Annotated in this window: 35 protein-coding genes and 3 riboswitches; of the genes, 12 read left to right on the top strand and 23 right to left on the bottom strand. The window is 72.1% G+C overall.

Annotated elements, in window-relative coordinates; all coding sequences use genetic code 11:
* Window positions 1–407 precede the first annotated feature (407 nt).
* The 3 genes from aceA to ACIQWA_RS39440 all read left to right on the top strand — a co-directional run bounded on the left by aceA (window position 408) and on the right by ACIQWA_RS39440 (window position 4348).
* A complete protein-coding gene (gene aceA, locus ACIQWA_RS39450) occupies window positions 408–1700 on the top strand; it encodes an isocitrate lyase (RefSeq protein ID WP_402491617.1) in 1293 nt (430 codons plus the stop codon).
* A 143-nt stretch (window positions 1701–1843) separates the two neighbouring features.
* Window positions 1844–3454, top strand: a complete 1611-nt coding sequence (gene aceB / locus ACIQWA_RS39445) for a malate synthase A (RefSeq protein WP_402491614.1) — start codon at window positions 1844–1846, stop codon at window positions 3452–3454.
* 27 nt (window positions 3455–3481) lie between these two features.
* A complete protein-coding gene (locus tag ACIQWA_RS39440; RefSeq protein ID WP_402491611.1) occupies window positions 3482–4348 on the top strand; it encodes a 3-hydroxybutyryl-CoA dehydrogenase in 867 nt (288 codons plus the stop codon).
* A 69-nt stretch (window positions 4349–4417) separates the two neighbouring features.
* On the opposite strand, the gene ACIQWA_RS39435 is transcribed toward ACIQWA_RS39440, so the two are convergent.
* From ACIQWA_RS39435 to ACIQWA_RS39365, 15 genes are all read right to left on the bottom strand, one after another.
* The gene (locus tag ACIQWA_RS39435) at window positions 4418–5266 is read right to left on the bottom strand and encodes an ECF transporter S component (RefSeq protein WP_402491609.1); all 849 of its coding nucleotides are present in this window, start codon (window positions 5264–5266) and stop codon (window positions 4418–4420) included.
* Window positions 5263–6942 carry an ABC transporter ATP-binding protein gene (locus ACIQWA_RS39430; protein ID WP_402491605.1) on the bottom strand — a complete coding sequence of 560 codons (1680 nt, stop codon included), beginning with the start codon at window positions 6940–6942 and terminating at the stop codon, window positions 5263–5265. The genes ACIQWA_RS39435 and ACIQWA_RS39430 overlap by 4 nt, the downstream gene beginning before the upstream one ends.
* Window positions 6939–8180, bottom strand: a complete 1242-nt coding sequence (locus ACIQWA_RS39425) for a CbiQ family ECF transporter T component (protein WP_402491622.1) — start codon at window positions 8178–8180, stop codon at window positions 6939–6941. The genes ACIQWA_RS39430 and ACIQWA_RS39425 overlap by 4 nt, the downstream gene beginning before the upstream one ends.
* Before the next feature lie 10 nt (window positions 8181–8190).
* Window positions 8191–9348 carry a hypothetical protein gene (locus tag ACIQWA_RS39420; protein ID WP_402491602.1) on the bottom strand — a complete coding sequence of 386 codons (1158 nt, stop codon included), beginning with the start codon at window positions 9346–9348 and terminating at the stop codon, window positions 8191–8193.
* Window positions 9345–10922: a prenyltransferase/squalene oxidase repeat-containing protein gene (locus ACIQWA_RS39415; RefSeq protein WP_402491598.1), complete on the bottom strand. Its 1578-nt coding sequence runs from the start codon at window positions 10920–10922 to the stop codon at window positions 9345–9347. Before ACIQWA_RS39415 ends, ACIQWA_RS39420 begins: the two co-directional genes overlap by 4 nt.
* A gap of 106 nt (window positions 10923–11028) precedes the next feature.
* Window positions 11029–11157, bottom strand: a riboswitch (cobalamin riboswitch).
* 172 nt (window positions 11158–11329) lie between these two features.
* Window positions 11330–11809: a flagellar hook-length control protein FliK gene (locus ACIQWA_RS39410; RefSeq protein WP_402491595.1), complete on the bottom strand. Its 480-nt coding sequence runs from the start codon at window positions 11807–11809 to the stop codon at window positions 11330–11332.
* A 34-nt stretch (window positions 11810–11843) separates the two neighbouring features.
* Window positions 11844–12911, bottom strand: coding sequence for a peptidase (locus ACIQWA_RS39405; protein WP_402491592.1), 1068 nt, complete (start codon window positions 12909–12911; stop codon window positions 11844–11846).
* Window positions 12912–13008: 97 nt separating this feature from the next.
* Window positions 13009–13149, bottom strand: a riboswitch (cobalamin riboswitch).
* Window positions 13150–13247: 98 nt separating this feature from the next.
* Window positions 13248–14027, bottom strand: coding sequence for an enoyl-CoA hydratase (locus tag ACIQWA_RS39400; protein ID WP_402491590.1), 780 nt, complete (start codon window positions 14025–14027; stop codon window positions 13248–13250).
* Complete coding sequence (gene mmsB, locus ACIQWA_RS39395; protein WP_402491620.1) at window positions 14024–14875, bottom strand: 3-hydroxyisobutyrate dehydrogenase; 852 nt, start codon at window positions 14873–14875, stop codon at window positions 14024–14026. The genes ACIQWA_RS39400 and mmsB overlap by 4 nt, the downstream gene beginning before the upstream one ends.
* Window positions 14876–14907: 32 nt before the next feature.
* Window positions 14908–15981, bottom strand: a complete 1074-nt coding sequence (locus tag ACIQWA_RS39390; protein WP_402491587.1) for an enoyl-CoA hydratase/isomerase family protein — start codon at window positions 15979–15981, stop codon at window positions 14908–14910.
* Window positions 15981–17135 (bottom strand): acyl-CoA dehydrogenase family protein, encoded by a 1155-nt coding sequence (locus ACIQWA_RS39385; RefSeq protein ID WP_402491584.1) that lies wholly within the window; start codon window positions 17133–17135, stop codon window positions 15981–15983. Before ACIQWA_RS39385 ends, ACIQWA_RS39390 begins: the two co-directional genes overlap by 1 nt.
* On the bottom strand, window positions 17132–18631 hold the full coding sequence (locus ACIQWA_RS39380) for a CoA-acylating methylmalonate-semialdehyde dehydrogenase (RefSeq protein WP_402491581.1): 1500 nt from the start codon (window positions 18629–18631) through the stop codon (window positions 17132–17134). Before ACIQWA_RS39380 ends, ACIQWA_RS39385 begins: the two co-directional genes overlap by 4 nt.
* Before the next feature lie 210 nt (window positions 18632–18841).
* Window positions 18842–19033: riboswitch (cobalamin riboswitch) on the bottom strand.
* Window positions 19034–19120: 87 nt separating this feature from the next.
* Complete coding sequence (locus ACIQWA_RS39375) at window positions 19121–20314, bottom strand: serine hydrolase domain-containing protein (RefSeq protein ID WP_402491578.1); 1194 nt, start codon at window positions 20312–20314, stop codon at window positions 19121–19123.
* A gap of 141 nt (window positions 20315–20455) precedes the next feature.
* Window positions 20456–21178, bottom strand: a complete 723-nt coding sequence (locus tag ACIQWA_RS39370; RefSeq protein WP_402491575.1) for a type 1 glutamine amidotransferase — start codon at window positions 21176–21178, stop codon at window positions 20456–20458.
* A 20-nt stretch (window positions 21179–21198) separates the two neighbouring features.
* Window positions 21199–22374 carry a hypothetical protein gene (locus tag ACIQWA_RS39365; RefSeq protein WP_402491573.1) on the bottom strand — a complete coding sequence of 392 codons (1176 nt, stop codon included), beginning with the start codon at window positions 22372–22374 and terminating at the stop codon, window positions 21199–21201.
* A 368-nt stretch (window positions 22375–22742) separates the two neighbouring features.
* Between ACIQWA_RS39365 and ACIQWA_RS39360 the strand changes: the two genes are divergently transcribed.
* Window positions 22743–23660, top strand: a complete 918-nt coding sequence (locus ACIQWA_RS39360) for a glutaminase (protein ID WP_402491569.1) — start codon at window positions 22743–22745, stop codon at window positions 23658–23660.
* 81 nt (window positions 23661–23741) lie between these two features.
* On the opposite strand, the gene ACIQWA_RS39355 is transcribed toward ACIQWA_RS39360, so the two are convergent.
* Window positions 23742–24260, bottom strand: a complete 519-nt coding sequence (locus tag ACIQWA_RS39355; protein WP_402491566.1) for a winged helix-turn-helix transcriptional regulator — start codon at window positions 24258–24260, stop codon at window positions 23742–23744.
* A gap of 73 nt (window positions 24261–24333) precedes the next feature.
* Here ACIQWA_RS39355 and ACIQWA_RS39350 point away from each other — a divergent pair, with 73 nt between their 5' ends.
* Both ACIQWA_RS39350 and ACIQWA_RS39345 read left to right on the top strand, forming a co-directional pair.
* Window positions 24334–25119: an SDR family oxidoreductase gene (locus ACIQWA_RS39350; RefSeq protein WP_402491563.1), complete on the top strand. Its 786-nt coding sequence runs from the start codon at window positions 24334–24336 to the stop codon at window positions 25117–25119.
* A gap of 76 nt (window positions 25120–25195) precedes the next feature.
* A complete protein-coding gene (locus ACIQWA_RS39345) occupies window positions 25196–25555 on the top strand; it encodes a nuclear transport factor 2 family protein (protein ID WP_402491560.1) in 360 nt (119 codons plus the stop codon).
* 66 nt (window positions 25556–25621) lie between these two features.
* On the opposite strand, the gene ACIQWA_RS39340 is transcribed toward ACIQWA_RS39345, so the two are convergent.
* Window positions 25622–25978 carry a nuclear transport factor 2 family protein gene (locus ACIQWA_RS39340; RefSeq protein ID WP_402491557.1) on the bottom strand — a complete coding sequence of 119 codons (357 nt, stop codon included), beginning with the start codon at window positions 25976–25978 and terminating at the stop codon, window positions 25622–25624.
* Between the two features lie 39 nt (window positions 25979–26017).
* Window positions 26018–27481, bottom strand: a complete 1464-nt coding sequence (locus tag ACIQWA_RS39335; protein ID WP_402491554.1) for an aldehyde dehydrogenase family protein — start codon at window positions 27479–27481, stop codon at window positions 26018–26020.
* 295 nt (window positions 27482–27776) lie between these two features.
* On the opposite strand from ACIQWA_RS39335, the gene ACIQWA_RS39330 reads away from it, so the two are divergent.
* Both ACIQWA_RS39330 and ACIQWA_RS39325 read left to right on the top strand, forming a co-directional pair.
* Window positions 27777–28625 (top strand): helix-turn-helix domain-containing protein, encoded by an 849-nt coding sequence (locus tag ACIQWA_RS39330; RefSeq protein WP_402491551.1) that lies wholly within the window; start codon window positions 27777–27779, stop codon window positions 28623–28625.
* A 472-nt stretch (window positions 28626–29097) separates the two neighbouring features.
* Complete coding sequence (locus ACIQWA_RS39325; protein ID WP_402491548.1) at window positions 29098–30357, top strand: hypothetical protein; 1260 nt, start codon at window positions 29098–29100, stop codon at window positions 30355–30357.
* A gap of 118 nt (window positions 30358–30475) precedes the next feature.
* Here ACIQWA_RS39325 and ACIQWA_RS39320 read toward each other — a convergent pair whose 3' ends face one another.
* Complete coding sequence (locus ACIQWA_RS39320; protein WP_402491545.1) at window positions 30476–31384, bottom strand: LysR family transcriptional regulator; 909 nt, start codon at window positions 31382–31384, stop codon at window positions 30476–30478.
* 262 nt (window positions 31385–31646) lie between these two features.
* On the opposite strand from ACIQWA_RS39320, the gene ACIQWA_RS39315 reads away from it, so the two are divergent.
* Window positions 31647–32453, top strand: a complete 807-nt coding sequence (locus tag ACIQWA_RS39315; RefSeq protein ID WP_402491542.1) for a gamma-glutamyl-gamma-aminobutyrate hydrolase family protein — start codon at window positions 31647–31649, stop codon at window positions 32451–32453.
* Between the two features lie 75 nt (window positions 32454–32528).
* Here the strand turns inward: ACIQWA_RS39315 and ACIQWA_RS39310 are convergent, their stop codons facing one another.
* Window positions 32529–32882: a DNA-binding response regulator gene (locus ACIQWA_RS39310; protein WP_402491539.1), complete on the bottom strand. Its 354-nt coding sequence runs from the start codon at window positions 32880–32882 to the stop codon at window positions 32529–32531.
* A gap of 822 nt (window positions 32883–33704) precedes the next feature.
* Between ACIQWA_RS39310 and ACIQWA_RS39305 the strand changes: the two genes are divergently transcribed.
* A complete protein-coding gene (locus ACIQWA_RS39305) occupies window positions 33705–34328 on the top strand; it encodes a hypothetical protein (protein WP_402491536.1) in 624 nt (207 codons plus the stop codon).
* Between the two features lie 580 nt (window positions 34329–34908).
* Window positions 34909–35928 (top strand): hypothetical protein, encoded by a 1020-nt coding sequence (locus ACIQWA_RS39300; RefSeq protein WP_402491533.1) that lies wholly within the window; start codon window positions 34909–34911, stop codon window positions 35926–35928.
* A gap of 79 nt (window positions 35929–36007) precedes the next feature.
* On the opposite strand, the gene ACIQWA_RS39295 is transcribed toward ACIQWA_RS39300, so the two are convergent.
* From ACIQWA_RS39295 to ACIQWA_RS39285, 3 genes are all read right to left on the bottom strand, one after another.
* Window positions 36008–37438 carry a serine/threonine-protein kinase gene (locus ACIQWA_RS39295; RefSeq protein WP_402491530.1) on the bottom strand — a complete coding sequence of 477 codons (1431 nt, stop codon included), beginning with the start codon at window positions 37436–37438 and terminating at the stop codon, window positions 36008–36010.
* Between the two features lie 360 nt (window positions 37439–37798).
* Window positions 37799–38578, bottom strand: coding sequence for a class I SAM-dependent methyltransferase (locus tag ACIQWA_RS39290; RefSeq protein ID WP_402491527.1), 780 nt, complete (start codon window positions 38576–38578; stop codon window positions 37799–37801).
* Window positions 38579–39307: 729 nt separating this feature from the next.
* On the bottom strand, window positions 39308–39883 hold the full coding sequence (locus ACIQWA_RS39285; RefSeq protein WP_402491524.1) for a pyridoxamine 5'-phosphate oxidase family protein: 576 nt from the start codon (window positions 39881–39883) through the stop codon (window positions 39308–39310).
* A gap of 554 nt (window positions 39884–40437) precedes the next feature.
* Between ACIQWA_RS39285 and ACIQWA_RS39280 the strand changes: the two genes are divergently transcribed.
* Window positions 40438–42087 carry a condensation domain-containing protein gene (locus tag ACIQWA_RS39280; protein WP_402491521.1) on the top strand — a complete coding sequence of 550 codons (1650 nt, stop codon included), beginning with the start codon at window positions 40438–40440 and terminating at the stop codon, window positions 42085–42087.
* Window positions 42088–42173 lie beyond the last annotated feature (86 nt).

Below are 42173 nucleotides of genomic sequence, written 5' to 3'. Positions count from 1 at the left end.
GGAGGTGCCCCCACCGCATGGACTCCCTCCTCCGCCTTGCGATGCACGCACCCTGACGCCGCGGTCTGGTCCGACCTGATCCACAAGACACGCCCTAGCCGGAAGAGCCACCGTCCGGTCGTCGCAACCTTCGCGGATTCGCCGGGGATCCTTCGCGGAAGTTGGCAGCGGTCCACCGGTGACGCCGGGTTCGCGAGCTGCCAGAGTCGGTGGTGCGGCCGGGAGGTGCGCAGGACAGCAGCAAGAACTCCAGGTCGGTCGCGGCCCGGGGTGCTGTCCGGGCGTCCACGTCCTGCGGTGTTCCACCGCCGCCCGGCGCCACCCGGCCGCCCACTCGCCCTCGCGGTGAGGTGCGTCACATCCTTCGCAAACATCCTTCGCAACGAGCACCCCTGGGGAGCAGACCCATGACTCAGCCGGTTCGGCAGCAGCAGGAGCAGCGCGCGGCGGAGCTCGCCGCCCGGTGGGCCTCCGACCCCCGCTGGGCGGGCATCGAGCGCACGTACACGGCGGCCGACGTCGCCCGGCTGTCCGGTACCGTCCGCGAGGAGCACACGCTGGCCCGGCGCGGCGCCGAGCGGCTCTGGCGGCAGCTGCACGAGCAGGACTACATCCACGCCCTCGGCGCCCTCACCGGTGGGCAGGCCGTGCAGATGGTGAAGGCCGGGCTGCAGGCGATCTACCTGTCCGGCTGGCAGGTCGCGGCCGACGCCAACCAGGCCGGCCAGACCTACCCGGACCAGAGCCTGTACCCCGCCAACTCGGTTCCGCAGGTGGTGCGTCGGATCAACAACGCGCTGCTGCGGGCGGACGGGATCGACGCCGCCGAGGGCAACGACGGCCCGGACTGGCTGGTGCCGATCGTGGCCGACGCCGAGGCGGGCTTCGGCGGCCCGCTGAACGCCTTCGAGCTCACCAAGGGCATGATCGCGGCCGGCGCGGCGGGCATCCACTACGAGGACCAGCTGGCTTCCGAGAAGAAGTGCGGCCACCTCGGCGGCAAGGTGCTCGTCCCCACCGCCCAGCACATCCGCACCCTCAACTCCGCCCGGCTGGCCGCCGACATCGCCGACGTGCCGACGCTCGTCGTGGCCCGCACCGACGCGCTCGCCGCCAACCTGCTGACCAGTGACGTGGACGAGCGCGACGCCCGGTTCTGCACCGGTGAGCGCACCGCCGAGGGCTTCTACCGGGTCGAGCCCGGCATGGCGCCGGTGATCTCCCGCGGCCTCGCCTTCGCCCCGTACGCGGACCTGATCTGGGTGGAGACCGGCACCCCGGACCTCGCCCAGGCCCGGGAGTTCGCCGAGGCGCTCAAGGCCGAGTACCCGGACAAGATGCTCGCCTACAACTGCTCGCCGTCCTTCAACTGGAAGGCCGCGCTGGACGACGACCAGATCGCCAAGTTCCAGCGGGAGTTGGGCGCGATGGGCTACCGCTTCCAGTTCATCACGCTGGCCGGCTTCCACGCTCTGAACCACTCGATGTTCCAGCTGGCGCGCGGCTACGCCGAGCACGGCATGACCGCCTACGTCGACCTGCAGGAGGCCGAGTTCGCAGCCGTGCCGGACGGCTACACCGCGGTGAAGCACCAGCGCGAGGTCGGCACCGGCTACTTCGACCTGGTCTCCACCGCGCTCAACCCGAACGCCGAGACCCTCGCGCTGACCGGCTCCACCGAGTCCGAGCAGTTCCACTGAGCCACCGCCAGGCCGGGACCTGAACCACCACTGAGCCACCCCGGCGGTCTCGTTGGGGACGAGCCCGCCTTCCACCCCGCCGCCCGGGGCCTCGTTGAGGGACGAGGCCCCGGGCGCCTTCCACCTGCCTCCTGGAGAACCGGATGAGCCAGCCCAGCCGTATCGAGGTCCTCGGCGAGCACGAGGACCGCTTCGACGAGATCCTCACCCCCGAGGCACTCGCCTTCCTCGCCCGTCTGCACGACCGGTTCGCCGGGCGCCGCGCCGAGCTGCTCGCCGAGCGCGAGCGCCGTACCGCCGTGCTGTCGGCCGGCGGCAGCCTGGACTTCCTCCCGGAGACCCGCGCCGTCCGCGAGGACCCCAGCTGGCGGGTGGCCGGCGCCGGGCCGGGCCTGCACGACCGCCGGGTGGAGATCACCGGCCCGCCCGAGCGCCGGATGACCGTCAACGCCCTCAACTCCGGCGCGAAGGTGTGGCTGGCCGACTTCGAGGACGCCACCTCGCCGACCTGGCACAACCTCGTCTCCGGTCAGCTCAACCTGGTCGACGCGATCGAGCGCCGGATCGACGACAGCACCCCGGAGGGCAGGCGGTACCGCATCGGGGACGCCCCGGCCACCATCGTGGTCCGCCCGCGCGGCTGGCACCTCGACGAGCAGCACCTCGCGATCGACGGCCGCCCGGCCGTCGGCGCCCTGGTCGACTTCGGCCTGTACCTCTTCCACTGCGGCCGTCGGCAGATCGCGGCCGGCTCCGGCCCGTACTTCTACCTGCCCAAACTGGAGAACCACCGCGAAGCCCGGCTGTGGAACGAGGTCTTCACTTTCGCCCAGTACGAGTTGGGCATCCCGCACGGGACGATCCGCGCCACCGTCCTGATCGAGACCATCACCGCCGCGTTCGAGATGGACGAGATCCTCTACGAGCTGCGCGAGCACGCGGCCGGCCTCAACGCGGGCCGCTGGGACTACCTGTTCAGCCTGATCAAGAGCTTCGCCCAGCACGGTCCGCGCTTCGTCCTGCCGGACCGCGCCACGCTGACCATGACCCAGCCGTTCATGCGCGCCTACACCGACCTGCTGGTGCGCACCTGCCACCGGCGCGGCGCCCATGCCATCGGCGGTATGGCCGCCGCCATCCCGCAGCGCGACCCGGCGGCCAACGAAGTGGCGCTGACGAGGGTCCGGGCCGACAAGGAGCGCGAGGCCGGGGACGGCTTCGACGGCTCCTGGGTCGCCCACCCCGGCCTGGTCGACACCTGCCGCACCGCCTTCGACGCGGTCCTCGGCGAGCGCCCCAACCAGCTCGACCGCACCCGCGAGGACGTCGAGGTCACCGCCGCCGACCTGCTGGGCGTCCAGCGGCTCACCGCCGGCCTGCCCACCGAGCAGGGCCTGCGCTCCAACGTCGCCATCGCGCTTCGCTACCTCACCGCCTGGCTCGGCGGCTCCGGGGCTGTCGCCGTGTTCGGGCTGATGGAGGACGTCGCCACTGCCGAGATCGCCCGCTGCCAGCTCTGGCAGTGGCAGCACCACTGCACCCGCCTCACCGGCGGCTCGCTCGCCACCCCCGACCTGGTGCACCGGCTGATCGACCGCGAGCGGACCGTGCTGCTCGCCGAGGGATCCGACCCCGCACTGGTCGACCACGCCGTGCGGATCCTCACGGAGACCTCCCTCGGGGAGGACCTCCCCGCCTTCCTCACCACCGAGGCCTACGCCCGCCACCTCGTCCGCGTCCGCACCACGGCCTGAACCGCCCGCCCACCACGGAGGCAGCCAATGAACGCGATCCGACGGGTCGCCGTCGTCGGTGCCGGGCAGATGGGCTCCGGCATCGCCGAGGTCTTCGCCCGCGCCGGCCTGGACACCATCGTCTGCGAGAAGGACCCCGCCGCGCTGCGGGCCGCCCGCAGCCGCATCGACCGTTCCCTGCACCGCGCCGTCGACCGCGGCCGCATCGACCCGAGCGACCGTGAGGACATCTGGGCGCACCTGCTGTTCGCCGACGACCTGGAGGCGCTCGCCGACCGCCAGCTGGTGGTCGAGGCCGTCGTCGAGGAGGAGGCGGTGAAGACCGACGTGCTCACGACCCTGGACAAGGTCCTCGTCGCCGAGGACGCCGTCCTGGCCACCAACACCTCCGCCATCCCCGTCACCCGACTGGGCATCGCCACCACCCGCGCCTCGCACGTCCTCGGCCTGCACTTCTTCAACCCCGCCCCGGTGATGCCGCTGGTGGAGCTGGTCTCCTCGCTGCACACCGACCGGACCGTGCTGGAGCGGGTGGAGGCCTTCACCCGGGACGCCCTCGGCAAACGCGTCATCCGCTCCCGCGACCGGGCCGGCTTCGTCGTCAACTCCCTGCTCGTGCCCTACCTGCTCTCCGCGATCCGGATGGCCGAGGCCGGCCACGCCACCCCGGAGGACATCGACGCCGGCATGGTCCACGGCTGTGCCCACCCGATGGGCCCGCTCCAACTCGCCGACCTCATCGGCCTGGACACCGTCGAGGCCATCGCCCGCTCCCTGTACGAGGAGTACAAGGAGCCGCTGTACGCCCCGCCACCGCTGCTCTCCCGCATGGTTGAGGCCGGCCTGCTCGGCCGCAAGAGCGGCCGCGGGTTCCACGTCCACCGAGCGGCCTGACGGCCCATCCGCCGACCCGCCGCCATCGGCCCAGCGTCACCGGCGAGCACGATGGTGGACCTTTCGGAATCAGGAGGGCGCCGCTCCGGCCGGCCGCGTGGCGTGTGCTCGGGCGGGTGGGGCGGCGGAGTCGTCCGTGGCCTCGAAACGCACCGTGGGCTCGAAGTTGGCGCGCCGCGCCGCGCGGCGGAAGACGGTCAGCACGGCCGGTCCGACGACGAGCACGGCGGTGAAGGTGGTGACGGCGCGGCCGGTGTCCCAGCCGAGCGAGGTGGCGAGGTCGAAGAGCAGGTAGCGGTGCCACTGCTCGGTGAAGGGCAGGCCGGGGAGGTAGGCGATGGAGCTGTTCGGGTCGGTCGAGAACGGCCAGAAGGAGAGGTTGAGCAGGAACCCGAACAGGTAGCCGGAGAAGGCCCCGTAGGCGGCCAGCATCGGCACCTCCCAGCGGCGCCGGGCCGGCGGGAGCAGCCCGGCGAGCAGGCCGACGAAGGCGCAGCCGAACATCTGGTAGGGCATCCAGGGGCCGACCCCGCCGGTGAGCAGGGCGGAGGCGAAGAGCGAGGTGCACCCGAGGGTGAAGCCGAAGCCGGGGCCGAAGACGCGGCCGGCGAGGACGAGGATGAAGAAGACGGTCTCCACCCCCGCGGTGCCGGCGCCGAGCGGTCGGAGTCCGGCGTTGACGGCCGAGAGGACACCGAGCATGGCGAGGGCCTTGGCGTCGATGCCGCCGGCCGAGATCTCGGCGATGACGACGGCGAGGACCAGGACGAGCAGCGCGCCGAAGATCAGGGGCGGGGCGTAGGAGGAGCCGAACGTCCCCGGGGCGACGACGAACGGCCAGGTGAAGGCGACCAGGCCGATGAAGGCGGCCAGGGCGACGACGACGCGGGCCCGGCCGGGGATGCGGACGGCGGTCATCGGGCGGCCTCCGGCACCGCGAGGGCCTCGGCCACCTGCCGGATCGTCAGGTAGTCCAGTGGGGCGAGGATCTTGGCGGTCTGCGGGGCGAAGGTGGGCGAGGCGACGATGACCTCGGCGGTGGGGCCGTCCGCGACGATCTCGCCCTCGGCCATGACGACCACGCGGTCGGCGGCGGAGGCCACGAACTCGACGTCGTGGGTGGAGACGACGACCGTACGGCCTTCGGCGGCGAGGGCGTCCACGATGCCGGTGAGTGCTTCCTTCGCGTGGTAGTCGAGCCCCCGGGTGGGTTCGTCCAGCAGCACGACCCTTGGTGCGGCGGCCAGTTGGATCGCCAGGACGAGTGCCAGCTGCTGCCCCTCGGAGAGGTCCCGGGGGTGGGTGTCGTCGGGGATCCCGGGGGCGAGGCGGTCGAGGATCCGCCGTGCGGTCGGCCCGGCGGTGTGGCGGGCCTCCAGGTCGCTCTGGGCGAGCTCCTGGGCGACCGTCTCCAGGTACAGCAGGTCGGTGGGGGTCTGCGGGACGAGCCCGACCAGGTGCCGGGCCTGAGCCGCGGGGAGGCGCTTGGGGTCCTTGGCCGGGCCGCCGTCGGCGCCGGTGACCTGCACGCTGCCGCCCTGGCGGGCGCCGGAGCCCTGGAGGGCCCACAGCAGCGAGGACTTGCCGGAGCCGTTGCGGCCCATCAGCGCGGTGACCTCGCCCGCCCGCAGCTCCAGCCCGACCTCACGGACGGCGGCCACCGGCCCGTAGCGCACCACGACCCGCTCGGCGGACAGCACGGTCTCCCCGGCCGCTGGTGCGTGACGCGGTGCCGGTGCGTGACGCGGAGCCGGTGCGTGACGCGCTGCCGGTGCCGGGTGTGCGGCCAGGCGTTCCCGCAGCGGTGCGGCGGCTCGGCGGGCGTCGCGGACGGACAGCGGCAGGGGCTCCCAGCCGGCCAGGCGGCCGAGTTCGACGACGGGCGGCGCGATCGAGGTGGTCCGGAAGACCTCGGCGGGCGGCCCGTGCACGACGGTACCGTCGCCGGGCAGGTAGGCGACCCGGTCGGCGTACTGGACGACGCGTTCCAGGCGGTGCTCGGCCAGCAGGACGGTGACGCCGAGGTCGTGGACGAGCCGGGTGATCGCGGCGATCACCTCCTCGGCGGCGGTCGGGTCGAGCGCGGAGGTCGGCTCGTCCAGGACCAGGACGCGGGGGTGCGCGGTGAGCACCGAGCCGATGGCGACGCGCTGCTGCTGGCCGCCGGAGAGCTCGTACAGGGCGCGGTGGCGCAGGTCGGCCAGGCCGAGCAGGTCGAGGGTCTCCTCGACGCGCTTGCGCATGACCTCCGGCGGGATCGCCAACTGCTCCATGACGTAGGCCAGTTCCTCCTCCACCGTGTCGGTGGTGAAGCCGGCCAGCGGGTCCTGGCCCACCACGCCGACCACGTCGGCGAGTTCACGCGGCGGGTGGTGGGCGGTGTCACGGCCGTCCACGGTGACCCGGCCGCGCAGGGTGCCGCCGGTGAAGTGCGGCACCAGGCCGTTGACGGCGCCGAGCAGGGTGGACTTGCCGACGCCGGTGCGGCCGACCACGAGGCAGAGCTCGCCCTCCGGGATGTGCAGGTCGACGTCGCGCAGGACGGGCGTGGTCTCGCCGTCGTACACCACGCTGACCCGGTCGAATTGGATCACGTGCTCACCTCGGAGGTCGTGCGGTCGGTGCTGACGCCACTACTGACGCCGGTACTGCTTCGGCGGGCGTCGGTGGCGGTGGCGGTGTCGGTGGCCCGTTCGGGCGTACGGCCGGGCGGCGGGGAGACGATCCCGGCAGCGCCCGCCAGCAGCAGGGCGAGGACCGGGACGAGCGGCAGCGCCGGCCAGGTCAGCGGGTAGAGCGAGGGGTTGAGGTCGGTGGCGTCGTAGCCCACCGTGGCGAACAGCAGGACGGCGGCGGTCACCCCGCAGCCGGCGACCGCCCATTCGGCGGCCCGCCAGCGGTCCGGCCGGTAGGTGGTGCGCCGCACCCGCCGCCCGCCGAGGACGAGGCCCGCCACGCAGAGGACGGCACCCGCGAGGAAGGCGGGCAGACCGAGCGCGGCGGGGGCCGTACCGTCGAGCAGCCCGTACACCCCGGCGCACAGGCCGCACATGCCGAGCAGCATCAGCGCGCCGGTGAGCCGGCGGGAACGCCGGGAGGCGGTGCCGGAGCGCCCGTAGCCGCGCGAGTCCATCGCGGCGGCCAGGCTGAGCGAGCGTTCCAGCGCGTCCTCCAGGACCGGCACCACGATGCCGCGCAACGCGCGGACGCCCTTGCGCTGCCCGGCGCGCAACCGCCGTGCCCGGGCGACGCGTTGGACGCTCTGAACCAACTGTGGCGCGACGCTCAGCGACACCGTGACGGCGACGCCGAGCTCGTACAGCGCCCCGGGCAGCACCCGCAGGGCACGCTTGGGGTTGGCCAGGGTGTTCGCCGCGCCGATGCAGCAGATCAGGCACGCCAGCCGCAGCCCGTCGAAGGCCGCCGAGAGCGTGGCCTCCAGCGAGACCGGGCCGCCCAGCTGAATGCCCGCGTACCAGGCCGGGGTGGGGATGTGCGGCAGGGAGAAGAGCAGGTGGTCGTGCGGGGTGATGCCGGTGGCGAAGACGCACCGGAAGACCACCCGGATCGCCACCACGGTCAGGGCCACCCACAGGTAGTAGGTGAACCCACGCGCCCACGGGGCTTCGGTGCGGCGGGCGGTGACCACGTAGCCGAGCACGGCGAGGACGAGCAGGAGCAGCAGCGGGTTGGTGGTGCGGCTGGCCGCGGTCGCCAGCGCCAGCGCCCACGTCCACCAGGCCAGCGGATGCAGGTTCCGCGGACTGCGCCGGCCCCCCGCACCCAGGCCGGGGACGCGGGGCGGGGAGGCCGTGTCGCGCCTGTCGAGCACGGTCACCGGATCACTCCGCCCGGCGCCGTCGGCGGCGCGCGGCGACCACGGTGGCCGCACCGAGCAGCAGGACGAGGACGGTTCCGAGTACGGCGGGGAGCATCGAGCCGGAGTCCTGCGGTGCGTCCGCCACCGGGTCGGCGTTCACCACTCCGCCCGGTACGGCGGGGGTGGCCGTCGGCGCGGCCGCGGCGTCCGCCGCTTGGGGGGTCGGCTGACCGGTCGGGGTGTCCGTCGGCGCCGCGCTGGGCGGCTCGACCGGCACCGGTGTGCCGGGCTCCGGTGTGGGCTCGGCCGCGCCCGGCGGGGTGATGCCGTTCTGCGGGGTGCCGGCGGTGCCGGCCCCCGGCGGTTTGGCGGGCGCCGGGGCCCGCCCGGTTCCGGCGCCACCGCTCGTGCCGCTACCGCCGGTCGTGCGCGCCCCTCCGGTACCGCCGGTGCTGCCGTTCGAGCCGCTGCCGCCGGTCGTGCCGGTGGCACCCGTCGAACTGCCGCCGGACCCTCCCGAGGCACCGCCCGTGCCGCCGGAGCCTCCGGAGCCTCCTGAGGCGCCGCCGGAGCCGCCCGTGGCGCCCTGGCCGCCGGGGTCGGTCGGCTGCCCACCGGGGCTGGAGTTGTGCGCCCGGACGCTGTCCGGCGAGAAGGCCGGGCGCCCCTCGGTGCCCTCGATGTTCGTACCGCCGAAGATCCACAGGTCCACGCTGCCGGGCTTCGGCTGGTACAGCATCGCGCCGAGCTGGCTGAACGACCACGTGTTCTGGCCCGGATCGGCGTGCCAGTACGACCAGTAGGCGGTGGTCGGGGGTGTCTGGACGCACTTCTCCTGGTCCGGCGTCGGGTACTGCTTGCCGCCCTGGAAACCGCTGTAGCCGATCCGGCAGATGAACGCGGGACCGTCGTGCCCGGTGCCGGTGGTCTTCCAGCCGCCCTGGCTGAGCAGGGCGTAGCCAGTGGTCGGGGTGGTGCCGCAGGAGCGCAGCAGCGGGCCGCCCCACTTCCCGAAGTCCACCGCGAGTACGACCCCGGAGGTCGTGGTGCACTGATCCATCGGCAGCGGCGTCGCAGCAGCCGGGGCCGCGCCCACGGCGACGCCGCCGAAGGCGAGCGCGAAGGTCAGCGCCGCCGCCCCGAGCAGCCGGGCGAGCCGCTCACGGAGTCCCCGGCTCACCGGTGACGCCCCGGAGCGGCCGCGTTGCGGCGACGGGCGAGGATGACGGCCGCGGCGCCGAGGGCGGTCAGCAGACCGGCTCCCGCCGTCAGGGCCAGGGCCGGGGTGCCCGTGCTGGCCAGGCTGCCGGACCCGGTCCGCGCCGCCACGCCCTCGGCGGGGGCACCGCCGCCTCCGGCCGGCGCATCGACGCCGTCGGCCGGCCAGGTAGTCGGCGAGTTGGTCGGGCCGCCGCTGGTGGCGGGAGCGGCGGTGGGCGAAGCGGATCCGGTGGAGCTGGGCGAACCCGTCGGGCTCGGCGTGCCAGTCGGTGTGCCAGTGGGCGTGCCAGTGGGGGTCCCGGTGGGGGTCCCGGTGGGCGTCCCGGTCGGAGTCCCCGTCGGCGTGCCGGTCGGAGTGGGCGTCGGAGTCGGCGTCGGAGTCGGCGTGCCCTCGAGGTTCCTGGACAGCGTGCCGAAGGAGATCCCGGTGGCACCGCCCACCACCTGGGTGGACGCGCGGACGTTCGAGCCCCGCTGCCCGGCGGACGCGACGTTGAACCCGCCGTCGCCGTTCTGCTGGCCGGCGAGGAAGTCGAGCGCCTTCGCGATCTGCCCGCCGTAGCCGGCCTTGCGCAGCGTCATGCCCTGGACGGCGAGGGCGGCCGAGTTGGTGGAGTCGCCGGCTGCGCCGGGGAATCCGCCGTCGGGCAGCTGCTGGGCGGCGAGCCAGGTGAGCCCCTTGTCGACGGCCTGGGCCGCCTCGTCGCCGGGGACGAGGGCGAGGGCCATGACGGCCATCGCGGTGCTGTCCACGTTGGAGTCGCCGGTGGCGGGGATCAGGCTCGGCCAGGAGCCGTCCGGGTGCTGGAGGCCCCTGAGATAGGCGATCGCGGGCGCGGCGTTGGTGGCGTCCCCGGCCCGGAGCTGGGCGATGACGCCCAGCGACTGGGAGAACACCGAGGCCGCGTAGGTGTAGTTGCCGGGTGCCGCGCAGCCGGTGTTCTGGTCGGCCTTGGCACAGAGGGCCTGGTCCAGGGCGGCGATCAGGTCGTGGCCGCCGAAGGCCCGCGGGTCGCGGCCGACGATCTCGGCGAGCAGCGCCTCCTTGCCGATCGAGCCGCCGTCCGCGTACTCGGTGCCGACGGCGGTCCAGTCGTTGACGGTCCGCTCGTTGGGGTCCTTGCCCTGCTGGTCCAGGAAGTCGACGATCCTGCGCAGCGCGGCGTCATCGGTACCGGTCGCCGCGAGGGCGTAGGCCCCGTCGATGGTGAGGCCGAAGTCGGCGAAGGTCGGGAAGGCCTCGTAGTAGTGACCGTCGATCAGCTGGGCCGGACCGGTCAGGTAGGCGCTGCCCTTGCCCAGGTCCGGGGTGCGCCCGGCGGCCGGGGCCGGTGCCGGTGCCGTGGTGGCGCCGTCGGGACGGGTGCCGGCGGCGGCCTGCGGCCGGGTCGGTGACGGGATGGGGTCGGCGGCGGCGGTGCCGGGGTGTCCGAGCAGGACCGTTCCGCAGGCGGCGGCCGCGACGGTTCCGGCGACCACCAGGGAGGCGAGGTCCCGGCTTGTGTGACGTGTGCGACTGCTGCTGACCCTCACGACGACTCCCTCGTCGGTCGACGCAGGAGACCATGGCGCAGCCGACGGCCGCCTTGGGACACGGGCCGTCAAGAGCTGCGTCGTAGTCCGCGACGACGCAAGTGCTGTGTGTACAGGCCCCCGGTCCAGGCATTCCGGCTCACCCACCGAGGTGGGCCTACGGTTGCGGGTCAGCGCCGGAGTCGGACCGGCTTCCCCTGAACGCCGAGGGCTAAAACCGGTTCATCAGACCACGCCGGTCAACAGGGAGTCAACGGATCGTCAGGTAGCTCACACCACCTCGTCGGCCGGTCCTCGCGGTGGTGCACGGGCGGGCGGACACCCGGAACTCCGGGCAGGGTGGCCGACCCTGAGCACCGGCGCCCGGCCCTTCCGCACGGAGGACGGGGCGCCGGTTCGCTGACGTGTCAGGGCGCCGTGATGCCCGGCTGGGCGCCGGCACCGAAGGACCAGCCCTCGACGTCGCCGGGAGCCGGGTCGTAGCTGCCCGCGCCCAGGTTGCTGTACGACCAGGGCCCGCCGTGCTGGGCGTGCCAGTACGACCAGTAGGCGCTGCCGGTCGGGTTGGTGCAGGTGGCGGGCAGCGCGTTGATCTTGCAGACGAAGCCCGGGAAGCGCGGGTGGAAGGCGTACGAGAACCCGGCGCCGGTGAGCGCGGCGAGCCCGTTGGCGGGGTCGCCGGGGGCGCAGCCGGTCTCGATGCCGCCGCCGACGGCGGTGAAGTCGACCACGACGGTGACGCCGGTGGTTCCGCTGCAGGCCGCCGCTCGGGCCTGCGGGGCCTGGACGGCGGAGACGCCGAGCAGGCCGGCGGTGAGGGCCGCCGCGGCGGCGATCGACCCGAGCATCCGGCGGACGGGGCGGGCCGGGGTGAGGGTTTCGGTCATCGGAACTCTCCTCGTGGGATCAGGCCTGGACGTGTCAGCGGGCGGCCGGGGTCGGGCAGGCCAGGGTGGGGGCGTCGGGGCGGGCCCCGGCGGCGGAGAGGGCGGCCAGCGGGGCGCCCGCCAGGCCGAGGACGGCCTGCGCGGTGGCCCGGGCACCGTTGCCCGCGTTGAAGCCCGACGCGTCGTAGGCGACCGCGCCGCGCACCGCCGGGTCGGCGGAGCAGCCCTGCTGGAACTTCACCAGCCGGCTCCAGCCCTTGAGGCCCGCGCCGAGGCGCCCACCGGCGAGCAGTGCCTCGGTGGCCAGGCCCGTGGTGTTGGCGTTGGAGGTGGTCGCCCCGGCGGCCGCGAAGCCGCCGTCGGCGTTCTGGTGGGCGGCGAGCCAGGTGAGGCCGGCGTCCGCCTTGGCGGTACGGCCGGTGGCGGCGAGGGCCTGGGCGGCGAGCGCGGTGGCGTCGGGGTCGCTGGTGCAGGTGGGCTGGCCGAAGGAGACCGGGTAACCGCCGTCCGCGCACTGGCTGTTCGCCAGGAAGTCGACGGCCGCGGCGGGGGCGCCGCCGGGGGAGCGGTGCAGGGCGATCAGGGCGAGGGACTGGCCGAAGGCGTTGCTGTAGTCGCCCCACTGCGAGCGGTCGGAGAACCGTCCTTCGGCGGTCTGCAGCGAGCGCAGCCGGGCCGGCAGGTCGACGCCGCCGAAGGACGCCGGGTCCGCTCCGCGCACCTCGACGGCGAGCAGCAGCTTCGCGGTGGCGCCCGCGTAGGCCTCGGTGGTGCCGTCGCCGAGGTAGCCGGAGATGATCTCGGGCTTCGCCAGCCAGGCGGTGGCCTTCGCGGCGGCCTCGTCGGAGCTGTGCGAGGCGGCGAAGGCCAGCACGGCGTCGACGGTCAGGCCCTGGTCGGGGTAGGCGGTGCCGTTGAAGACGGACTCGAAGTGGTCGCCGTCCACCAGCTGGCGGGCCAGCCAGCCGCCCGCGGCGGCGTCGGGACGAACGGTCCGGGAGGATGTGGTGTCGGCGTGGGCGGCGGTGGCCGCCGGGAGCGCGGTGGCGAGCGCCAGGGCGGGTATCGCGAGCAGACCGAGGGTGCGGCGGAGCGCGGGCATGGGTGCCTTTCCGGGCCTGGACGCAGGGGCCCGGGGGACGTCGGCACCACGCCGGGCAGCCCTCGGAGCTCCGGCCCGCAGACCACGACGGGAGGAGGGACGACACATCCCCGCCGACGGGTACTCGGGCTCGCCGCCGACATGCCGTCGGCGGCCTACCGTTGCGGGTCAGCGCCGGATTCGGACCGGACTTCCCCCGTCGACGGAGTCACAACGTGACGGCTCATCATGGCGAAACGGAAAAGACTGGGTCAAGGGATCGTGCGTCACATCACGGCGGCACCGGCGACGGGCGGTGCGCCGCCCCGGACGAGGGGCGGCGCACCGCGAGTGCCGTCACCGGTGATGGAACTCCGGCGGGCGCTTCTCCGCGAACGCCGCCATGCCCTCCTTCTGATCAGCCGTCGCGAAGACGGCGTGGAAGAGACGGCGTTCGAAGCGGACGCCCTCGGCGAGCGTCGTCTCGTACGACCGGTTGACGGCCTCCTTGAGCATGATCGCCGCCGGAGAGGACATCGCCGCGACGGTCTCGGCGGTGGCCAGGGCCTCGGCCGGCAGCCGGTCGGCGGGGACGATGCGGGAGACCAGTCCGGCCCGCTCGGCCTCCTCGGCGCCCATCGTCCGGCCGGTCAGACACAGCTCCATGGCCTTCGCCTTGCCGATCGCCCGGGTGAGCCGCTGCGAGCCGCCGATGCCCGGGATGACGCCGAGCTTGATCTCCGGCTGTCCGAACTTCGCGGTGTCCGCCGCCAGCAGGATGTCGCACATCATCGCCAACTCGCAGCCCCCGCCCAGCGCGTAGCCGGCGACGGCGGCCACCACCGGCTTGCGCAGGGCGGCGAAGCGGTCCCAGGCGGCGAACCAGTCACCGAGGTAGGCGTCGACGAACTCGAGGGGCTGCATCTCCTTGATGTCGGCGCCGGCCGCGAAGGCCTTCTCCGAGCCGGTGACCAGCAGGCAGCCGATGTCCGGGTCCCGGTCGAAGTCCGTTGCGGCCGCGACGACTTCGTTCATCAGGCGGGTGTTGAGCGCGTTGAGCGCCTTCGGCCGGTCGAGCGTGATCAGCCCCACCCGTCCCTTGCGCTCGACCAGGATCGTCTCGTAGGTCTCGGTCATTTGCCGCCCTCCCGCAACGTGGTGATGATCGCCGAGAAGTCCAGGCCTGCCCCCTCGGCCGCCGCGAAGTCCGCGTACAGCTGCGCCGCCCTGCGTCCGAGTTCGGTCGGCAGGCCCGCTGCCTCGGCGGCCCCGGCGGCCAGTCCGAGGTCCTTGGCCATCAGCGCGGCGGCGAACCCGGCCGGGTACCCGCGGTTCGCCGGACTGGCCGGCACCGGCCCGGGGACCGGACAGTTGCTGGTGAGTGCCCAGCACTGGCCGGAGGCCGTCGAGGCGACGTCGAACAGCGCCTGGTGGCTGAGCCCCAGGCTCTCCCCGAGCACGAACGCCTCGCTGACCGCGATCATCGAGATGCCGAGGATCATGTTGTTGCAGATCTTCGCCGCCTGCCCCGCACCGGGCGCGCCGCAGTGCACCACCTTGCGGCCCATCGCCTCCAGCACCGGGCGGGCGCTCTCGAAGTGCTCCTTCTCCGCGCCGACCATGAAGGTGAGGCTCGCGGCCGTCGCACCGACCACTCCGCCGGAGACCGGCGCGTCCACCGCGCGGTGCCCGGCGTTCACCGCGAGCTCGTGCGCCGCCCTGGCATCCGCGACGTCGATCGTGGAGCAGTCGACGAAGAGCGTTCCCGGGCCGGCGGCGGGCAGCAGCTCCGCGTAGGCGGCCAGGACGTGGCGGCCGGCCGGCAGCATGCTGATGACGACGTCGGCCCCGCGGACGGCCTCGGCCGCGGACCGCGCCGGGCGGACGCCCACCTCCTCCGCCTGCCGCAGCGCCTCCGGCACCAGGTCGTAGCCGGTCACCCGGTGCCCGGCCCTGACCAGGTTGGCGGCCATCGGGCCGCCCATGTTGCCCAGTCCGATGAATCCGATGTCGTGGGTCACCAGCGCTCCAGGGGTGTGGTGGCGGCGAGGCCGAGTTCGCGCTCGCCGAGCGGGGCGAAGTAGCGGGCCACGGCGGCGGGTTCGACGGCGCTCAGCGTGTCCGGGCTCCACCGCGGCGAACGGTCCTTGTCGATCACCTGGGCCCGGATGCCCTCCGCGAGGTCCCGGGTGGCGAGCGCCGCGCAGGAGGTGCGGTACTCCTGGTCGAGTACGGCCTCCAGGGGGCCCAGCGCCCGGGCCCGGCGCAGCGCCGTCAGGGTCGCCTTCACGGCGGTGGGCGAGTTGGCGGTGATCCGGTCCACGGCCTTCTTCGCCTCGGGTTCACCGCTGTCCCGCAGCCGGTCGAGGATCTCCTCGACGGTGCCGGCCGCGTAGCAGCTGTCGATCCATCCGCGCTGCCCGTCCAGCCGGCCGGGCGGGGCGGGCTCGACGTGCCGTTCGAGGGCGTCGTGCACGGGCAGCTCGGCCAGGTCGTCGAGCAGGGCCGGGAGGCGCTCGGCCGGCACGAAGTGGTCGGCGAGCCCGCAGAGCAGGGCGTCCGCGGCGCCGACCGAACCCGCGGTCAGGGCGAGGTGGGTACCCAGCTCGCCCGGGGCGAGGGCGAGCAGGTAGGTGCCGCCCACGTCGGGCACGAAGCCGATCCCCGTCTCCGGCATGGCCACCCGGGTGGTCTCGGTGACGATCCGGACGCTGCCGTGGGCGGAGACCCCGACCCCGCCGCCCATCACGATGCCGCTCATGACGGCGACGTAGGGCTTGGAGTACCGGGCGATCCGGGCGTTGAGGCGGTACTCGTCGCGCCAGAACTCCTCGACGGCGCCTTGGTCGCCGCCGGTGGCGGCGCGGTGGATGGCGACGATGTCGCCGCCGGCGCAGAAGGCCCGGTCGCCGGCGCCGGTGACGACGACGGTGTCGACCCGCTCGTCCTGCTCCCACGCGTCCAGGGCCTGCGAGACCGTCCGCACCATGCCGTGGGTGAGGGCGTTCAGGGCGGCGGGCCGGTTGAGGACGATCAGCCCGGCCCGGCCCTCCCGCTGGACGAGGACCTCCTCGGTGTCGTTCCCGGTCATCAGGCGGCCCCGGTCAGGCCGCGGGCGACGATGACGCGCATGATCTCGTTGGTCCCTTCCAGGATCTGGTGCACCCGCAGGTCGCGGACGATCTTCTCGATGCCGTACTCGGCGAGGTAGCCGTAGCCGCCGTGCAGTTGGAGCGCCTGGTTGGCGACCTCGAAGCCGGTGTCGGTGGCGTGCCGCTTGGCCATCGCGCACAGCTGCGGTGCCCGCCGGTCGCCCCGGTCCAGGGCGGTCGCCGCGCGCCACACCAGCGCCCTCGCAGCCTCCAACTCCGTCGCCATGTCGGCGAGTCGGAACTGCAGTGCCTGGGCGTGCAGCAGTCGGGCCCCGAACGCCTCACGGTCGGCGAGATGGGCCACCGCACGTTCCAAGGCACTCTGGGCGCCGCCCAGCGAGCAGGCCGCGATCCCCAGCCGGCCGCCGTTGAGGCCGGCCATGGCGATGCGGAAACCCTCGCCCTCCGCCCCGAGCAGGCGGTCGGCGGGCAGCCGGACGCCGTCCAGCAGCACCTGCCGGGTCGGCTGGGCGTTCCAGCCCATCTTGTGCTCGTTCGGACCGAAGGACAGCCCCCGGTCGTCCCGGTCCACGAGGAACGCGGAGACGCCGCCCGGCCCCGGGCCGCCGGTGCGCGCCATCACCACGTACACCTGGGACGTTCCTGCCCCGGAGATGAACTGCTTGACGCCGTCCAGCACCCACTGGTCGCCGGCGCGCACGGCCCGGGTGGTGAGCGCGGCGGCGTCGGAGCCGGCGCCGGGCTCGGTGAGGCAGTAACTGCCCAACTGCTCGGCCGTGCAGAGCGCCGGCAGCCAGCGGGCACGCTGCGCCTCGGTCCCGTAGCGGTCCACCATCCAGCCGACCATGTTGTGGATGGACAGGTAGGCGGCGATCGACGGGCAGCCGGTCGCGAGCGCCTCGAAGGCGACCACCCCGTCCAGTCGGGAGAGTTCCGATCCGCCGACGTCCTCGCGCACGTACACACCGGCCAGGCCCACGTCCGCCGCCTTGCGCAGCACGTCGACCGGGAAGTGCTCGTCCCGGTCCCATGCCACCGCGTGCGGGGCGAGGTGCTCGTCGGCGAAGGCCCGGGTCGCCTCCGCGATGGCGCGCTGGTCGGCCGTCAGGTCACTTGCGTGCACCGTACTCATCCCATCGTCGGCATGGTGAAGCTCGCACCCTCCTTGACCCCGGAGGGCCAGCGCGAGGTGACGGTGCGGGTGCGGGTGTAGAAGCGGATCGAGTCCGGGCCGTGCTGGTTGAGGTCGCCGAAGCCGGAGCGCTTCCAGCCGCCGAAGGTGTGGTACGCGATCGGCACCGGGATCGGCACGTTGACCCCGACCATGCCGGTGTTCACCCGGCGGGCGAAGTCCCGGGCGGTGTCGCCGTCCCGGGTGTAGATGGCCACGCCGTTGCCGAACTCGTGCTCGCTCGGCAGCCGCAGCGCCTCCTCGTAGTCAGCGGCGCGGACCACGGTCAGGACCGGGCCGAAGATCTCCTCCCGGTAGATCCGCATGCCGGGGGTGACCCGGTCGAACAGCGAGGCGCCGAGGAAGTAGCCGTCCTCGTGGCCGGGAAGGCGGAAGTCCCTTCCATCCACGACGAGTTCGGCTCCCTCCCGGACTCCGAGATCCAGGTAGCCGCGGACCCGCGCCAGGGCGTCGCGGCCGACCAGCGGACCGAAGTCGGCCGCCGGGTCGTCCGAGCGGCCGACCTTCAAGGCGGCGATCCGCTCGACCAGCTTCGCCACCAGCGCGTCCGCGGTCTCCTCCCCGACCGGGACGGCGACCGAGATCGCCATGCAGCGTTCGCCGGCCGAGCCGTAGCCGGCGCCGACGAGGGCGTCGGCGGCCTGGTCGAGATCGGCATCCGGCATCACGATCATGTGGTTCTTCGCACCGCCGAAGCACTGGGCGCGCTTGCCGTGCGCTGCCGCGGTCGCGTAGACGTACTGGGCGATCGGGGTCGAGCCGACGAAGCCGAGCGCCTCGACCCGGGGGTCCTCCAGCAGCGTGCCCACGGCCTCCTTGTCGCCGTTGACGACGTTGAGCACGCCCGGGGGAAGCCCCGCTTCGAGGAAGAGCTCGGCCAGGCGCAGCGGCACCGAGGGGTCGCGCTCGGAGGGCTTGAGGACGAAGGCGTTGCCGCAGGCCAGCGCGGGCGCGGCCTTCCAGAGCGGGATCATCGCCGGGAAGTTGAACGGCGTGATGCCCGCGACCACGCCGAGTGGCTGGCGCATCGAGTAGACGTCGATGCCGGTGCCGGCGTTGTCGCTGAACTCGCCCTTCAACAGGTGCGGGATCCCGGCGGCGAACTCCACCACCTCCAGGCCGCGCTGGATGTCGCCGTGGGCGTCGGCCACGGTCTTGCCGTGCTCGGCGGAGAGCAGCCGGGCCAGGTCCTCCTTCTCCTGCTCGACCAGGTGCAGGAAGCGCAGCAGCACCCGCGCCCGCCGCTGCGGGTTCCAGGCGGCCCACTCGGGCTGGGCCTGCGCGGCGTCGGCGATCACCGCCTCGACCTCGGCCCGGTCGGCCAGCGGCACCCGGGCCTGCACCCGGCCGGTGTTGGGGTCGTACACGTCGCCGAACCGGCCGGACGTCCCGGCGACGCGCTTGCCGCCGACGAAATGGGTCAGTTCACGGACCATCGGTTCCTTCTCTCATCGTGGATGGGGAGAGGAGGAATGGAGAGACCGCCGCCACCGTCCGGGCGCACGGTCGTGCGCGCCTACGGCGGTCCGGCGATTGACGTCAGCGTCGGGGGAGCAGGTGTGCCCCGACGGTCAGCACGGCAGGGCAAGGGGCAGCGGAACGGGAAGGGCAGCCCGGAGTCATGCGTGTCGTCTCCATCCTCGTGGAAAACACGGACCACCCGCGGCCGGTATCCTGACTCCCGGATCCACGCCCGCCCCCAGGCCTTCCCGGCTGGCTGCCAGTGGCCGTCATCCACGAGGACGAACTCCCCGGTCACAGTGGCGGGACCGTGCCGGACTCACACCGGCTTCCCTGACACCGCGGACCTGCCATCGACCATATAGTCGGACGTCCTAGTAAGTCCAGAGGCCCGGGGCCCGAGGCGCGAGGCCTGCGGCGCGCCCTGCTGTCGTGACCTCCCCCGCGTCCCCCCGGGTCGCGTGTCAGGCCTGGTCGGAGGCGTCACCGTAGACGTTGTCGGGGCTGACCACCCGGGTGATGGCCCGGCCGAGCAGGGTGCTGGGGTTCTCGCCGTTCGAGGGGATGTCCGTGTTGAGCAGGATCACCATCGTCGCCTTCTGGGCGGGCAGGTAGACCGTCAGGCTCTGGTAGCCGGGCAGGGAGCCCGCGTGGCCGATCCACCCGTGGTTGATGTCGATGCCCAGCCCGTAGGCGTCGCCCGGCGCGCCGGTGGGCTGCGCGTCGAGGCGCTCCGCCTGGGTCTTCGGGGACAGTAGGCCGCCGGTCGCGACGTTCTCCGCCCAGGAGCGCATGTCGTCGAGGTCCGAGATCATCGCGCCGGCTGCCCAGCCCCAGCTCGGGTTGAAGTCCGTGGCGTCCGCCACCGTGCCGTCCGGCGTCATGTCGGTGTAGCCGTGGGCGTGCGGCAGCGGGAACTCCGCCGCCACCGGCAGGAAGGTGTGGTCCAGACCGCTCGGCCGCGTGATCAGGTCCCGGATCACGTCCCGCAAGGGGCGGTGGGTGACCTTCTCGACGACCAGGCCGAGCAGCACGGTGTTGGTGTTGGAGTAGTCGAACTGCGTGCCGGGCGGGAACTGGTTGGGATGCTCGAAAGCGATGTCGAGCAGCTCGTTCGGCGACCACTGGCGATGCGGCTCGGTCGTCAGCAGGTGCTGGAAACCCGCGTCCTTGCTGTAGGCGAACAGGCCGCTGCGCATGTCCGCGAGCTGACGCAGCGTGATGTGCTCTCCGTCGGGCACCCCGTCGACGTACCCGGAGATCGGGTCGTCCAGGCCGACCTCGCCGCGGTCGACGAGCTGGAGCAGCGCGGTGACGGTGAAGGTCTTGGTCTCGCTGCCGATCCGCATGTTGAGGTCGGTTCGCATCGGGGCGCAGTCGCTCGTGTCCGCGACGCCGAAGGCCCGTACGTAGCGCGGCTGTCCGGGCTTCCAGACGCCCACGATCACGCCGGGGACACCGGCGTCGGCGGCCGTCTGCCGGATCACCCGGTCCAGCTTCGCCGCGGTCGCTTCCCAGGACTGCGACGCGGCGGCCGGTTCCCTGGGGACCGGTACGGCCGCCGCGGGCGCGGCGATCGCGGGCAGGGAGGCTGCCAGGCAGGCAGAGATGGTCGTCACGGTGCGCAGCAGGGCAGATCGGCCCGTTCGGATAGGCATACGCCCCTGGATAGGTCGTTCCAGGCTTCTGCCCGCGGCACCGCACCGGCCCCCTGCGGACATTCATCCGAATGCCGTCGGGATCCCCGTGCATCGGGATCGCGGTGCGTCGGGATCGCCGTGCAGCGGACCCCGACGGTGTCAGCGCGTGATGCGGTCGATCACCAAGCGCTCGAAGAGGTCCTCGGGCAGTTCGTCCTGGTACTGCTCGACCGAGCGATGCGCCGCGGCCGGGTCGCCGTGCCAGCGGCTGATGACGTCCTCGTTGAAGTCGATCAGCCGACGCACGTCGTCCGGGGTCAGCTCGGGGTGGAACTGGCATCCGAAGACCCGCTCGCCGTAGCTCAGCGCCTGGACGGAGGTGTGCTCGTTGCGGTACTCGATCCGCACGCCGTGCACTTCCTCGATCTGCGGACTGATCGCCTGGTAGTGGAACGACGGCACGACGCCGACGCCCCGGCGGTCGCCGACCCGGTTCACCTCGGTCAGGCCGACCTCGATGCCCGAGGTGTCGATGATCGAACCCGGACGCAACGCCTCGGCGATCAGCTGCGAGCCCAGGCACACGCCGACCACCGCGGGGCCGGTGTCGCCGTCACGCCCGTTCGCGTCGGCGACGAGTTCCCCCATCAGCTTGACGGTCGCGCGCATCCACGCGGCGTCGGAGTGCACCGAGGTCTGGCCTCCGGTGAACACGTACGCCAAGGCCGGCTGTTGCCGTCGCGCGGTCAGCTCGGCCGCCTCGGTCACCAGGTCCAGGCGGCCGCAGCTCAGGCCGGCCCGGGTCAGCCGCTGCTCGATCCGGTCGGCGTAGTCGAGACCGTCGTAGATCAGCCCGTCCGCGACGCAGATCTGCACGTCCACCGGCACGATCCCCACCCCTCTTACTCGAAGAACCTCGACCACAGGTTGAGGGCCGAGTCGACGCACTGGACGAAGCTCAGGATAGCCACGATCGTCACTGCGAGGTTGACCTTCGTCACCCGGCGCAGCTGGTCGTGCTCCAGTTTGCGTTCCACCGCGCGCCGCGCCATGTCGAGCAGGGTGTCGGTGCGCTCGCGCACCTTTTCGGTCTCCCACGCCTCCAGGACACTGTCGCGCAGCTTGAGCACGTGGAAGTCGTAGCTGAACGTGGGCCGCACCAGCGCCTGGTAGTCGGCGCGCAGCCGTCGTTCCAGCGAGATGAGCAGTTCGGGGTCCTCGTTCAGTGCCATTTCGCGGACGATCCGTTCCGCGGCACTGGCGGAGCGTTCGAGCCGGGCGTAGTGCACGTTCAACTGACCGAGAAGGTGCTCGAGTTGGTCGAGCGTCTCGCCGGGGCCGTCCCGGGAGGCCAGCAGGAAGAAGGCGTATCCGGGGTAGAAGAACTCCTGCGGCCACGTCGATTCGGAGGGGATCGGTGCGGCGGAGCGGGGGTAGATCAGGTGCCGCAGCGCATCGGAGAGGGTCGCCCGGCCGGGTGCCGGGTGGGTGGTCCAGCCCGCGTAGGTGAGGTTGAAGTAGGGCAGGACCGTGGGACACGGCGGCCCCTGTCGGCACCGGTCGGACATCGCGGTGAGGGCCGGCAGCAGCTCGTCCCTGATACGCGTGGTCAGGTCGTCGCGGCCCTTCGGCCCGAAGCCGTCGATGAGCTGCTCCCGCTGCCTCCCGGTCCACCCCTCGACGACGCGCATGTGCACGGCCACCGACCCGTAGCCGTCCGGGAACAGGATGCCGGTGACATGCAGCTCCACCGGTAGCGCCGTCGTCTCCCGCACGATCGCCGTCAGCCGCGCGTCGAACTCCTCCGACCCGGCGAAGTGGGTGAGCAGGTCGACCGGCGGATTGCCGAAGGTGAGCGAGCCGCGCAGGAACTGGTCCAGGGACCGGTGCACCAGCGTGAGGCGCCCCTGCGGATCGAGTCGGCCGTCCGCCGGAACTGCGAAGTCCGGAGAGTCCGCGAGCGAGACCGGCCCGGGGAAGAAGGGCCCGGTCAGCAGGAGCAGGGCGTCGCCGCAGAAGTCGACGCCCGGCTCCGCAGGCGGCGGCGCGGCAGGCTCACGCGGATGCGGTATCAGCACTCCGCCCGGTAGTCCGGCCTTGTCCGGGACAGGTCCAGCGCCGTCCATGCGACCGCCCCCCAACGAATCGGGCATCTCCAGCCTTTGCCGACTTCCGAGCTCCCCGTGACAGGCGTCCGGCGCACCGTCCTGTTCGGAGCTCCGCTTCCGATTCACCCTGGCAGGCTGCCCCCGACGGCGAACACGCACATCAGTCTGCGCGGGGAGTTCTGACAGCGCATCCGGCTCGACGCAAGAAGGCGCCGGGATTCCGGTTCGCGGGTCGGAACCCCTCCGCTCCGCTCCGGGCGCCCTTCCCCCCGCGAGCGCCCCGGCGCATGCTGATGCCGGGCCGGACAACGGCGTCCCGCCCGCGGAGGGGGGCCGGTATGGACTACGAGGACCTGTTCGCACGCATCAACGACGCAGTTCGCCCCGTCCTGGCCGAGGGAACCGTCGCCCAGTACATCCCGGCCCTCGCCGCCGTCGACCCCCACCGGTTCGGCCTCGCGATCGCGGACACCCACACCCGCAAACCGCCGCGCGGCACCGGGGACTGGCAGGTCCCGTTCTCCATCCAGTCCATCTCCAAGGTGTTCACCCTCGCCCTGGTCCTGGCCAGCGACGGCGACTCGCTGTGGACCCGGGTGGGGAAGGAACCCTCCGGGTCACCCTTCAACTCCCTTGCCCAGCTGGAGCGGGAGAACGCGATCCCGCGCAACCCGTTCGTCAACGCCGGCGCGCTGGTGACCACCGACCGGCTGCTCACCCTCACCGGGGACGCCCGGGGCACCCTGCGCGAGTTCCTCCGCACCGAGAGCGGCAACCCCCGCATCGACTTCGACGCCCAGGTCGCCTGGAGCGAGAGCCAGCACGGACACCGCAACGCCGCGCTCGCCCACCTGCTGGCCGACCACGGCCGTCTCGACAACCCCGTCCCGGACGTCCTCGACCACTACTTCTGGCAGTGCGCCCTCAGCATGAGCTGCCGCGACCTCGCCCTCGCCGCAGGGTTCCTGGCCCGGCACGGCCTCCGGGCCGACGGCACCCGGCTGCTCACCCGCAGCGAGGCCAAGCGGATCAACGCCGTCATGCTGATCGGCGGCACCTACGACGCCGCGGGCGAGTTCGCGCACCGCGTCGGCCTGCCCGCCAAGAGCGGCATCGGCGGCGGCATACTGGCCGTCATCCCGGGGCGCGGAACGCTCTGCACCTGGGGGCCGGCCCTCGACACTCACGGCAACTCGATCGCGGGCATCACCGCGCTCGACGCCTTCACCACCCACACCGGCTGGTCCATCTTCTGACCGGCGGTGCCGGCCCGGGTGCCCGGACCGGCCGTGCCTGGACCGGCCGGGGCCGCCGGCCGCCGTGCGGTCCGAGCAGCCTCACGCCTCTTCCGCGGGGACGGCCTGCCGTGTTGCGTAGCGGTTGCGCATCGCGTCGCTCGCCGCGGGACCTGCGGCGAAGACATAGGTGCCGCTGTCGTCGAGTCGGCGGCCGGTCCTGGCGTCGACGACGACGGGCTCGACCTCCTCGCCGCTGCGTGCGTCGATGAGGATCATGCTGCGCTCGGCCGGTGCGAGACGGGAGTTGCCCCAAGCGGCCAGGGCGACGATCACCGGGCGCAGGGAGTGCCCGAGTTCGGTGAGGACGTACTCGTGGCGTACCGGGTTGGTCTGGTAGGGCCGGCGCTCCAGGAGTCCGTCCGCGACGAGCGTCTTCAGCCGGGTGGTGAGCATGCTGGAGGAGATGCCCAGGCTCTCCTGGAACTGGTCGAAGCGGGTGTAGCCGTCGAAGGCGTCGTGGAGGATCAGCAGTGTCCACCACTCGCCGACGTGTTCCACCGTCGTGGACAGCGGGCACTCCCGGTCCTCCAGCCTGATCCGGCTTGCCACGGCGACCATCTCCTCGGTTACTGCTAAAGTAGAAGTCAGTAGCTTCTATTTTAGCAGTAACATCTAGGGAACGGAGCACACCGTGACCACGTCCATCAGCGAATCGCTCGAAGGCCGACGCGCTCTGGTCACCGGCGGCACCAAGGGCACCGGAGCCGCCATCGCCCGACGGCTCGCCGAGGCCGGCGCGACCGTGCTGGTCACCGCCCGCACCCGCCCCGACGACGCCGACGAGAAGGCATTCATCACCGCCGACTTGTCCACCGCCCAGGGCGCGGCCCACGTCGCCGCCGAGGTGGATGCCCGCGTGGGAGGCGTCGACATCCTGGTCAACACCCTCGGCGGTTCCGAGGCACCGGCCGGAGGGTTCGCGGCGCTCGGCGAGGACGACTGGGCCAGGGAGCTGAACACGAACCTGCTGGCCGCCGTCCGCCTGGACCGCGCACTCCTGCCGCACATGATCGCCACGGGCAAGGGCGCGGTCGTGCACGTCACCTCGATCCAGCGCCGCATGCCGCTGTGGAACGGCACCCTGGCCTACGCAGCCGCCAAGGCCGCCCTGACCACCTACAGCAAGGGCCTGGCCAACGAGGTCGCCCCGCACGGCGTCCGCGTCAACACCGTCTCGCCCGGCTTCATCCAGACCTCGGCCGCCGACGGCCTCGTCGCCCGGATCGCCCACGACGCGGACATCACCCAGGAAGCGGCGCTGGGCCGGCTGATGGACTCCCTGGGCGGCATCCCGCTCGGCCGTCCCAACCGGCCCGAGGAGGTCGCCGAACTCGTCGCCTTCCTCGTCTCCGACCGCGCCTCGGCCATCGTCGGCGCCGAACACGTCATCGACGGCGGCACCACCCCGACCGTCTGAACCCGCCCACCGTCCGAACCCGCTCACCGTCCGAACCCGCCCACCGTCCGAACCCGCCACCACCCCGAGGATCGTCATGCACGACAACCAGCCGCGAACCAGCACCCCGGACGTCCTGCCCGAGGTCATCACCCGCTACCTCGAAGCACACGGCGCCCACGACACCGCCACCGCGATCACGGCGTTCACCGGCGGAGCCACCGTGATCGACGACGGCAACACCTACCAGGGCACCGAGGAGATCGAGGGGTGGCTCGGCCGATCCGCCACCCAGTTCACCTACACCATCCAGCTCACGGACGCCGAGCAGACCGACGCGACCCACTACATCGCCACCCACCATCTCGAAGGCGACTTTCCCGGCGGCACCGTCGATCTGCGCTACCGGTTCACCCTCCGCGACGACCTCATCGAACGCCTCGTCATCGAGCCCTGAGTCCGCTCACCTGCTGCCACCGGCCCGTGCCGCTCGCGGTCCGCGGTGCTTGGTGTCCGCGCCGCGTCAGACCTGGTTGTTCCACATCCGGAACATCGCGCAGCTGCCCTGGTCGTCGAAGGTCACCGTCCAGAGGTTGGCGAAGGTGCCGAGCTCCGCGTAGACGCCGGTGCCCCTGATCGCGGCCGTGTCCCCGTTGATCAGGAGAATCGACCACTCGAAGTCCCAGCCGCCCTGCTGCCACACCTCCCGGGACTGCCAGCCCTTCACGATCTCCGCGCGGCCGATCCAGTCGGTCTCGTACGGCCACTCGTGGTACTCCGCGTCGGCGCGGAACAGGGCCGCGATGTCGTCGGGAGCGTTGCTGCGCCAGGCCCGCACGTACGCCTTGACCCAGGCGTCGACCTGCTGTTCGGTCGGCATCGCCGGCCTCCTTCGATGTCGTCGGTTCACGCCCGGGTCTCAGGCCGAGGCTGCGGGGGAGAGGGAGGGGGAGGGGGCGGTGGCGCGGCGGAGGGTGACGGTCTGCGGCGCGGTGTATTCGAGCAGCCCCTCGGCGCCGCTCTCCGAGCCGAGCCCGGACTGCTTGTGGCCCGCGAAGGTGACGAGCGGGGTGAGGTGCTGGACCTCGTTGATCCACACCGTGCCGGCCCGCAGACGCCGCCCGACGGCCAGGGCCGCCTCCGGGTCGGACGACCAGACGGAGGCACCGAGCCCGTACTCGCTCGCGTTCGCCCGGGCGACGGCGTCCTCGACGTCGTCGAAGCGGAGCACCGGCAGGACCGGCCCGAACTGCTCCTCCTGGACGATCCGCGAGGACTCCGGGGGATCATCCACGAGCGTCGGCGCCACGAAGTAGCCCGGCCCCTCCCCGGCCCGGCCGCCGGTGGCGAAGCGGTGGCCCTGGGCGTGGGAGTCCCGGAGGAGGTCGAGGACCCGCTCGTACTGCGGGCGGTTCTGCACCGGGCCGAGCCGCACGCCCGGCTCGGTGCCGCGGCCGACCCGCACGGTGGCGGCGTAGGCGGCCAGCGCCCGCAGGAGCGGCTGGTGGACGTCGCGGTGGACGTACAGCCGCTTGATCGCCAGGCACACCTGGCCGCTGTTGGCGAAGGCGCCCCAGAACAGCTTCTCCGCCACGGCGGGCACATCGACGTCCGGCAGGACGATGGCCGCATCGTTGCCGCCCAGTTCCAGGGTCACCCGGGTCAGCGTGGGCGCCGCGCCGGCCATCACCTGGCGGCCGGTCCGGGTGGAGCCGGTGTAGCTGATCATGTCGATGCCGGGGTGCGCGGTCATCCACGGCCCCAGCTCGGCGCCGCCCGAGACGACGTTCAGCACACCGGGCGGCAGCACCTCGCGCAGCAGCTCGCCGACCTTCAACGTGACCAGCGGGGTGAACGGGGAGGGCTTCCACACCACGGTGTTGCCCGCCAGCAGCGCCGGGGCGAGCTTGAACCCCGCGTTGCCCAGCGGGTAGTTCCACGGCACGATCGCGCCCACCACCCCCAGCGGCACCCGGCGGGTCACCGAGAGCCGCTCCGCGCTGTCCTCGTTCACCGTCTCCGGCAGCGACAGCGCCGCCGTCCCCCGCAGCCAGTACCCGAACCCGAGGATCTCCGCGGCGGCGTCGTCCAACGACTTGCCCTGCTCCCGGGTGAGAAGCCGCTTGAGCGGTTCCAGCTGTGCCTCGACGGCGTCGGCGACCGCCAGGACGAGCCTGCGCCGGTCCTCCAACGGTGTCGCCGACCAGCCGGGCAGGGCCGCCCGGGCCGCCGCCACCGCCTGGTCGAGCTGTTCGGGCGAGCAGACCGGCGCCCCGGCCACGACCGTCTCGTCGGCCGGGTCGAGGACCTCGTAGGACGCCGCACCCGCCACCGCCCGGCCGGCGACGGTCATGGTGAAGTCGGTGAAGGCACTGGTGTCCATGGTGGTTCTCCTGGCACGACGATCGGTGGGTGTGTGCCCGCCTTCGGGGCGGACGTCCGGCCCGGGTGCGCCTGCGGTCGCGGACCGGCACACCACCGACTATCGGCACCTCGCCGCCCGCCAGGAAGGCCGGGCCTGCCTAGGAGTGCCACACCCAGGAACAGCCGTCCGAACCACACCGCGACCGTGCTAGCCGAAGCTGGCGAGCCGGTGGCCCGAGGCCATCGGCGCACCGGCCGTCGGGCCCCTCGCGCACCACCGCCGACAGCCCGGGCAGCGGCGTACGATGCGAAGCATGAGTGGCCACGAGCTGGGCGCGTTCCTGCGGGCACGCCGCTCCCAGGTGACGCCCGCCGACGTGGGCCTGCCCGCCTCCGGCTCCCGCCGGGTCGCGGGCCTGCGACGCGAGGAGGTCGCCGTCCTGGCCGGCGTCAGCGCCGACTACTACGCCCGCCTGGAACAGGGCCGCGAGACCAACCCCTCCGGCCAGGTGATCGACGCCATCGCCGGCGCCCTGCGCCTGGGCACCGACGCCCGCTGGCACGCCTACCGCCTGGCCGGCCTGCTGCCCAAGTCAGCACCCGCCCACCCCCACGACCAGGTGCACCCGGCCCTCCTCCAGCTCATGGACGCCTTCCCCACCGCCGTGGCCTACGTCATCAACCGCCGCCTGGACGTCCTCGCCTCCAACTCCCTTGCCGGCGCCCTGCTCTCACCCCTGGCCGACCCCCACCGCATGGTGCGCTCCCTCTTCCACGACCCCGCCGCCCGCGAACTCTTCGCCGACTGGCACAGCGTCGCCCGCGACACCGTCGAAGCACTTCGCCTGGCCGCCGGACACGACCGCCACGACCCCGAACTCGCCGCGACAGTGCGCGAACTGATCGCCGACAGCCCGGAGTTCGCCGCCCTGTGGCGAGACCACAGCGTCAGCGGCCTGGGTCGCAAGACCAAGGTCTTCAACCACCCCGACGTCGGCCGCATCACCCTCACCTACCAGGCGTTCGACGTGCAGGCCGCCGACGGCCAGTACCTGCTGGTCGGCACCGCCGAGCCGGGCAGCACCGACGCCGACTCCCTGGCACTCCTCGGCTCCCTCCACGCGGCCGGACGCCGGGACGACGCACGACCCGCCGGCGGCTGACCGTCGAGAACGCAACCGGCGGGTTTCGCCGGTGAAGCAACTGCCGCTGGCCACGCTGGACGGACGGCTTGAGGGCGTACGCATCGCGCGGCTTGTCGTAGCTGTACGCCCCGTACTGGCGGGCGTGCACTCCCGTAATCAGCCGGTGAGTTCGGCCGGCGCCTGGCTGCAATTCCAGCCCTGTGCGGCGGCCTGGTTCACGGGCGACCGCACCCCGACCCGCAGCCGTGCCGGATCGTATGGGCGCCGTAGCCTCATCGGCAAGTCGGGGGGCGGAGAGGGCGGTTCGGTGGCGGCGGCGCGTGGCGGGAGGCCGGACCGACGGTGCGTCAGCTGCCGCCACCGGATCGTGTACGGAGCCTCATTGGGGGACAAGTCCGCAAGTGATCGGATTTGATCGGAAAGCTTTCGCACGGCAGGCTCGGTGCGCACAGTGGTGAGTCAGCCACGGTCCGCCACGGAGGGGAGCCGCATGTCCGGGACCGAACACCGCAAACCGACCGCGCACGTCGTCGTGGGGTACACCCCCGAGGAAGGGTTCGTAGCCGTCCAACTCAACCCGCCGCCGGCGGAGTACGTGTGGCACGACCGCCAGGCCGAGCACCGGCAGGAGCGGTTCGGCCCGGGGAACGGCTACCAGCAGTGGCTGGCCGTCGACCTCTCCACCGGCGCCGTGTGGTTCGGCGACTCCGACTGGCGGACGCAGGAGGACGGTTCCGCCGCCGAGCTCCCGGGACGTCGCCGGTGCGAGGCCGGAGACGGGGCCCTGCCCTCACCGGCCGTCCTCGTCCACCCGCTCACCCACAGCGCCACCGACGGGCAGGGCACGTCGACCTGGCGCTTCTTCACCGCCGAGGAGCTGTACGCCCTGGCCGGGCGCCTACTGCCCACGGTCCAGCGGGTGGTCGACTCCCTGCACCGGGTGGGGCCGGCCGCCGACCTCGAATGGTCCGCCGAGGCCGCCACGGCCTGGGCCGATCTCGAACAGGCCTGCCGCTACACCTCCGACGCGACGGGAGCGGTGACCTGGCCCGAACCCCGTACGAGCCGGGTCCGCGCGACGCGGGTCGAGGTGGCGGACTTCCTCGCCCGGAACCCGGAGTTGTGCGATCCGTCCTGGTCCACGGCCACCGACGCGGAGCTGGACGCCTACGCCGCCTATGAACCCGCCTCCGGCTACGGCGGCGTACCGGGGCGGATGTGCGCTCCGGCGAACGTCCGGATCGAGGAGGGCTACACGTTCTACGGCCACCGCGCGGCCCTGTACGCCTACCGCGCGGCGGCTTGCGGGGACCGTACGCCGGTCGAAGCCGGGACGTGGTTCAGCACCAGCGAGGCCGGCCGGGCCAGTTGGGAGGCGGCCAGGGTCATGGGAGCGAGCCTCGCCGACGCCCCGGACTGCGTGCTGGGCCACCTCGCCGACACCTTCCGCAGCGCGGCGGAGAACGACGGCGTGGTCCTCACCGGGCTGAACGACCACCTGTGGAAACAGCGGGCCGAGGAGCGTGCGGCCGTCGACGAGACGCTCGCCGCCACCGGCGAGGAGCTGGCGCGGCTGGAGGAGATGGTCAAGGAGCTCCGCCGTGCCCGCAACACGGTCCTGACCCGGGTCCTCAACTGGACCGACGGGCGGGACGACGAGGAGATCGCCCGGCTGGCCGCGACCTCCCCGACGGCCGTCGCCCAGTGGCGGGAGCGGCTCACCGCGAACCCGGGCGGCCAGCCGGAGTAGCGGGGCCGCAGCAGCAGCCGGAGGCAGGCGGCAGGCGGCAGGCGGCAGGCGGCCGTGGGGCGGGAACGGGGGAGGGGCGGGAACGGGGGAGGGGCGCGTCCGGTCCGCCGGTTGCGCCTCACGAGAGGGCGGCCAGCGCCTGCTCCGCGAGCATCTGCTCCAGCGCCAGCAGAGCGCGCGGGGCGTGCCGGGTGTCGATGCGGACGGCGTAGATGAACCGCATCAGCTCCGGGTCCGCCAGCGGGCGGGCCACGACCTGGGTGGCACCCCGGGGGAGCGCGAGTTGTGGCATCACGGCGACGCACAGGCCCGCGGCCACGAAGCCCAGCACGGTGTTGAAGTCGTCGCCCTCGTACGCCAGTCGGGCCTGGAAGCCCGACGTCTTGGCGATCTGGGCGAGCAGTTCCAGGCGCAGCGCCGCCTCCGGGGCCGCGATCCAGGTCTCGGCGGCGAGGCCGGCCAGGTCGATGACGTCCCGGTCGGCGAGGTGGTGGCCGGCCGGGACCACCGCCACGACCGGATCCCGTGCGACCAGCGTCCGGCGCAGCGTCCGGGGCGGCGGCAGGGGTATGAAGTCGTAGTCGTAGCTGAGGGCCAGGTCCATGTCTCCCCGCTTCAGGCGGCCGTAGCCCGCTTCGGGCTCCACCTGGGAGAGGCTGACCTGCACGTCGGGGTAGACCGTGTGCAACTGCGCCAGCGCCTTCGGGACGATGCCGGCCGCGGCGGAGGCGAAGGCGCCGAGCCGGATCCGTCCGGCCGTGCCGGCGCGCATGGCGTCGAGTTCCACGGCCGCCGCCGCCAGGGCGCTCCGGACCCCCTGCTCGGCGTCGAGCAGGACCTGGCCCGCCGGGGTCGGCCGCACGGGCCGGCGTTCGAGCACCCTGAGACCCGCCCGGCGTTCCAGTTCGGCGATCTGCTGCGAGACGGCGGGCGCGCTGTACCCCAGCTCACGGGCGGCGGCGGTGAAGGAACCGTGGCGGACCACGGCTTCGAGGGTGGCGAGCAGGCGGGGGTCCAGTCTCTGCATGGAGTTAAGGCTCACTTATCTGTCGCGAAGACATCTTTTGTTGTGCTTAAGGATGAACGGCAGCAGGATTCTTGCTTGCGGCCCGGATGCGCAAGCCTCCGCTCCCGCGACGTGGCCGATCGCTCGCCACCGCGGGCGCCTCCGAGCGCCGCCGTGCCGTGCACCCCCTCCTTCGCGGCCCACCCGCCGCACACCTGTGCCGCCGGTGGGCCGCGGAGGAGACGGCCGTCGACGACCGGCCCCAGCCCTGGAAGGAAGTGGTATGCGCAAGCCACTCATCGGACTCACCACCTACCTCGCCGACGCACGGTGGGGGGAGTGGGAGTTGCCCGCCGTGTTGCTGCCCGCGGCGTACACCAGCTGCCTCCGGGCAGCGGGCGGCCGCGCCGTCCTGTTGCCGCCGGACGCGCCGGAGGCCGCGGCCGATGTGGTCGAGAACCTGGACGCGATCATCCTGACCAGTGGCGAGGACCTGGATCCCGCGCTGTACGGAGCGAAGCCCCACACCTGCACCGGGCCGCCGGTCCCCGAACGCGACCGGTGGGAACAGGCCGTGCTGGCCGCCGGACTCGCCCGTGACATGCCGGTGCTAGGGGTCTGCCGGGGGATGCAGCTGATGAACGTGCACGCGGGTGGCACCCTGGTCCAGCACCTGCCCGAGAAGGTGGGGCACCACGGCCACAACCCGTACGGGGGGCACTTCGCCCCCCATCCCGTCACCACGGTGCCCGGGACCCGGCTCGGCGCACTCCTGCCGGGCACCAGCAGGGTCGCCACCCACCACCACCAGGCGGTGGACTCCCTCGGCGCCGGGCTGATGGTCTCCGCCCGTGCGGCGGACGGGACCATCGAGGCGATCGAGAGCACCCGGCACCGCTTCGCCGTGGGCGTTCAGTGGCACCCGGAGGTGGCCTTCGAGCCGGCCGTGGTGCACGCGCTGGTGGCCGCGGCCAGGCCGGGCGGCGAGGCGGTGTCCGCCGCCGGTCAGGAGCCGCGAACGGCGCGCCGGTCGAGCGGAGTTGTCATGCCGACGCCGGGGCGCATGACCCACAACCTCGAAACCCGCTGATCACGGTCGAGGCTTCGAGGTCAGGAGCGAGCTTGTCGCTTCCCGAAGGATCCCCACCGCCCGGGGCCGGGCGTTTCACGCTGGGGGCTGCATCCGGTACCCGACTCCGCGCACGGTGTGGATCAGTGGTGGACCGCCGAGCTTGCGGCGAAGCTGGGAGACCACGACGTCCACCACGTTGGAGGTCGGTTCGGTGAGGAAGAGCACCGGGATGGTCCGGCCCTCCCGCCGCATCTGGCGCACATAGGCCACGGCGTCGCCGGACGGCAGCATTCGGTCGAGCACGACGCAGTCGTACGCGGTGGAACGGAGCGCCTGATCGGCCGCGGGGAGGTCGGCGGCGGCGTCGACGGCCAGAGCGGCTCCGCGCAGCGCGGCGGCCAGGGCGAAGCGCTGGTCGCCGTCGTCCTCGACTACCAGGATGCGCATGTCGGCCTCAGCGGCGGCGGCATCAGCGGCAGCGGCCGACGACGACCGGCCGCCGTGAGGGCGATGGCGCTGCCGGAGTTCGGGACGGAGGCGCGGCTCGGCGAACCGGCGGTGCGGTCCGTTCCGCCGGCACGGGTTGCGGGTGCAGGTGCTGCTGCCGGAGGGTGTCCGGCGGGGCTTCCCACCCGTGATCTCCGCATCGCTCTGCCTCCGTCCGATTCCGTCGTGCGCGTGCGTCCGGGAACGGCCGAGGATTCGACGAGGGCGTGACCCGGCGGGTGAGACGGGGTGGGGCCGGCCCGGGGGAGCCGGCCCCACCCCGCGCCGACGGGAACGCCATCGGACCGGTTCCGCAGTACGGGCGGGGTGGTCGGGGCGGGGTGCGGTGATCCGCAGGCGCGCCCGGCGGCGCCCTGCCCGACTCCCGGACGTGCTGTGAAGCCGACGGCATCGTCGCGCAGTGACCCTGAGGATTTCGTGAGGAGACCGCGCACCGGGTCGCGCTCTTACGCGGAGCTCATGATTCCGCAGACGGCTTTCGGCCGTCCCCGAACGCACGTCCGACGCGGCCCGAATCCCGCCCGGATCGAACCAAGTCCGTTGGCACAGAAGTGGTTTGCCTGCCGATCGAGACCGTCTCACCGGCCGTGGGGGAGCGTGTGCCGTTGGCGGAAAGGGGTTGATGCGCCCGAACGGGCCTTGAGCGCGGTGCGATGCGGCAACCAGAGTGGCCGCCGCCGCGAAGCGCGCTCGTTCCGACGCCCCGCGCTTCCTCACTGGGCATCAACCATTTCTTGCCGGCACCGAACCTCGGGAGTAATCGTGGCCACGACCATGCGCGCTGGGCTGCGCGCCGTCACCTTCGTATCCTCGGTGGCACTCGCCGCCGGGATCGCCTTCGCGGGCGGCGGTGTGGCCGCTGCGGCCGACGAGCTCCCGGCGGACGCCGTGGGCACGGAGACCACGGAGGTCGTCGAGATCGCCGAGCCGGATCAGGTCCTCCCCGAGGAGGAGGCGACCTTCGGGGAGGGTGATCTGGTCTCGGCGGACGACGCGACGGCGTCGGGTGTCGCCGACGTGCAGGTGGCTGCGGCTGCCCGGCTGCCCTACCTCTGCCGAGCCTCCGTGGACTACCCGCACAACTCGCACACCACCCCGAGCACGATCAACGTGCACTTCGACACCAAGTGCGGCCAGGTGGCCCCGAACCTCTCGACCGAGGGGACGCTGTCGCGCTCCCGCTGGTACGGCTGGGAGCACCTGGCCACTGGCAGGGGCGGCAAGGTGAACACCCGGACCCTGCGCGTGGTGGCTCCCAAGAGGTGTACCAAGGACACCCTGTACCGCTACAAGGGTCAGGCCCGCTTCTACGTGTCCGGGCCGCAGGGCCGCGGCTCGGCCGGCGTCTACAACCAGAACGACACCGAGCTCAAGTGCACCGGCTGACGCACCGGATGGTGAGAGGGGCGGCGGCCTGCGGTGCCGCCGCTCTGCTCGCTTCCTGCGCGGGCTCGCCGGCCGCCGACATGCCGGCCTCCGGATCGTCCACCGCGTCCACGCCCCCCGCCGTGGCCGGACCGGTGCCCGGGCGCGACGGCGGGACCCCTCCGGCCGCACGGGAGGACAGCGGCCGTGACCTGCCGCTGGTGGCGGGCCAGTGGGGCGGCGGCCGACGCAAGGAGCCACCGAGGCGGCTGGAATGGGGGCATCCCGCGGACGCCGGCCTGCGGGCCGACGCGGGACGGCCCGTCAGCGTCATCGTCGCAGGCCCGTCGGCCCCCTCGTACGCGTCCTTCATGCTGCACAGCACGATCGATGCGTCCGGCATCCCGGACGAGGACACCGGGCGGCAGAGGATCCTGGCCTGCGGGAGCGGTATCACCGACCCGGGCTGCCGGATCACCGACAGCGGGAACGGCTCCTACACGATCGAGGCCGTGGGAACCCCGCCGCCGAGCCACCCGTACCGCGTACTGTACGTGCAGTGGGCTCCGAACCGTCCTGGCGCAGAGGAGACTTGGGCCTCATGGCAGCTTCCACTCGGCTAGCCGGTCCACCGGCGGACCGCGAGCGACTGGCCGCCTGGGCACTGTCCCGGATCGCGGCGACGGCCGCCGAGGACGCGCACGTGGACGCTGTGATCGACATCGAGTACGCGGCCCGGGACGCCGAGCCGGACCTCGGCGGCCGGTTCGGCGCCGCCGCCGTGTCGGGCGAGCCCGCGAACCGGCGGCGGGGAGGAACGGAGCGCCTCCGTATCAGGGGAGTCTCCCCACTGCGCCTCCGGGAGGGGGACGGCGACGAGCCCTGGGCCGCCCTGCTCGACCCGGCGCGCCTGATCAGGGGCATCGGGACGGTGACCGAGGCGCGCCGGGAGGGAGAGTGGGTCGAACTCTCCCTCACCCCGCACCCCTTGTTCGCGGACCCCGCCGACCCGTGGCTGCCGCCGGGCGCCCGGGGCCTGACCATCCGGCTCGACCCGGCCACGGGCTTCCTCCGGTCCGCCGCGCTCCACGACGATCAGGGCATCCTGGCGACCGCACGGGTTGACGACCTGAACGTCCGGGACGCGCGGTCCGAAACCGAAGCGGCAAGGACCCTGGCGCGCATGGCCACCACCCTGCTGGAGCCGGCCCTGCTGACCGCGACGGTCCGCAGGGAGGCCGACCCGCACCACGACCTCTCGTTCACACCCGCGCCTTCGGCCCGTTCCTGGACGATCACGTGTGACGGGCGGGCACTGACGGTGACCGGTGACTACGTACCGGACAGGACCAGCCCGGCGGCCGCCCGACTGGCCGAACTGCTCACCCCGGCCCGTATCGTCTCCCACCTGGCACGCGTCAGCGCCACGTCACCGGGAGCCGTCACCGCGACCGTCCGCCCTCTGCGTACCTTCCCCCTCAGCGCCTGGGCCCCGGACTCCACCCTGACGTGCCACCTCACCGTGGACCCGGCCACGGGCGTACTGGTCCGAGCCGAAGCGACCGAGGGTCGGCGTACGGTCTTCCGCCACGCCGTCACCGCCCTGCGCTCCGACGAGTAGCCGCGTCCAGCGCGTCGTGGCGGCTGCGGGCACCCCATGGCCCATCACCTCACGCAGAGCTCGCGGGAGCCCCAGCATTTCATTGGTCCCCCTTGTCTCCGCATGCGCGCAGAACCTCCGACCTCGCCTGACTCGCCTGACTGTCCCCGGCGTCCTGGGCAGACCAATTCCTCAATAGTCTGTCTAGGTATACCTCAAGGTCGGAGTTGAGGTCATGGTCAAGCCCTGGGAGATCCAGGGCGTCTCTCGTCTGATTGATGATCTGTTGTCGATTTTGATATGTAGTATAGCCATTCGGCTCATACTTGGTGAGTGCGCTCTTCATCCAGCCACAGGCCGAATTATTCGTCACTTTTGAAAGGCCCCACGAGAACCCCCCGAACAGCACTATGAATCCTAGTCCTGCAGCCATTAGCTTCCAGACCTCCTTTGCTGGAAGACCGCCCGATCGCCTGGTTGCTTTGCTCTCACCAGCTTGGCCTTCAGGTTCGCTCTGCTCCTGTTCCAGTGTTCTCCGCGTGTTGACAGCGGGCACCCGCCTGACAGGTGATGGTCTATTGAGCAGCATTCTCTCAACCTCTTGTTGCCGCTCGTGCTCTATGGCTGCCCTCAATAAAGCCTGGTGATCCTTCTTCGGTGGTGAGATCTTGGGCTCGGCCTGCATTCCACCGGGGTCCTGGGAGTGAGACGGTTCAGCAAGGAGGACCGAAGCTGTGGAAATGCCGAGCCGCTGTTCGGGCTTCTTCTCAAGCAGCAGACGGACGACCGTCTTGAGCGGGTCGCGGGCCTTCACGAGCGGTGGAGGCTCATCCATCAACACCGCGGACATGGATGCCATTGACGTCTCCCTCCGGAACGGGGAGCTTCCTTCAACGGCTTGGAAGAGCGTGACTCCGAGGGAGAAGAGGTCACTGACCGGCATGTCGGCCCGTCCCCGAATTCGCTCGGGCGCCATGTACTCCGGGGATCCGATGACTGTCCCCGACGCAGTCAGCACCGTGTCGTTCTCGTGCCGGGCGATCCCGAAGTCGGTGAGAAGGATCCTTCCGTCGGAAGCCATCATGACGTTGGCCGGCTTGACGTCGCGGTGCAGGATACCGGCCCGGTGAGCGGCGTCGAGGGCCTCCAGGAGTGCCCTGGCAACCTTGAGCGCCAGGTCGCGGGGCAACGGGCCACGCCGCCTGACGTATTCGTCCAACGAGCAGCCGTTGACCAGTTGCATCACGATCCACGGGCGGCCGGCATCCACGACGACTTCGTGAACGGTCACGATGTTGGGGTGATCGCGGAGCTTCGCGGCGTTTCGGGCCTCACGTGCGGCACGCTTGAGGCGCTCGTTGTACTCCTCCTCGAACTGCGCAGGCGGGAGCCAGATCTCCTTGATCGCTATATCTACGTCAAGGTGCTCGTCGTGGGCCTTCCAGACCCGTCCGAAGCCGCCTGACCCCAGGCTGGAGACCAGCCGGTACTTCCCGCCGATGAGCTGGCCAGGGCTTGCCTCTTGAGCCATCGTCTCCCCCGGGCCCTAGTGACGGCGAGCAGTTGGCTTCGAGCCTACGCAGTGTGCACATAACGGGACCAGACCTCGGCCGAACTCGACAAAGATCAAAATGCAGTCGCCCATGCGATCCTGCGCATTGGGATCGTGGCAGGGACCATCGTGCTGTTGGAGCTGGACCAGGCCCAGGCAGGTCCGGAGGGCGAAGGGCCGGCCGCGCCCCTGGTGACAACTACCTGCGGCAGCCACCCCGGACAGGGCAGGACGGGAACAGGCCGCACGAGCCCAGGTGAGCGGAACAACTCACCCAACCCATGCGGCCCTTCTGCGGCCTTCTCAGGTCACGGCGCGAGCGGAGCCGCGACGCAGGTATCAGGCCGGAACGGACCGGATCACCACCAACGAGCCGTCATAGAAAGGCTGTTGCCGCAGGGCGCCGAACCGGGCGTCCCAAGCTCCGCTGTCCAGGTCGCGCCGCAAATCCGCGGCGAATCGTTCGCGCGACTGCTCGTCGACGAAGCTCCACGCCGAGCACGCCTGTCGGGCACCGGGGTCGAGCAGCATCTCGGGGCGCGCGTAGTACGCCTCGTTGAAGCCGTCGGTGCAGTCGACGGGTATCGGCACCCGGGTCACCGTCGTGTGTCCGCCGAGAGTCTCGGTCAGATCCGCGATCACCGGATAGCGGCGCGCCTCCGTGTCCAACACCTCCGGCGCGTAGTCGTACAGCCAGAAGTCCCGAACGAGATCAGGGTCGCAGGTCAGCACGACGACGGGGCCGCGCGCCACCCGGCGCATCTCGCGCAGCCCTGCCTTGAAGTCGCTCCACTGGTGCACGCTGAAGGTGGTCATCGCCGCGTCGAACACGTCGTCGCCGAACGGCAGGTTCTCGGCCACAGCATCGACGGCGGCCGACAGGTGTGCGGGGCGCTGGGCACGCATCGACGCCGACGGCTCAACCGCCGTCACCTCCAGCGTCGCCGACTCGTACGACCCCGCCCCGGCCCCGACATTGACCACCGTGCGCGCCCCACCCAGGGCGGCGGTGATCGCCTGCTCGATCCTTGCGTCCGGCTGCCGGTAGGTGGCGTACCCGCCGCCTATCGTGCCGTAGTCCGCGTCCCCTGCGCTGCCGTCCACCCCGCGATCGCTCATGATCCAAACCTAGCCACACTGTCAACACCCTCCACTGATCACCCGTCGGCCCAGTACCAGACGTCCCCGAGCAAATTCCCCGAAGTCGTCAGGCCCTTACCGGGATCGCCGCCTTGGAGAACGCCGAACTCGGCGACCTGACCGCCCGCGCGCAGCAGGCCGTCCTGCTCAGCCGCGAGGACGTCTTCCCGGTCCAGGTTGCCGCCGCCGGCTGCCTCTGGAGCAGGATCCCTTCGACCCCCGCACGAGTCGAAGACGGTGGAGGACCGAACTCCACCTCGGCCTGCACACGCTGGCTGCCCGCCTCCCCGGCCTGCGCCTCACCACCAACGCGGACGCCGTCCAGTGGCGCCAAGGTGCCATCACCCGCAGCCCCCTCCATGTACCCGCCACCTGGTGACCCGCCATCCACTGCTCGCGCTGGACCCAGCTCCGACCTTGGAACCGGGAGAACCCGGGTTGGCCTGGCGGCGAGCAATCCGTCGTCCAGACGGACACCACCCGCCCGCCCAAGCTCGGCCAGCCCTTCACCCGCAGGTCGATACGCAGACTCGCCCGACACGGCGCCACCTTCCTGCGCGCCAAGTCGTGCATAGAGTCCGCCGCTCGTTCCCGGGACAGCACCTTGCGCCCCTGTGGCCTACGGTCCGCTCGGATCTCGAAGTCCATCGCACCCCTTGAGCTGGGGTGTTGCAACGAATCCTAGAACCCAAGGTCGCCGGTGGGCCGTCAGGAGTGTTGGCTCACCGGGTCGGATTCGCCGGCGGAGAGGCCGGGGAGGCCGTCGATGCTGGCGCGGTTGTGTCTGGCCCGGTAGGAGCGGGTCTCCTGGACGTCCTGGCGAGCCGCCCAACGGTCGAGGGTGCTGCGCTCCTCGATGAGGGACATCCGGGGGACGCCCCAGCCGCAGGAGTCGGCGATCCGGTCGCAGTCCACCACGATGATCGACCGCACACCGGGATGCGGCCCGAACCTGGCCAGCAGGGCGGGGAACTCGGGATCGTGCAGGGTGACCACGCGCCCGGTCCCGTACAGCCGGACGATGATCGCCCGACGGTCGAAGCTGCAGAACATCAGGGTGATCCGCCCGTTCTCGCGGACGTGGGCGACGGTCTCGATGCCGCTGCCGTCCAGGTCCAGGTAGGCCACCGTGGTGTCGTCGAGCACGGTGAAGGTGTCGGCGTATCCCTTGGGGGAGACGTTGACCCGACCGTCCGCGGTCGGCGCGGTCGCCACGAAGAACATCGGTTGCTGCTCGATGAACGCCCGGGTTGGGGCGTCCAGCTGACGGTAGACATGCCCCACGCCACGGACCCATCGTCGAGATTCGGCAGGATAGTGCGGAAGAGTGCGCGCGAATTCAGCGCCGCGAAATCCCCCGATTTCTGAGAGCTCCTGGGAGTGATTCGGGAACGGCTCCCCGCGACCCCCTCCCGGGCCGCGGCAAGCCTGCCATTCGGTCCTGGGGCCAGGCAACCCCGATCAGTTCCGGTCTTGCATCCTGAGATTTCGAGGGAGGACCAAGTCAGGCAAGTCGACTCAGAGTTGGCTCGCCTCCACCAGATCGCCCCAAGGGTGGGCGAAGCTGCGGGTTTGGCCGGGCACACCTGCTCAGGGCTTCTCGACCTACGAGACATGGTCTAGACAATTGCTCGCGGAGCTTGCTAGCTTCGTAATAGTTGATCACCGGAACGAAGCCTGCCGATGTCCGTTCTCCGGACACCTGCCTCTGTTGTGCGGAGTGCCAGGGCTGTTCCTTCCGAGTCGTCTCCGTCGATTACGTCGTACGTTTCTCCATGCGGGTTCTGGCCTGAATTCGAGGTGCTCAGATGTCGATTCGCGAATCTCACGCCGTTCCCGTGCGTTTCGCCGGCCTCCGGTCCGGTTCGGCGCCGCTCAGCTGGGGCCAGCACGCGATCTGGAAGTCCATCAAATGGCTGGGCGAAGAGGCCCATTACTTCAACATCCCGCGCACCCTGGCGCTTCCGGCCGGGTGTTCGACGGACGAGGTGGTGGCCGCCGTCCGGCAGCTGATCCTCCGTCACGAGGCTTTGCGCAGCACCTTCACCGAGACACCGGCCGGACCGGTGCAGACCGTGGCCGGCGCTGGCGGGGCCGAGGTGGCCGTGTTCGCCGCCGAGGGGCCGGTCCCACGAGAGGAGGCCGCCGAACTGGCCCAGCGCCTCGCCGACGTGTCCTTCGACCATGCCGTCGAGTTCGGCATGCGCTACGCCGTGGTCACGGTCGACGAAGTGCCCAGCTGGGTACTCCTGGTGGTCTCCCACCAGTGCACCGACTTCTTCGGCATCCGGATTCTCGAGGCCGAGTTGCAGACCCTGCTGACCGGCGGCGCGCTCGACCCGGTTGACTGGCATCCGCTGGACCAGGCCCGGTTCCAGCAGGAGGGCGACGGTGCGGCGCGCGGCCGGGCCTCGCTGGACTTCTGGCGCCGGACACTGACCCGGGTGCCCCGCTCGCACTTCGACTTCGCGCAGGCCGGCAGCGACCCGGACGATCCGGAGCGGTTCGTCAGGCTCCGACTGGACTCGCCGGCCGGCGCGGTGGCCGCCGACACGCTCGCCACCCGCTGCCAGGTGAGCACCAGCACCGTGCTGCTGACAGCCGCTGCGGCGGTGATCGCGGCGTACTCCGGTCACGACACGGCCGTGCTCCAGCTCATCGCCGGCAACCGGAACGAGCCCCGGCTGCGGGACATGGTGGGCGCCCAGACCGAGAACGCGCTGTTCGTGCTCAAGCTGGCGGACGGCACCTTCGAGGACGCGGTCCGCCGCTGCTTCCTGCCGGGCATGTCGGCCTACCGGTTCGGTGAGTACCACCCGCCGTCCATGGACGCCGTCCACGCCGAGGTCCGGCTGCACCGCGGCGTCGGGCTCGACCTGTCGTCCTTCTTCAACGACGTGCGGATGAACGACCGCTGGGAGTCGCTGCCGCAGACCGACGGCTCGGCCGCACACCTCGCCGAGCTGGCCGATCGCAGCACGGTTTCCTTCATCGGGGCCTGGCCGCGGCAGGACGCCAAGTACTTCGTCCACGTGCAGTACATGCCCGACACCCTGCACCTGTTCCTCATGGCGGACACCGTCTACCTGCCCCGGCCGGTCGTCGAGCGGCTGCTGAAGGCGATGGAGGCACTGCTGGTCCGCAGCGTGCACGGGGAGGTCAAGGTCCGCGAGGCGGCCGGCGCCGAGCGTGCGCACCGGCCCGACGGCTGGGTCTACGCCGACGCCTGCTGGTTCGACCTGGCCGAGACCGGCCGACTGGTCTCGGCGGCCGCGGACGGCGCCGAGGTGCGGCTGTCCGTCGTGCCGGGTGGGCCGGACCGGCTGGTGGCGGAGCTGACCGCCGCCGAGCCCGCGACCGACCTGCAGGCGCTGCACCGGGCCGTGGTCGCCCTCGTGGCCGAGCGCACCGACGCCATCGCCCCGCACCACTACCGCGTGTTCACGCCCTCCGGCGAGCTGCTTGCCGAGGGTACGGGCCGCCCCTAGGGCGTGTCTGACAATTCGCGTCGGATCAGCGCGCGGCGTTGGGGTGCGTGCATCGCAAGGCGGAGGAGGGAGTCCATGCGGAGCAT

This window comes from Kitasatospora sp. NPDC098652, from assembly GCF_044760155.1.
Classification (GTDB): domain Bacteria; phylum Actinomycetota; class Actinomycetes; order Streptomycetales; family Streptomycetaceae; genus Kitasatospora.
The sequence above is the reverse complement of the archived record's forward strand: the minus strand, read 5'-3'. Positions and strand labels throughout refer to the sequence as shown.

Excerpts from the sequence above, each read along its gene's own strand:
- ACIQWA_RS39290 (WP_402491527.1), bottom strand. The coding sequence starts at position 38,578 with ATGAGCGATCGCGGGGTGGACGGCAGCGCAGGGGACGCGGACTACGGC.
- ACIQWA_RS39440 (WP_402491611.1), top strand. The coding sequence starts at position 3,482 with ATGAACGCGATCCGACGGGTCGCCGTCGTCGGTGCCGGGCAGATGGGC.
- ACIQWA_RS39410 (WP_402491595.1), bottom strand. The coding sequence starts at position 11,809 with ATGACCGAAACCCTCACCCCGGCCCGCCCCGTCCGCCGGATGCTCGGG.
- ACIQWA_RS39310 (WP_402491539.1), bottom strand. The coding sequence starts at position 32,882 with ATGCGCATCCTGGTAGTCGAGGACGACGGCGACCAGCGCTTCGCCCTG.
- aceB (WP_402491614.1), top strand. The coding sequence starts at position 1,844 with ATGAGCCAGCCCAGCCGTATCGAGGTCCTCGGCGAGCACGAGGACCGC.
- ACIQWA_RS39400 (WP_402491590.1), bottom strand. The coding sequence starts at position 14,027 with ATGACCGAGACCTACGAGACGATCCTGGTCGAGCGCAAGGGACGGGTG.
- ACIQWA_RS39330 (WP_402491551.1), top strand. The coding sequence starts at position 27,777 with ATGAGTGGCCACGAGCTGGGCGCGTTCCTGCGGGCACGCCGCTCCCAG.
- mmsB (WP_402491620.1), bottom strand. The coding sequence starts at position 14,875 with ATGGGCGGCCCGATGGCCGCCAACCTGGTCAGGGCCGGGCACCGGGTG.
- ACIQWA_RS39380 (WP_402491581.1), bottom strand. The coding sequence starts at position 18,631 with ATGGTCCGTGAACTGACCCATTTCGTCGGCGGCAAGCGCGTCGCCGGG.
- ACIQWA_RS39345 (WP_402491560.1), top strand. The coding sequence starts at position 25,196 with ATGCACGACAACCAGCCGCGAACCAGCACCCCGGACGTCCTGCCCGAG.
- aceA (WP_402491617.1), top strand. The coding sequence starts at position 408 with ATGACTCAGCCGGTTCGGCAGCAGCAGGAGCAGCGCGCGGCGGAGCTC.
- ACIQWA_RS39340 (WP_402491557.1), bottom strand. The coding sequence starts at position 25,978 with ATGCCGACCGAACAGCAGGTCGACGCCTGGGTCAAGGCGTACGTGCGG.
- ACIQWA_RS39355 (WP_402491566.1), bottom strand. The coding sequence starts at position 24,260 with ATGGTCGCCGTGGCAAGCCGGATCAGGCTGGAGGACCGGGAGTGCCCG.
- ACIQWA_RS39295 (WP_402491530.1), bottom strand. The coding sequence starts at position 37,438 with ATGGCTCAAGAGGCAAGCCCTGGCCAGCTCATCGGCGGGAAGTACCGG.
- ACIQWA_RS39360 (WP_402491569.1), top strand. The coding sequence starts at position 22,743 with ATGGACTACGAGGACCTGTTCGCACGCATCAACGACGCAGTTCGCCCC.
- ACIQWA_RS39375 (WP_402491578.1), bottom strand. The coding sequence starts at position 20,314 with ATGCCTATCCGAACGGGCCGATCTGCCCTGCTGCGCACCGTGACGACC.
- ACIQWA_RS39325 (WP_402491548.1), top strand. The coding sequence starts at position 29,098 with ATGTCCGGGACCGAACACCGCAAACCGACCGCGCACGTCGTCGTGGGG.
- ACIQWA_RS39390 (WP_402491587.1), bottom strand. The coding sequence starts at position 15,981 with ATGACCGGGAACGACACCGAGGAGGTCCTCGTCCAGCGGGAGGGCCGG.
- ACIQWA_RS39320 (WP_402491545.1), bottom strand. The coding sequence starts at position 31,384 with ATGCAGAGACTGGACCCCCGCCTGCTCGCCACCCTCGAAGCCGTGGTC.
- ACIQWA_RS39315 (WP_402491542.1), top strand. The coding sequence starts at position 31,647 with ATGCGCAAGCCACTCATCGGACTCACCACCTACCTCGCCGACGCACGG.
- ACIQWA_RS39385 (WP_402491584.1), bottom strand. The coding sequence starts at position 17,135 with ATGAGTACGGTGCACGCAAGTGACCTGACGGCCGACCAGCGCGCCATC.
- ACIQWA_RS39435 (WP_402491609.1), bottom strand. The coding sequence starts at position 5,266 with ATGACCGCCGTCCGCATCCCCGGCCGGGCCCGCGTCGTCGTCGCCCTG.
- ACIQWA_RS39300 (WP_402491533.1), top strand. The coding sequence starts at position 34,909 with ATGGCAGCTTCCACTCGGCTAGCCGGTCCACCGGCGGACCGCGAGCGA.
- ACIQWA_RS39335 (WP_402491554.1), bottom strand. The coding sequence starts at position 27,481 with ATGGACACCAGTGCCTTCACCGACTTCACCATGACCGTCGCCGGCCGG.
- ACIQWA_RS39405 (WP_402491592.1), bottom strand. The coding sequence starts at position 12,911 with ATGCCCGCGCTCCGCCGCACCCTCGGTCTGCTCGCGATACCCGCCCTG.